This window comes from Peptoniphilus indolicus ATCC 29427 (assembly GCF_000227315.1).
Lineage (GTDB): Bacteria > Bacillota > Clostridia > Tissierellales > Peptoniphilaceae > Peptoniphilus > Peptoniphilus indolicus.
Genome location: NZ_JH165061.1, coordinates 242,953 through 293,381, shown reverse-complemented (window position 1 = coordinate 293,381; position 50,429 = coordinate 242,953). Strand labels below are relative to the sequence as shown.

Annotated in this window: 50 protein-coding genes and 4 pseudogenes; 34 read left to right on the top strand and 20 right to left on the bottom strand. The window is 33.1% G+C overall.

The features are described 5' to 3' along the window. Positions 1-588: 588 nt before the first annotated feature. The 5 genes from HMPREF9129_RS01315 to HMPREF9129_RS01295 all read right to left on the bottom strand — a co-directional run bounded on the left by HMPREF9129_RS01315 (position 589) and on the right by HMPREF9129_RS01295 (position 5,817). Positions 589-816 (bottom strand): hypothetical protein, encoded by a 228-nt coding sequence (locus HMPREF9129_RS01315; protein ID WP_004819532.1) that lies wholly within the window; start codon positions 814-816, stop codon positions 589-591. Between the two features lie 16 nt (positions 817-832). Beyond that, positions 833-1,483 (bottom strand): DUF1361 domain-containing protein, encoded by a 651-nt coding sequence (locus tag HMPREF9129_RS01310; RefSeq protein WP_004819531.1) that lies wholly within the window; start codon positions 1,481-1,483, stop codon positions 833-835. An 8-nt stretch (positions 1,484-1,491) separates the two neighbouring features. Then, positions 1,492-1,944 carry a signal peptidase I gene (gene lepB / locus HMPREF9129_RS01305; protein WP_245946105.1) on the bottom strand — a complete coding sequence of 151 codons (453 nt, stop codon included), beginning with the start codon at positions 1,942-1,944 and terminating at the stop codon, positions 1,492-1,494. 257 nt (positions 1,945-2,201) lie between these two features. Continuing rightward, positions 2,202-4,094 carry an ABC transporter ATP-binding protein gene (locus HMPREF9129_RS01300; RefSeq protein WP_004819528.1) on the bottom strand — a complete coding sequence of 631 codons (1,893 nt, stop codon included), beginning with the start codon at positions 4,092-4,094 and terminating at the stop codon, positions 2,202-2,204. Further along, on the bottom strand, positions 4,087-5,817 hold the full coding sequence (locus tag HMPREF9129_RS01295) for an ABC transporter ATP-binding protein (RefSeq protein ID WP_004819526.1): 1,731 nt from the start codon (positions 5,815-5,817) through the stop codon (positions 4,087-4,089). The genes HMPREF9129_RS01300 and HMPREF9129_RS01295 overlap by 8 nt, the downstream gene beginning before the upstream one ends. 105 nt (positions 5,818-5,922) lie before the next feature. On the opposite strand from HMPREF9129_RS01295, the gene HMPREF9129_RS01290 reads away from it, so the two are divergent. Further along, complete coding sequence (locus HMPREF9129_RS01290; protein ID WP_004819524.1) at positions 5,923-6,147, top strand: CDIF630_02480 family spore surface protein; 225 nt, start codon at positions 5,923-5,925, stop codon at positions 6,145-6,147. After that, complete coding sequence (locus tag HMPREF9129_RS01285) at positions 6,148-6,666, top strand: phosphatase PAP2 family protein (RefSeq protein ID WP_004819522.1); 519 nt, start codon at positions 6,148-6,150, stop codon at positions 6,664-6,666. Positions 6,667-6,794: 128 nt separating this feature from the next. On the opposite strand, the pseudogene HMPREF9129_RS10875 reads toward HMPREF9129_RS01285, so the two are convergent. The 6 genes and pseudogenes from HMPREF9129_RS10875 to sdaAB form a co-directional block, all read right to left on the bottom strand. After that, a pseudogene (locus HMPREF9129_RS10875) lies at positions 6,795-7,177 on the bottom strand (nucleoside deaminase). A 549-nt stretch (positions 7,178-7,726) separates the two neighbouring features. After that, on the bottom strand, positions 7,727-8,638 hold the full coding sequence (locus HMPREF9129_RS01275; protein ID WP_004819516.1) for a HEPN family nuclease: 912 nt from the start codon (positions 8,636-8,638) through the stop codon (positions 7,727-7,729). An 83-nt stretch (positions 8,639-8,721) separates the two neighbouring features. Further along, positions 8,722-9,954, bottom strand: coding sequence for a sodium/glutamate symporter (gene gltS / locus HMPREF9129_RS01270; protein ID WP_004819514.1), 1,233 nt, complete (start codon positions 9,952-9,954; stop codon positions 8,722-8,724). A 51-nt stretch (positions 9,955-10,005) separates the two neighbouring features. Beyond that, positions 10,006-11,226, bottom strand: coding sequence for a dicarboxylate/amino acid:cation symporter (locus HMPREF9129_RS01265; RefSeq protein ID WP_004819511.1), 1,221 nt, complete (start codon positions 11,224-11,226; stop codon positions 10,006-10,008). Position 11,227: 1 nt separating this feature from the next. Continuing rightward, entirely contained in the window at positions 11,228-12,106 is an 879-nt protein-coding gene (gene sdaAA / locus HMPREF9129_RS01260) for an L-serine ammonia-lyase, iron-sulfur-dependent, subunit alpha (RefSeq protein ID WP_004819509.1), read from the bottom strand. Beyond that, positions 12,107-12,775 (bottom strand): L-serine ammonia-lyase, iron-sulfur-dependent subunit beta, encoded by a 669-nt coding sequence (sdaAB, locus tag HMPREF9129_RS01255; RefSeq protein ID WP_004819507.1) that lies wholly within the window; start codon positions 12,773-12,775, stop codon positions 12,107-12,109. Positions 12,776-13,006: 231 nt separating this feature from the next. Here sdaAB and HMPREF9129_RS01250 point away from each other — a divergent pair, with 231 nt between their 5' ends. Further along, positions 13,007-14,551, top strand: coding sequence for an AbgT family transporter (locus tag HMPREF9129_RS01250; protein ID WP_004819506.1), 1,545 nt, complete (start codon positions 13,007-13,009; stop codon positions 14,549-14,551). A 143-nt stretch (positions 14,552-14,694) separates the two neighbouring features. Here the strand turns inward: HMPREF9129_RS01250 and HMPREF9129_RS01245 are convergent, their stop codons facing one another. Further along, a complete protein-coding gene (locus HMPREF9129_RS01245; protein ID WP_004819503.1) occupies positions 14,695-15,852 on the bottom strand; it encodes an MFS transporter in 1,158 nt (385 codons plus the stop codon). Between the two features lie 106 nt (positions 15,853-15,958). On the opposite strand from HMPREF9129_RS01245, the gene HMPREF9129_RS01240 reads away from it, so the two are divergent. Continuing rightward, positions 15,959-16,807 carry a MerR family transcriptional regulator gene (locus tag HMPREF9129_RS01240; protein ID WP_004819501.1) on the top strand — a complete coding sequence of 283 codons (849 nt, stop codon included), beginning with the start codon at positions 15,959-15,961 and terminating at the stop codon, positions 16,805-16,807. A 49-nt stretch (positions 16,808-16,856) separates the two neighbouring features. Next, a complete protein-coding gene (locus HMPREF9129_RS01235) occupies positions 16,857-17,834 on the top strand; it encodes an aromatic acid exporter family protein (RefSeq protein ID WP_004819498.1) in 978 nt (325 codons plus the stop codon). A 26-nt stretch (positions 17,835-17,860) separates the two neighbouring features. On the opposite strand, the gene HMPREF9129_RS01230 is transcribed toward HMPREF9129_RS01235, so the two are convergent. After that, positions 17,861-18,754 (bottom strand): fructose bisphosphate aldolase, encoded by an 894-nt coding sequence (locus tag HMPREF9129_RS01230; protein ID WP_004819497.1) that lies wholly within the window; start codon positions 18,752-18,754, stop codon positions 17,861-17,863. 100 nt (positions 18,755-18,854) lie between these two features. On the opposite strand from HMPREF9129_RS01230, the gene HMPREF9129_RS01225 reads away from it, so the two are divergent. The 11 genes and pseudogenes from HMPREF9129_RS01225 to HMPREF9129_RS01175 all read left to right on the top strand — a co-directional run bounded on the left by HMPREF9129_RS01225 (position 18,855) and on the right by HMPREF9129_RS01175 (position 28,785). After that, positions 18,855-19,469 carry a ribonuclease H1 domain-containing protein gene (locus tag HMPREF9129_RS01225; RefSeq protein ID WP_004819494.1) on the top strand — a complete coding sequence of 205 codons (615 nt, stop codon included), beginning with the start codon at positions 18,855-18,857 and terminating at the stop codon, positions 19,467-19,469. Beyond that, positions 19,466-19,900 (top strand): deoxycytidylate deaminase, encoded by a 435-nt coding sequence (locus HMPREF9129_RS01220; protein ID WP_004819492.1) that lies wholly within the window; start codon positions 19,466-19,468, stop codon positions 19,898-19,900. Before HMPREF9129_RS01225 ends, HMPREF9129_RS01220 begins: the two co-directional genes overlap by 4 nt. Beyond that, positions 19,897-20,345, top strand: a pseudogene (mscL, locus tag HMPREF9129_RS01215) (large conductance mechanosensitive channel protein MscL). Before HMPREF9129_RS01220 ends, mscL begins: the two are co-directional and overlap by 4 nt. Before the next feature lie 19 nt (positions 20,346-20,364). Then, complete coding sequence (locus HMPREF9129_RS01210; RefSeq protein WP_004819485.1) at positions 20,365-21,486, top strand: patatin-like phospholipase family protein; 1,122 nt, start codon at positions 20,365-20,367, stop codon at positions 21,484-21,486. Beyond that, positions 21,483-22,103 (top strand): NUDIX hydrolase, encoded by a 621-nt coding sequence (locus HMPREF9129_RS01205; protein WP_004819483.1) that lies wholly within the window; start codon positions 21,483-21,485, stop codon positions 22,101-22,103. The genes HMPREF9129_RS01210 and HMPREF9129_RS01205 overlap by 4 nt, the downstream gene beginning before the upstream one ends. Positions 22,104-22,342: 239 nt before the next feature. Next, on the top strand, positions 22,343-23,353 hold the full coding sequence (locus HMPREF9129_RS01200; RefSeq protein WP_004819482.1) for a resuscitation-promoting factor: 1,011 nt from the start codon (positions 22,343-22,345) through the stop codon (positions 23,351-23,353). 51 nt (positions 23,354-23,404) lie between these two features. Then, positions 23,405-24,268 carry a hypothetical protein gene (locus HMPREF9129_RS01195; RefSeq protein WP_004819480.1) on the top strand — a complete coding sequence of 288 codons (864 nt, stop codon included), beginning with the start codon at positions 23,405-23,407 and terminating at the stop codon, positions 24,266-24,268. 94 nt (positions 24,269-24,362) lie between these two features. Beyond that, positions 24,363-24,806, top strand: coding sequence for an Hsp20/alpha crystallin family protein (locus HMPREF9129_RS01190; RefSeq protein WP_004819477.1), 444 nt, complete (start codon positions 24,363-24,365; stop codon positions 24,804-24,806). A gap of 168 nt (positions 24,807-24,974) precedes the next feature. Next, entirely contained in the window at positions 24,975-25,943 is a 969-nt protein-coding gene (gene folP / locus HMPREF9129_RS01185) for a dihydropteroate synthase (RefSeq protein ID WP_004819474.1), read from the top strand. Positions 25,944-26,208: 265 nt separating this feature from the next. Next, complete coding sequence (locus HMPREF9129_RS01180) at positions 26,209-27,606, top strand: YfcC family protein (protein ID WP_004819471.1); 1,398 nt, start codon at positions 26,209-26,211, stop codon at positions 27,604-27,606. An 18-nt stretch (positions 27,607-27,624) separates the two neighbouring features. Further along, on the top strand, positions 27,625-28,785 hold the full coding sequence (locus HMPREF9129_RS01175) for a M20 metallopeptidase family protein (RefSeq protein WP_004819469.1): 1,161 nt from the start codon (positions 27,625-27,627) through the stop codon (positions 28,783-28,785). A gap of 367 nt (positions 28,786-29,152) precedes the next feature. On the opposite strand, the gene HMPREF9129_RS10870 is transcribed toward HMPREF9129_RS01175, so the two are convergent. The 3 genes and pseudogenes from HMPREF9129_RS10870 to HMPREF9129_RS10865 all read right to left on the bottom strand — a co-directional run bounded on the left by HMPREF9129_RS10870 (position 29,153) and on the right by HMPREF9129_RS10865 (position 30,054). Next, entirely contained in the window at positions 29,153-29,629 is a 477-nt protein-coding gene (locus HMPREF9129_RS10870) for an EamA family transporter (protein ID WP_004819465.1), read from the bottom strand. 39 nt (positions 29,630-29,668) lie between these two features. After that, positions 29,669-29,767, bottom strand: a pseudogene (locus HMPREF9129_RS12750) (hypothetical protein); the annotation flags it as partial. A gap of 44 nt (positions 29,768-29,811) precedes the next feature. After that, on the bottom strand, positions 29,812-30,054 hold the full coding sequence (locus HMPREF9129_RS10865) for an EamA family transporter (protein ID WP_004819463.1): 243 nt from the start codon (positions 30,052-30,054) through the stop codon (positions 29,812-29,814). Between the two features lie 52 nt (positions 30,055-30,106). Between HMPREF9129_RS10865 and HMPREF9129_RS01165 the strand changes: the two genes are divergently transcribed. The 6 genes and pseudogenes from HMPREF9129_RS01165 to HMPREF9129_RS01135 all read left to right on the top strand — a co-directional run bounded on the left by HMPREF9129_RS01165 (position 30,107) and on the right by HMPREF9129_RS01135 (position 36,106). Then, positions 30,107-30,643, top strand: coding sequence for a DUF3783 domain-containing protein (locus HMPREF9129_RS01165; protein ID WP_004819461.1), 537 nt, complete (start codon positions 30,107-30,109; stop codon positions 30,641-30,643). A gap of 37 nt (positions 30,644-30,680) precedes the next feature. Further along, positions 30,681-31,903, top strand: a pseudogene (locus tag HMPREF9129_RS01155) (M18 family aminopeptidase). Positions 31,904-32,443: 540 nt separating this feature from the next. Beyond that, on the top strand, positions 32,444-33,217 hold the full coding sequence (locus HMPREF9129_RS01150; RefSeq protein ID WP_004819454.1) for a LamB/YcsF family protein: 774 nt from the start codon (positions 32,444-32,446) through the stop codon (positions 33,215-33,217). A gap of 8 nt (positions 33,218-33,225) precedes the next feature. Further along, complete coding sequence (locus tag HMPREF9129_RS01145) at positions 33,226-34,422, top strand: NRAMP family divalent metal transporter (RefSeq protein ID WP_004819453.1); 1,197 nt, start codon at positions 33,226-33,228, stop codon at positions 34,420-34,422. Positions 34,423-34,431: 9 nt separating this feature from the next. Then, on the top strand, positions 34,432-35,175 hold the full coding sequence (gene pxpB, locus HMPREF9129_RS01140) for a 5-oxoprolinase subunit PxpB (RefSeq protein WP_004819451.1): 744 nt from the start codon (positions 34,432-34,434) through the stop codon (positions 35,173-35,175). Continuing rightward, on the top strand, positions 35,168-36,106 hold the full coding sequence (locus HMPREF9129_RS01135) for a 5-oxoprolinase subunit C family protein (RefSeq protein WP_004819449.1): 939 nt from the start codon (positions 35,168-35,170) through the stop codon (positions 36,104-36,106). Before pxpB ends, HMPREF9129_RS01135 begins: the two co-directional genes overlap by 8 nt. 84 nt (positions 36,107-36,190) lie before the next feature. Here HMPREF9129_RS01135 and msrC read toward each other — a convergent pair whose 3' ends face one another. Together msrC and HMPREF9129_RS01125 are read right to left on the bottom strand one after the other, a co-directional pair. Continuing rightward, positions 36,191-36,634: a free L-methionine (R)-S-oxide reductase MsrC gene (gene msrC, locus HMPREF9129_RS01130; protein ID WP_004819447.1), complete on the bottom strand. Its 444-nt coding sequence runs from the start codon at positions 36,632-36,634 to the stop codon at positions 36,191-36,193. Continuing rightward, positions 36,627-37,379: an IclR family transcriptional regulator gene (locus tag HMPREF9129_RS01125; protein WP_004819446.1), complete on the bottom strand. Its 753-nt coding sequence runs from the start codon at positions 37,377-37,379 to the stop codon at positions 36,627-36,629. Before HMPREF9129_RS01125 ends, msrC begins: the two co-directional genes overlap by 8 nt. 116 nt (positions 37,380-37,495) lie before the next feature. Here HMPREF9129_RS01125 and HMPREF9129_RS01120 point away from each other — a divergent pair, with 116 nt between their 5' ends. The 10 genes from HMPREF9129_RS01120 (at position 37,496) to HMPREF9129_RS01075 (ending at position 48,098) form a co-directional block, all read left to right on the top strand. Next, the gene (locus tag HMPREF9129_RS01120) at positions 37,496-38,389 is read left to right on the top strand and encodes a DUF2232 domain-containing protein (RefSeq protein WP_040552120.1); all 894 of its coding nucleotides are present in this window, start codon (positions 37,496-37,498) and stop codon (positions 38,387-38,389) included. An 8-nt stretch (positions 38,390-38,397) separates the two neighbouring features. After that, entirely contained in the window at positions 38,398-40,401 is a 2,004-nt protein-coding gene (locus HMPREF9129_RS01115; protein ID WP_004819442.1) for a DHH family phosphoesterase, read from the top strand. Then, positions 40,398-40,844 carry a 50S ribosomal protein L9 gene (rplI, locus tag HMPREF9129_RS01110; protein WP_004819440.1) on the top strand — a complete coding sequence of 149 codons (447 nt, stop codon included), beginning with the start codon at positions 40,398-40,400 and terminating at the stop codon, positions 40,842-40,844. The genes HMPREF9129_RS01115 and rplI overlap by 4 nt, the downstream gene beginning before the upstream one ends. After that, the gene (gene dnaB / locus HMPREF9129_RS01105) at positions 40,844-42,178 is read left to right on the top strand and encodes a replicative DNA helicase (protein WP_004819438.1); all 1,335 of its coding nucleotides are present in this window, start codon (positions 40,844-40,846) and stop codon (positions 42,176-42,178) included. Before rplI ends, dnaB begins: the two co-directional genes overlap by 1 nt. Before the next feature lie 8 nt (positions 42,179-42,186). Next, positions 42,187-43,044 (top strand): undecaprenyl-diphosphate phosphatase, encoded by an 858-nt coding sequence (locus HMPREF9129_RS01100; RefSeq protein WP_004819435.1) that lies wholly within the window; start codon positions 42,187-42,189, stop codon positions 43,042-43,044. A 96-nt stretch (positions 43,045-43,140) separates the two neighbouring features. Next, positions 43,141-43,365: a preprotein translocase subunit SecG gene (gene secG, locus HMPREF9129_RS01095; RefSeq protein WP_040552117.1), complete on the top strand. Its 225-nt coding sequence runs from the start codon at positions 43,141-43,143 to the stop codon at positions 43,363-43,365. Between the two features lie 15 nt (positions 43,366-43,380). Further along, the gene (locus HMPREF9129_RS01090; RefSeq protein ID WP_004819432.1) at positions 43,381-45,381 is read left to right on the top strand and encodes a sodium-translocating pyrophosphatase; all 2,001 of its coding nucleotides are present in this window, start codon (positions 43,381-43,383) and stop codon (positions 45,379-45,381) included. A 168-nt stretch (positions 45,382-45,549) separates the two neighbouring features. After that, positions 45,550-46,446, top strand: a complete 897-nt coding sequence (locus HMPREF9129_RS01085; RefSeq protein ID WP_004819430.1) for a DMT family transporter — start codon at positions 45,550-45,552, stop codon at positions 46,444-46,446. Then, positions 46,436-47,365, top strand: a complete 930-nt coding sequence (locus HMPREF9129_RS01080) for a magnesium transporter CorA family protein (RefSeq protein ID WP_004819429.1) — start codon at positions 46,436-46,438, stop codon at positions 47,363-47,365. Before HMPREF9129_RS01085 ends, HMPREF9129_RS01080 begins: the two co-directional genes overlap by 11 nt. A gap of 112 nt (positions 47,366-47,477) precedes the next feature. Then, on the top strand, positions 47,478-48,098 hold the full coding sequence (locus HMPREF9129_RS01075) for a cytidylate kinase-like family protein (protein ID WP_004819427.1): 621 nt from the start codon (positions 47,478-47,480) through the stop codon (positions 48,096-48,098). Positions 48,099-48,112: 14 nt separating this feature from the next. Here HMPREF9129_RS01075 and HMPREF9129_RS01070 read toward each other — a convergent pair whose 3' ends face one another. Beyond that, positions 48,113-48,406, bottom strand: a complete 294-nt coding sequence (locus tag HMPREF9129_RS01070) for a glutaredoxin domain-containing protein (RefSeq protein ID WP_004819424.1) — start codon at positions 48,404-48,406, stop codon at positions 48,113-48,115. Next, positions 48,403-48,858: a DUF188 domain-containing protein gene (locus HMPREF9129_RS01065; RefSeq protein ID WP_004819423.1), complete on the bottom strand. Its 456-nt coding sequence runs from the start codon at positions 48,856-48,858 to the stop codon at positions 48,403-48,405. The genes HMPREF9129_RS01070 and HMPREF9129_RS01065 overlap by 4 nt, the downstream gene beginning before the upstream one ends. Positions 48,859-48,922: 64 nt before the next feature. On the opposite strand from HMPREF9129_RS01065, the gene HMPREF9129_RS01060 reads away from it, so the two are divergent. Next, a complete protein-coding gene (locus HMPREF9129_RS01060) occupies positions 48,923-49,168 on the top strand; it encodes a pro-sigmaK processing inhibitor BofA family protein (protein ID WP_004819420.1) in 246 nt (81 codons plus the stop codon). Positions 49,169-49,176: 8 nt separating this feature from the next. Next, positions 49,177-50,277, top strand: coding sequence for an LCP family protein (locus HMPREF9129_RS01055; protein ID WP_115312010.1), 1,101 nt, complete (start codon positions 49,177-49,179; stop codon positions 50,275-50,277). Positions 50,278-50,429: the final 152 nt, after the last annotated feature.

Below are 50,429 nucleotides of genomic sequence, written 5' to 3'. Positions count from 1 at the left end.
AACCCAAATTTTATAAAAAAATTAAGGTTAATAGTGTTAATGTAGCAATGTTAAATGAAGAGAATAATTTTTGGATGTTTTTTTACAATCTAATGAGCAACTAAATAATATATATACCTATGATCTAAAAAGTAATTTATTCAGTACTGTTGAATTCTAAAAAACAATTTATATAACACGGTTCTTGCGAAGCAAGAGTATACCGTGTTATACTCTTAATAGGATTATTTATTAGTTCGTGCATTCTTAAAGTGTTTGCGCGAACTTTTTTATACAATTTTTTAAGAGGTGTTTATGGGAGTTTTTTCAGTGCATATGCAGAAATTTTCTACTTGAGATATTAAAGGTCTTGAGGTGGAAGTTGATCGCAAAAGTCAAAATTTAAAGAATCAGAATATTAATTATTCTCTTTCAGAAAAAAATATTGATTTGGTCAAACCTAAAATTAATTTATATTCTGACACTTTAAATAGAGCAAATACATAGCTTAAAAATGACATAGATATATTAAAAGCTGATATTAATGGCTTTATTGCTAAAGAAAAAGTAGAATTTAAAAATATTAAAACTTAATAATAAGTGTGTGTTTTAATATTTTTTATTCAACTGGGTATTGGAATTTGCGTTTATTTTATATTCTACTATTTTAGAAATATCATTTATTAAACTTGATATCCCAAAAAACACTAAAAATAATATAATATAATCTATTTTATATTGTACATACATATGAAGTCCCAAAGAATTATCTGAAATAGCTAAAATAGCTACAGAAATGCCGGAAAATATTATTTTATGAATAAATTTAATACACATCACATTACCACCTATTTTAGTTTTGTTTCATATTGAAAAGAGTAAGCATTATTATAAAATGAATTACTGCAAAAGCGCCTAAGAGATAATAATCATTTGTGGAAATATTGTTTAAAATATCAGATACAATTGTGTGAATTTTAAATATATCCCAAGAGTTAAATCTCAAAAATCTGCCAATGTAGACAGCTAAAGAAGTGCCGGCTGATGCAACAATTAAAAGTATTAGTTCGGCAATCTTATGACCACGGCATCTCATTATCTTTAGAATGTTTATAAAACTTTCAAAGCTTAGCACCATAGAAAGAGTTATTATACAAACTTCAGCGCCTAACTTTATCCAATTTATAGCTTCCATTACATAGACTACTTCGCCGCCGATAATTTTATAATAATCCGAAGTTTTTATATGTATGAAGTCGGTAAACATATATATTGCATTTGGATAGAAGATAACCGACACAAAAAGCCCTAAAAGGACAAATAACGCACTGTCCTTTTTGGAAAGAGTAAAGCCGCTTACAATATAAGGTATAAATGAAAGGCCGGCGTTAAAGATTAAATATCTTTTATTTATATTAAAGTAAATTATGACTGATGAAAGAGCTATATAGATAAGAATATATATCATCAGTTTTTTTAGTGTTGAAGTTGTCTCTCTGTTCATTGGTTCTCCTAAAATATTTTGAATCTGACTTTTGCGACAATTGAATCGGGAGTGATAGCTCCAAAATGGCGTGAGTCGGAACTATTGTCACGATTGTCGCCAAGTACAAAATATTTATTTTCTAATTTTATTGAATTTTTATAGTATCTAGTTTTTTCTTTTATATAAGGTTCTTCAAGAATTTTTCCATTTAAAATTATATGCTCGTAGTCGATTTCGATTTCATCTTTTGGTAGTCCGATAACTCTCTTTACATACAATTTATCTTCCACTGGCGATTTGAAAACTATTATATCTCCGTGTTTTAAATCTGTCCTGTCAAAAATAGTACAGAACAGTATATTTCTGTTGTGAAAAGTATTTTCCATGCTCTGTCCACTGACAACAGATATACGAAAAACAAATACACGCAACAAAATTGCAATTGCTATAACAATTAAGTAAGCTCTATATTCTTGCATTGTTTTCAAAAAATCACCTCCAAATTTCTTTTATTTAATATATGTAATTATATCTAATTATGTAATTACGGACAACTTTTACAAAGAACTTAGACAAGTAATTGATATTTAAAATTTTATGACGGTAAGATTGTAAGGAACAGAAGTATAGAAAAGAAAAAGTCTTGGATTCCGTATGGGAAAAGTCCAAGACTAATTTGTAGGTTACTAGATAAATTTACCACACAAAACTGTATTAATGAAGTGTGAGTTTATTTTTAATCTTCTTTTTCTTCAAAACCACCAGTGTATAGGCGATAGTAAACTCCTTTTTGAGCCATCAATTCTTCGTGATTTCCACGTTCTATTATTTTACCTTTTGAAAGAACAATTATTGCATCTGCATTTTTTACAGTGGATAATCTATGTGCAATTACAAAAGTAGTTCTTCCTTTCATAATTTCATCCATTGATTCTTGAACAAGTCTTTCAGTACGAGTGTCGATTGAGGATGTCGCCTCATCTAATATCAACACAGGTGGATTGTAGACTTCAGCACGTCCAATTGATAGGAGCTGAGCTTGTCCTTGTGATAAATCTGAATTTGTACCTGAGATTACGGTATCGTATCTATTTTCAAGTTTTTCTATAAAGTCATCTGATTGAGTTTTCTTTGCTGCTTCTACAATTCTCTCGGCAGATGTGTCAGGTCTACCATATTTCAAGTTATAGTTGATACTTCCAGTGAATAGATGGGTATCTTGCAACACCATTCCGAGTGCACTACGAAGGTGTGATTTTTTAATATCTTTTATATTGATTCCATCAAAAGTTATCTTGCCTGAGTCTATTTCATAGAATCTATTTATCAAGTTGGTTATTGTTGTTTTACCGGCACCGGTTTCGCCGACAAAGGCGATTTTTTGACCGGGTTTAGCATATAGAGAGATGTTGTCTAAAATTTTATGCTCTCCATCATAAGAGAAGTCTATATTGTAAAATCTTATATCACCTTTGACTTCAATAAAATCTTCATCACTTGCAGAGTTTTTCCAAGCCCAACGTCCTGTACGTTCGGAGCATATTTCAAGACCATTTTCTTTTTCGCAAACTCTGACAATTTCATAAGTTCCGTCGTCAATTTCAACTTCTTGGTCAAGCAAATCGAAGATTCTCTTAGCTCCTGCAAGCGCAAGTATAACTTGGTTCATCTGTTGAGAGATATTGTTAATTGGTCCTGAAAAAGATCTTGATAGTTGCAAAAATCCTACAAGTCCACCAACGGTAAGACCATAGTTTCCGCTAAGAGTCATAAGTCCGCCAACTGTTGCTATAAATGCGAATTGTAAGTTACCTATATTAAAAATTATAGGGAGCAAGTATAGAGAGTATCTATTGGCGAGCATTGTGTTTTCAGTTAATTCTTCATTTAAAATTTTAAAATCTTCTATAACTTTATCTTCTCGAGAAAATACTTTAACAACTTTTTGACCTTCAATCAATTCTTCTATATATCCATTTGTCTTTCCGATTGAGTTTTGTTGTCTTGTAAAGAACACAGAACTCTTTCCTCCGACGAAATTCATAGATAGGAATAATAGGATTATACATACCACTACCACTAAGAACAGCATTGCTGAGGAGAGTATCATAGCTGTTATGATAACTATAAGCGTGAGCAGTGATGAAAAGAAGTTTGGAAGTGCGTTGGTAAGCATCTGTTCCAAAACTTGAGTATCACTTGTGTATCTACTCATTAGGTCGCCGTGTGAGTTTTGGTCGAAGAATGAAATAGGCAATTTTTCCATGTGCTCAAACATACTGTTTCTAAGATCTCTTATAATCTTCTCGGCTATATTTATCATAAGTCGAGAAGCTAACAGAGTTGAGAAAGTTCCCATGAGGAATATAAATGCATATAGAAGTATCAGTCTAATAAGCGGTGAGTAGTCAGGTGCTTTAGTATTTAACATAGGAGTTATATAATCATCAACTAAAGTCTTGATGAATATAGATTGTGCAACAGAAACTACAGAGCCGATGGACACAAGCAATATGATAGTTATAAATTTAATTTTAGATTCATTAAATAGTATCTTCATAAGCCTTAAGAAAGCCGCTTTGTTTTCAGGGGTGTTAATCTTTCCACGAGCTTGTCTATTCCTATGCATCAAAGTCACCTCCTATTTGAGTTTTGGCTATATCTTGGTATATCTCATTTGTATCTAAAAGTTCTTGATGAGTTCCAATTTTATTTATTCGCCCTTTGTCAACTACTAAGATATAGTCTGTATTTTTTAAAGAATTAATTCTTTGGCTTATTATTATCTTGGTAAGGTCAGGTCTGAATTTGTTCAATCCATCTATTATTTTCTTTTCAGTTTCATTATCAAGAGCGGAAGTCGAATCGTCTAAAATTAATATCTTAGGATTTTTTAGAAGTGATCTTGCAATGCTAAGACGTTGTCTTTGACCACCAGAGAAATTTGCACCGCCACGGTCAACTTTTGTGTCATAACCATTTTCTGTATCCATAATAAAATTATGAGCTTGAGCGAGCTTTGCAGCTTCTTGAACTTGATCTAAGGTAGCATTTACATCTCCCCACTTCAAATTGTCCAAGATAGAACCTGAAAACAGAGTGTTCTTTTGCAACACGACTGACACAGCATCTCGCAAATTTTTCAAATTATAATCTTTTACATTTATCCCTCCGACGGACACGACACCGCAATCAGCATCATAAAGTCTAGGAATTAAACTTATTAAAGTCGATTTTGAAGAGCCTGTTGGGCCTATTATCCCCACGCTATCTCCAGAAGAGATTGAAAAATTAATATCTTTTAAAACATATTTTGAGTTGTCGTGTAGGTATGAAAAACAAACAGCATTAAATTCTATACTGCCGTCTTTTACTTCGGTTAACCCATCAATATTTTTATCAAGGCCGGTCTTGGTGTTTAGAACTTCAACCACTCTTTCTGCAGAATTTCTCGAAATGATGAATTGAACTACTACAAAAGATAACATCATAAGAGAAATTTGAATTTGAACTGCATAATTAATAAGACTTACAAGCTGTCCTGTGGTAAGAGTGCCCTCCAAGATATGACCAGTTCCAAAATATGCAATTAAAAGAGAGGCAACATAAGTTGAAAGCATCATTATAGGCATGGCATAAGCCATCAATTTAGAAACTTTTGTATACAGTCTGAATAATTTTTTTGAAAGGCTATGGAATTTTTCAATTTCATGGTCTTCTTTAACAAAACTCTTAACCACTCTAATCCCCAAAAGATTTTCTGAAACCATTGTGTTTAAATCGTCATAGGTTTTGAAAATTTTCACAAAAAGAGGATGGGCATGGCTGATGATATATGCCAATCCAAGAATTAAAACGGGAAAGGTGAACATAAATGTAAGAGATAGAGAAAAATGTATATTAAAACTCATAATCATGGCAAAGATAAGTAGAAGTGGTGCTCTTAGAGCGAGTCTGTTTGCCATTTGATAAGAAGCTTGAATATTTTGTACATCGGTTGTCATTCTTGTTATAAGAGAACCGGTAGAAAATGACTCTATATCTTCAAATGCAAAGTCTTGTATGTTTTTAAATATTGCAAATCTTAAGTTCTTAGCGAGACCGGCAGATGCCTTAGTGGCCAAGTAGCCTGAAATCATTCCGCTTAGAAATGCTATTACAACGGTGATAATTAAATATATTCCATATTTCATAATGTCATCTCTTGAACCCAAACGGATGCCTTTGTCAATTATTAAACTCATTAAATAAGGTATTAGAACATCCATTGTAATTTCTATGACAACAAAAATAGGACAAAGTAGGGAATATATTTTATATTCTTTAACGTATGAGACAATTGTCTTTATCATAAAATTCCTCCTGTCTTGTCGATTAATATATTATACCCAATTATTTTTTGCACAAGTGGGTATACATGATAAAGTAAGAAAGTAAAAGTAAAGTAGGAGGATATTATGTCAGAAAATAAATTTGAAGAAATGAGCACATTGTCAGAACAAAGAAAAAAAGAAATCGTAGCAGATTTAGAACAAGCTAAAGAAATAAATCACGAAGAAAGACCTGCTACAGATGTATATGCAAAATCTGAAGAAAAAGATTCAGAAACAGGAGTAGAAACTCCAACAGAACAATCGGTAGAAGAAGCCAAACAATGGGTAGATGAGGAAAATCAAAGATAAGTGGAGCTAAGCATTTTAAACGCAATAGAGACTTTGCAAAATCCTGTCTTGGATAGAATTTCAATAATTATGGCTCAACTTGGAACGGGTGGAGCCATATTTATTTTAATTGGATTGTGTTTTTCAATCTTTAAAAAGACAAGAAGAATAGGATTTAATATATTACTTAGTTTAGTACTCTCAGCAATACTGGGGAACCTTATACTAAAACCTCTAATACACAGAGTGCGTCCTTATAATGCAATAGGCAGAAAAATATTGGTTAATCCATTAATAGATGGCTCTTTTCCATCAGGACATACCTATTCAGCATTTGCAACAGCATTCTCAGTGCTCTTTTATGATAAAAAGAATGGAATTATACTGCTTAGTTTTGCAATTTTGATGGGATTTACAAGATTGTATTTGTTTGTCCACTATCCAACAGATGTACTCGGTGGAGTAGCTTTGGGGTATATTTGTGCAATAGTTGCAAAGAAAATTTTGGAGAAAAAGGTTCCTCTAGAAAATCAGAGATAAATTAAATAGAACTTACTTAAGATTTTACTAAATAAGAGATAAGAAGGCGAATAACTGATAATGTGTTATTCGCTTTTTAAATGAGATATTTAATTTAAAAAAGATAATATTTTGTGTAGTTTATTTAACTATTTATCTTTTCTCAAACCTTTAAAAAATTCGGAGATGATTTTTGAGCATTTAGCATCATCTAAAAATTCCACTTCAGTTGTATGGTTCAAAACAGAATCAAGCAGATTCAAGTTGCTGCCACAACACCCAAATCTTGGATTTCGTGTACCTATATATACTTTTTTTATCCTAAAATTAACTATTGCACCTGCGCACATACAACATGGCTCAAGGGTTGAATAAATTTCACAATCTTCAAGATGATAAGTTCCAAGATTTTTAGCCGCATCTTGGAGAGCTAATAACTCAGCATGGGCAGATGCATCAGCCTTTTTTCTTTTTGATTGTATCCGCGACCAACTATTTTATTGTCTTTTACAACAATTGCACCAACGGGGATATCCCCATGTTCAATAGATTTAAGAGCAAGATTTATAGCCTCATCTAAAAAAATTCATATTAATCACCAAAAAATATTTTACACAATGAAAAAATATTTTTCAAAAAATTAATTTGAAAAAAATAAAAAAAGTTTGAAAAAAATGTTTAATAGTAAAAACGATGGGTATATTAATAATACATCGGAAGATAAAATAATACTTTATACCGAGCCGATGTTGAACCTTTACAATTCCATCCAACTTTTAAAAATCGCGAAGGCGTTTATATAGATTGAACGCAAGTAGTATGTTAAGTGGTAAGACTTAGTTCTCTACAAAAACTTAAGAGTAGGGTTTTTGGCAATGGAGTATTAAGAATTATTGGTTGACCTTAGATTAAAAATTAAAGTAGACTATAAAATATTTTAAACGAGATGAAAAAGTAAGGTTAAAGAGAGGAAGTTGATAGACAGTGATAGAACCAAAAATGTACAGTTGGATGGAATGTGAAGTATAAAAAAGATAGTTAAGTCATATAAATGAGTAACTATCTTTTTTTATGTCCAAAATTATTTAATTTTATTATCTCTTACAATTTCAGAGAGCATATCTCTGCCGGCTAGCATCTTTTTAATATTCTTAACGTCTAAGATTATTACGTCATGTTTTAATAATTCATCTTTTGACTCTTCAAGCAAAAATGAAGAGTTTATTACTAAAACAGTTTTTAAATCTCGAAACATTCCCTCGAAACTTGCAATCATATCCAAAACGTCTTGATGATGTATTTTTTCTTGAGCATTATAAGATTTGAGCTCGATAGCATATTTTTGGGAGCCTTTACGAGCATATAAATCAAATCTTTCGCTTGTTTCAAAATTTTCTTCATATTTACCAACGTGGTAACCATTGTTTTTAAGAGCCAAAGTAACCAGTTGTGTTGAAGTTAGCTCATTGTCCAAACTTTTAAGAGCCATCAGCAAGTTTGTAGGGTCTATTTTAAAAAAAGCAGTGCATTTTTCTTCATATTTATTTACAGGTTTATAGTCAAACCCAACAATTAAATTTTCTACGATATTAAAATAACCATGGGCAATTGCATTTCTTATATGTCTTAGAACGGCACTGGTTTTAGTTTCATTTTCACCCTTGGTCATTACAATTTTTTGAGAATTGGTACATACGCTGTGTCTATAAATTTCTTCAATTGCTTTTGGAATTTCATCTGCAAACCAGACATCTTCATCTCTTAGCTTCATATATTTCATAATTTCTAAAAAAGTAAAATCATCATATAAAACATTTGAAACCAATTCATTGTCACGAGATTGAATTGATGCAATATCAGGAACGTACCAAAGTAAGTACTTTATGGCATCGACTAAATCCGGAGACATTTTGATGGGAATATCGCCATGGATTATATTGTATGAAATTTTATTTTTACAATCATCTACTTCAAATTTTTCCGTTAGTTCCATATAATCACCTAATTATATTATAACTTAAAGCAATTAAAAACCCACCGAATTTTTCGGCGGGTTAAGTTTGTTGGTTTTAACTATTAATGTAGAGCTTGTACGAAAGTTTTAATGAACCAAATAGTTTGTGGTTGGTAGATTATATCTACAAGGAATGCTCCAACTATAGGAACAATCATCATAGCTTTTCTAGACATTCCATACCTTTCGTTTACTGCTGTCATATTTACTATAGCAGATGGTGTAGCACCTAAGCCGTGACCACAAAGTCCTGCACACATAACAGCTGAGTCGTAGTTTGAGCCCAATATTCTAAATATTACAAAGTAAGCTACAAGCATCATAAATAATACTTGAGCAACTACTACTAATAGAACGCCTCCTATTAGGTCTGAAAGTTGCCAAAGTTTTAAAGTCATCATAGCTAGCGCAAGATAAAGGTTTAACATTACATTTCCAATTTCATCAACTACTGGGTAGCTGAATTTGTATAAGTTAAGTTTTTCGTTTAAATTTCTGGCAATTACCGCTACAAACATAGCACCAACATATGTTGGGAATGACATATCGATAAGCTCTCCGATTTTACCGGATATTATACTACCTATTGCCATACATACGATTATCACAACTACATTTTTTATAACGTCAAGGCTGTTTAAAGAAACGTGAGTAGCATTTATAGAAGTAACTGACTCGTCGAAATTTTCATCAACTGGTTTAAGGTTATTTTTTTCTATAAGTCTTCTGCCAAGAGGTCCACCTATTAAAACGGCAGAGATAAGACCAAAAGTTGCTGCTGCGGCGCCAACAAGAGGAGCTATATCATAGCCCATTTCAGCAAAAGTTGAACCATAAGATAGAGCGGCACCGTGTCCACCAATCATTGATATTGAGCTGGCAAGAAGAGCATAAGGCGCTTCGAGGCCAACAATTTTAGAAATAGTCATACCTATGGTATTTTGGAATAAAGAAATTACACCACAGCACAACCAGTAGATAAGTAATAATTTTCCGCCTGATTTAAGTATTTTAAAACTTGCTCCAAGACCTACAGTAGTGAAGAAAGCTAACATAAATACGTCTTGGAATACGTTTTCGAAATTAAAAACAAAACTTCCAGAAGTGTGACCCAACCAAGTTATGAACATGAATAAAAATCCACCGATAACTGGAGCTGGAATACAATATTTTTCTAAGAAATGAATCCTGTTCTTTAGGCCATATCCGATTAATAAAAGGATTGATGCTAAGGCTAAAGTCAATATACTATCTAAATTGATGTTAAGAACACCCTCTAAATTTTCAAAAGTCATAGTATCCTCCTAAAATATAGAGAGGAGAATTTCTCCTCTCTTGAAATCTAATTAGTCTTCTTCTGTTGGAATAGGACGTTTAACTATATGCTTGTAATAGAATTTTTCTACCATCATTGATATAGCATTGTCGCCTGTAACATTGGCCGCTGTACCAAAAGAATCTTGAGTTAAGTAAAGTGAAATCAAGATTGAAGCAAGTGGTGATTCAGAAGCTATACCAACAACAGGTAGGAATGGAAGAGCACTCATAACAGCTCCGCCTGGAGCTCCTGGAGCAGCTACCATTGCAACGCCAAGGATGGCGATGAATTTTAATATAAGGGCATATGAATGAGGCATATCATACATGTGTAGTAATGTGAATACACATGCAGTAAGCGTGATCATAGAACCTGGGAGGTGAACAGTTGCAGATAGAGGAATTACAAATTCTCTAATTTGTCTAGTTACACCAATTTTTCTATTACATTCAACATTGACAGGAATTGTTGCAGCTGATGATTGAGTACCAATTGCCGTTAAATAAGCAGGAACTGCTTTTCTAAGAGAAGCAAAAGGGTTTTTCTTACTATAAGCTCCGGCAACTATGAACATAGCACAAATATATAAAATATGTAGCACTATTATGCAGCCGAAGATTTTTATAAATACAGAAAGTATAGCAAATACTGATCCGGAGTAAGCCATATTTGCAAAGTTACCAAATATAAAGAATGGTAGAAGAGGTATGATTGCCTTTTCAAGTACTAAGTTGATCATAGCATTGAATTCATTTATAAGTTTATAAAAGCCTTCACCATCTCCATGTTGACGAATAATTGATACACATAAACCTATCATAAAAGCAAGAACAAGAGCTCCTGTTACATCAATAGCAGGTTTAAGTGGAATTTCAAAGAAAGCTTCAAGAGTTTTTTCACTTGCTGATTGAATTTTATCAACCATTTCAGTTGAAATAAAACTTGGGAATATATTACTAGCCATAGTGTAAGAAAGTGTACCTGCTATAAGAGTTGAAGCATAAGCAAGTCCTACGGTGGCAAGAAGTAATTTTCCGGCGCCTTCAGATAAGTCTGCAATGCCCTTAGATACAAATGCAATAATCATTAATGGGATTATAAATCCTAGGAATTTACCGAAGTTTGATGAAAAAGTAACTGCTATTTGAGTTACAACTTCAGGTAAATTTAGGCCTACTAATGTACCCAAAACTATAGCGATGATTAGTTTTGGAATTAAGCCTAATTTAAAAGTCTTTTTTTCTGTCATATTAATCTCCTTCTTTCAAGAAATCTCTTCTAATTTTTTGACCGGTTTTACTTCCGGCAAGCCCGCCAAGTCCTGTCTCTCTTAAGGCTTCAATCATGGAATTTCCAACTTCACCCATTGCTATTACCACTTCATCAAATGGCACTAAACTTTCAATACCTGCAAGAGCTAAGTCTGCAGAGATAAATGCATTGATTACTCCGGACGCATTTCTGAAAGTGCAAGGATATTGAACTAAACCGGCTATAGGATCGCATACAAGTCCAAGCACATTAATGATTGTGATACTTGCAGCGTGAAGAGCTTGTTCAACAGTTCCACCAAGCATTTCAACAATGGCAGAAGCTGCCATTGCAGAAGCGGAACCACATTCAGCTTGACAACCACCTTCGGCTCCGGCAAAAGTTGCATACTTTGCTATCAATTGACCTATACCTATTGAGGTAAGGAAGCCGTTTTGAATAGTGGTTCTATCAAAATTATATTTTTCAGAAGCGGCGACCAACATTGCCGGCATGATTCCGGAAGAGCCTGCAGTTGGAGCAGCTACGATTTTTCCCATTGAAGCATTTACTTCACTTGTGGAAAAAGCCATTGCCATAGCTTTTGCAAGGAAGTCGCCAACTATAGATTTTCCGGAAGTTGCATATTCATAAGTAGTCTTTGCAAATCCGTCAATCATTTTGTATTCAGTTACATCTGAATTAGTTAAATTTTTAGTTGCTGAGGAGTACATTACATCAATTACCTCGTCAAGTTTTTTTCTTATTTCTTCTTCAGTGGTATGAGAATTTTTAATCTCTTCCTCAAGAACTAAGTCGTAGATTTTAATGCCTCTCTCATTGCACACATCTATTATTTCACGAGCTGTGTTTAGCATCTATACCTCCACATATTTAGCTGTTATAAATCTTTCGACACCGAGTATTGCAGATTTTAAACTATCTGTAAGTGGCTTATCAATTTCTACAGTTAAAGTTACAACATTAGTCAATTTATTCTTCTTAGTATTTAAAGATTCAATATTGTAATCATTTCCTGTAAGCAGTGAAGAGACGTAAGATATTACACCACGTTGCTCAGGGTATTCAAGTAATATAGTTGAATAATCACCTTTAAACTCGATGGCAATTCCATTTATGTTTACAATTTTCATAGCTCCACCACCAATAGAAGAGCCTATTACATATTCTTCATCTCTATCAGGATATGAAAAAATTATTTTTACAGAATTTGGATGATAATTTTCACCAAGATTTATAGTAGTAAATATATAATTTAATCCGGATTCTTCAGCAATTTCAAAAGATGTTTTAATTCTGTCGTCATCCGGCTCAAAGCCAAGAATTCCACCAACTAAGGCGCGGTCAGTTCCATGTCCTTTATAAGTATGTGCAAAAGAACCGTGAAGTTGAAATTCAACTTTATTAAAACCTTCGCTCACAATATCGACGGCAACGTTTGCAATTTTACACGCTCCGGCAGTGTGTGAACTTGACGGACCGACCATAATGGGGCCCATGACTTCAAATGCACTATAATCTGTCATATAACACCTCCAAATTTATTATATCAGAAAATTTGATTATTGGAATAAGTGCAAGGAAATTTTGCTTTCAGAGAATAAAGTGGATATAAAAAATGTTCTTAAAAATTAAAGCTTACAATCAAAGCTTATTTAGGAAGATTTGAAATATTATAAATAAAATTTAACTTAAATGCTATGAAGAGTTAACAATATCCTGTATAATTTTATTATAAATAAAAGAGGAGGCAGAGTATGAAATCTACAAACAACAAAAAAGAAGTCAAAGGATTTCTAAAAGGTGTTGAAGTAATAGGTAATAGACTACCGCACCCTGCAATAATATTTTTTATTCTTTCGGTGGTTGTAGTAATTGCTTCGCATTTTGTTGCAAAGTATGGAGCACCGGTAACATATTACGATGCTAAGGCTGGGGAAGAGGTTACCAAGAGTGCCGTATCACTATTAAATGCAGAGGGTATAAGATATATCTTCAATTCAGCCACTAAAAACTTTACAGATTTTGCTCCACTTGGAACAGTACTTGTTGCAATGTTAGGGGTTGGAGTTTGTGAATGGACAGGTCTATTTAACACAGGTTTAAGAAAAGCACTTTTAAATGCAAATCCCAAAATACTTACTCCAATAGTAGTATTTGCAGGTATTATGTCAAATGTAGCTTCAGACGCAGGATATGTAGTAGTAGTTCCAATAGGTGCACTAATCTTTGGTCTTGCAGGGCGTCATCCATTAGCAGGACTTGCAGCGGCATTTGCAGGAGTAAGTGGTGGATTTTCAGCAAACTTAATTTTAGGTACGACTGACCCACTATTGACTAACATCACAAATGAAGCTTTAAAAGCTGCTCAAATTGACACAACAATACCGGTAACATCAAATATGTATTTCTTAGCAGTATCAGCAATATTCTTAACAGTAGTTGGAACAATAGTTACTGATAAAATTGTTGAGCCAAATTTAGGAAAATATGTTGGAGCAATAAATGAAGCTGAAGCAGCTGACAATGTTACAGATATTGAAGTGAAAGGTATAAGAAATGCAATGATTGCTCTTATTGGATATGTAATCATAATGGGAGTATTGATGTTCCCACAAGGAGCACTTTTCCAATCACTTAACGAAAAAACAGGACAAATGGATTTAAATGAATTCTTACATTATGGATTAATTCCAGCGATGATGCTTTTATTTTTAATCCCTGGTCTTGTATATGGAAAGACTATAGGAAAGATAAAATCTACTCATGATTTAGTAGCGGCTATGACATCAGCTATGAAATCAATGGGAGGATATCTTGTACTTTCTTTCTTCGCAGCACAATTTATAGCTTATTTTGGTAAGACAAATTTAGGACTTATCATATCATACAATGGCGCAGCATTCCTTAAGTCAGCAGGTCTATCTGGATTACCACTGATAATATTATTTATCTTATTATCAGCATTCATAAACTTGTTTATGGGTTCAGCATCAGCAAAATGGGCTATCATGGCACCAATCTTTGTACCAATGTTGCTTGAAATGGGATTCTCCCCTGCGCTTACACAAGTTGCTTACAGAATAGGTGATTCTTCAACAAACATTATTTCACCGCTTATGACTTATTTTGCAATGATAGTAGTATTTATGCAAAAGTATGACGAAGATTCAGGACTTGGAACTTTGATTTCAATGATGCTTCCATACTCATTAGCATTCTTAGTATTCTGGACAGCGTTGATGGCAGTATTCTATGCTTTCAACTTACCAATAGGTATTGGTGGGACTATATTTATGTAAAAATTTTATTTTAGGAGCTTTATTTTTATTACTCTTTTTTATTGAAAATTGCTTGAAATGAGTTTATAAGAGAGAAAAAAATATAATCAAATAAAGTAACCATCAAAATTAAAAAAGGTAGCGTGTAAAAATATTTTTACACGCTACCTTTTTTGATTTATATTTTTGATTGTAAAAATAGATACAGTGCCTACTAGGGCAAAGAGCATGGAAATTAAAATTGTATTTCCTATTCCTAAATTTTCAACTAATATTCCGCCGATTAACAATCCAAATACACCGCCGAGCGTGATGGAGCTTGTAAGATATCCTTGTGCTCTAATTCTCATAGATGGTGGGAATTTTCTACTGAATAGGTAAACTGAAACAGGAGTGAAAATTCCAAATCCTACAACTTGAGAAACTTGAACAGCAAGAAGTGTTCCAACGGTTGGGGCAAAATAAGTCAAGATACCTTTTGCGATGAACATAACTGCTGAAAATTTGAATAATTTTATTAGATTATATTTCCCCAATACTTTTGGTAGAGCAAACATTGCTATTGTTTCGGAAAATGCCGCTATTGAAAAGGCAAGACCCATGTGAGATGAATCTCCTCCCAAGTTTTCCATTATTTGAAGCATAAATGAATGGTTTATTTGATAGAATACAAATAATAGAATAACCCCAATGATAGCTGCTGTAGCCTCTCTTTTAGAGAAGGGAATATCTGATTCGACTGCTCCGCTTGAAGTATGTAATGAATTTACATTTTCTAAGTGTGGTTGGGATAGCATTATGAAGAACAACAATGCAAATAGTACGATTGAAAATATTATGGGCATATCAGAGTTCCCAACACTCATTTTACCAAGGATTAGAGAACATATTGCGTACGAAAAAGCTCCTATCCCCCTAGCTTTTGAAAAGTCTATATTTTTATCAAGTTGCATATAATTCATTCCAAGACTGTTTAGCAATGGTTGAAGAGATAGAACCAACACATTGGGAATTAAAATTAAAATAAGTACTGTGATAATTGGGCTGCGAAACAATAGTGAAAGTACTAGAGCTATAATTGAAATTAAAATTACAATCAGCATGTATTCACGTTCAGTTTTGCTCTTTGAATTTTCACATAGTTGAGATATAAATGGACCAAAGAAAGCAGCAATCACACTACCGAGTGCTGCTATTATTCCGATATTTGAAACACTTATTCCACGACCGGTCAAGATAACATTGATGTATGAAGTCAGACAAGCCATCAACATCCAAAAAATTGATTGAGTTAAAATATATTTTAATTTAAGATTTTTCATAAACACCTCAAGATTATTATAATTTAAAATATACAAGATAACAAAGAAAATATTTAGTTGACTGATACATTAGAGGTGAGATTATCATTTAGATAGAGGTGATAGTATGTTAATAAATGAAGTTGCAAAAATTACTGGACTTACTAAAAAGGCAATTGTGTATTATACTGAGAAAGAACTTGTGAGCCCCAAAGTATTAGAAAACGGATATAGAGATTATTCACAAGAAGATGTAAAAATTCTAAGAGATATCTATGTGTATAGAAAATTGAATTTACAAGTTGAAGAAATAAGAGAGATTTTAAAGCACGGAAAGAAAAAGTTAGATGAAATTTCAATAAAGAAGGATTTGGAATTAAAAAACCAATCTATTCGAGCTGAACTACTTCACAAACTATCAAATGGTTCTAGATTTGAGGAGATTGAAGAACTATTAAACATTTTAGAGAAAAATAGTTATATTTCAGAAATGTTGATCGAAAAATTTCCGGGGCACTACGGAAGATATTTATATTTACATTTTTCAAAGTTTCTTGAGATAAAAGTTGTAACGGAAGAACAGAAAAGAGCTTATGAAAAAGTCATGGAGTTTTTAGATAATATGCCAAACTTTACAGTTTCTGATAAATTAAATAAGTTTTTAGAAAATACGCCAAATATGGAAATTCTTCAGAGAGCGGAAAATGAGACTATTAAAAGTATTGAAGAGCCTGAGAATTTTTTGGATAATAGAGAACAGATAGAAGCTTATTTAGAATATAGAAAGTCTGATGAATATAAAAGTTCAATTGGCTATGAGTTAATGGAAAGTTTTAAATCTTTTAATCAGGAAAATGGATTTTATGATGTATTTATTCCAAATATGAGAGTTTTGAGTAAAAAATATGATGAATTTTATAAAAAACTTGAAATTGCAAATGAACTCTTTATAAAGGAGTATGGGATGTTGGATTAAAATTTGTGTAAACTCAATCTCAAAGGGTAAATAAAGTCTGGGTGAGTTTATGAATATAATAGGATTAAAAACTATAAAGATAGCTTTGGCGGCGGGAATATCTTTGTTTATAGCAGAATTATTGGGGCTTAAATCTTCTTCAGCTGCGGCAATAATAGCAATATTAAGTGTTATGGACACTAGAGAGGCAACTTATAAAGGCGTTATAAATAGAATGGCATCGGCAATACTCGCCTTGGGAATAGGAAGTATGTGTTTTATGTTCTTGGGTTATAATCTTTGGGCGTATGTATTGTATTTAATTTTATTTGTGCCAATTTCATTGTTGTTAAAAATTGATATAGGACTTGGACCATCAAGTGTTCTTGTAACTCACTTGTTGTTATCAAATGGTGTGGAATTGGGTTTGATATTAAATGAGATTGCACTCATGATCATTGGTTCAGGATTTGCAATTGTGGCCAATTTATATTTTCCATCTGTATCAAAAGAACTGCAAGAAGTTTTGGATAAGATAGATGGAAAAATAAGGTCTATTTTAGTTCACTATGCGAATTATATTACACAAGATATCCCTTTGATGAAAGGTGAAGTTGTGTTTAATATTTTAGACAATGACCTCAAGTTGGCAGAGACATTGCTGAGAAATGAGAGAGAAAATATGTTTTATGAAGAAAGTGCGGACTTAATGAGTTATTGGACTATGCGTGTTGAGCAAGTTAGAATTTTAAGACGTATGTTTGAAAACTTAAAGTATATGCCTCAAGAGTTTACACAGGGAACAGGCCTTGCAGAATTGATGATTTTACAAAATGAAAAGAATAGTGAGGCTGAACTAACAGACACTATAATTAATAGATTAGAAGAGCTCTACAACAGATATAGAAATTTACCATTACCTGAATCGAGAGATGAGTTTGAAAAAAGGTCCACATTATTTAGGACTTACTTAGAGTTTAAAGAGTTTGTAGATGTAAGAAATGCTTATGATGATGTTACAGAGGCTAAAAAATCCACAATAAATTAAAAGAGAGGGTAACCTCTCTTTTTTAGTTAGTTTTTATTTACAGATGCATCGAAGATTGAATCGATTGATGCTTGAAGCATAGTGTCGAATTCTTCATCTGTTTGGTCAGCTCTTAATCCTTCAGAAAGTGCTCTTGAGAAAGAAGCTATCAATCTATGATTAGCTTTTAATCTTGCATTAGATTCTTCTCTTGAATAACCGCCTGAAAGTACAACTATTCTAACAACTTGTTCGAAGTCGTATAGGTCTTCATAAAGGTCGTTCTTTTCTGGAAGAGTAAGTTTGAACATAAGTCTTGCATCAGAATCTAAAACTTCAAGTTGAGCTTTTAGTTCATCGTGAAGAGCTTGTTCTATTTCTGCTTTCTTTTCAGAGTGAATATCCACTTCCGGTTCAATGATAGGAACGAATCCAGCTGCCATGATTTTTTTAGCATATTCAAATTGTTGAGCAACTACAGCTTTTATTCCTTCAAGGTTAAGTTCTTTTATAACTGATCTCATCTTTGTACCGAAGATAGCACGTTCTTTTGCATTTTCAAGAAGTTCATCAAGACTCTTCATTTCTTTCATAAGTTGAACGCCGTCTTTTTCTTCAGCTAGACCTTCGTCAATTTTTAAAATAGGAACTATTCCAAGTTCGTTCCATAGATAGTCTGCAGTGTAAACTCCATCAATTTTAGAGTTCATTGTTCTCTTAAAAAGTATTGTAGCAAGGATTTTTTCGCCGTTAAAAGCAGGACTTTTTATAATCCTTGTTCTCATTTCATGAACAAGTTCAAACATTTCTTCTTCGCTATTGTAGCTACTTTCTTCAATTCCATATAGTCTAAGTGCCTTTGGAGTAGATCCACCACTTTGGTCAAGAGCGGCGATAAATCCGTCTTTAGATTTCATTTGTTCGAGTTGATTTTGATTCATTTTATCCCCCTTTTATTTGTTTTAAGTATATCATAAACCTTAAGTGTTGTATAATAAAGGTTAATATAATAAAATAAGACAAATAAAATTTAGGAGTATTATGAATTATTACGCAGTAAAAAAAGGAAGACAGACGGGAGTATTCACCACTTGGGATGAGTGCAAAAGACAAGTGATTGGGTTTGGCGGAGCAATATATAAAAAATTTCCAACACTTTCCGAAGCAGAGGCCTTTATAGGTGGAGAAACTAATGTAGAAAAAAAGATAGATAGTAAATCAGAAATAGTGAGTTCTATATCTGATGGAGAGATAATAGCTTATGTTGACGGTTCTTATGACAAGAATGAAAAAAGCTACTCTTATGGAATTGTACTGACTGACGGAGTGAATGTAATAGAAACTGACAGCAAGAGATTTTTCGGAGTAGAAGATGCTTCAATGAGAAATGTTGCCGGAGAGATAATGGGTTCTAAAGTTGCAATTGAAAGAGCTTTAGAGCTTGGATATAAAAAAATATATCTTCACTACGACTACATGGGCATAGAGTGTTGGGCTCTTGGAAGTTGGAAGGCAAACAAGAAATCAACTCAGGAGTACAGAGATTTTTATTCGAGTGTAAAGGACAAGATAACAGTAGAATTTATAAAGGTGCAAGCACATACTGGGGTGGAGTTTAACGAACTTGCAGATAAGCTTGCAAAGGGTGCGAAATGAGAAAAAGTTGGGATGAATATTTTTTAGAAATAACAGAAATGGTAGCTACTAGATCAACTTGTGACAGAGCATTTGTGGGTTGTGTAATAGTAAATAGTGAGCACAGAATTGTTTCTACAGGATACAATGGCTCGTTAGCCGGTAATCCACAATGTGATGAGATAGGACATACTATGAGAGATGGACATTGCATTGCAACAATACATGCTGAGATGAACGCTCTTTTATATTGTGCAAAAGAGGGTATAAGTGTAAAAGGTTGTACTGCATATGTCACTCACTTTCCGTGTTTAAATTGTACAAAAGCTCTAATCCAAGCCGGAATAACTGCCATATACTACAGAGATGCATATAGAGTGGATGACTATGCTCTAAAACTTATAAAGGATAACAATGTAGAGTTGAAAAAGTTAGAGAGGAGAGACAAATGAGTTTTGTAAAGGAATTTAAGGAATTTATTGCCAGAGGAAACGTAATGGATCTTGCTGTTGCGGTTATAATAGGTGGAGCATTTGGTAAAATTGTAACTTCATTAGTAGATGATGTAATCATGCCTGTAATCGCATATATAACAGGTGGTATTAATTTTGACGATATGTTCATAACTCTTGACGGTTCAAAGCATGCTACTCTTGCTGCAGCTAAAGAAGCAGGAGCTCCAGTTATGGGACTAGGGGCGTTTATTGGCAATGTTTTAAACTTTTAATAATTGCACTTGTAATTTTTATTATGATTAGACAGATTAATAGAGTTAAAAAGAGATTTGAAAAAGAAGAGGAAGAAGCTGCACCAACAACAAAAACTTGCCCTTATTGCAAGAGTGAAGTTGCTATTGATGCAACAAGATGTCCTCATTGTACAAGCGAACTTAACTAATTGAGGGGAACGAAGAATTATGCTTGGATTAGTTTTAGAAGGTGGAGGAGCAAAAGGAGCCTATCAAATAGGTTCCTATTTTGCGTTAAAGGAACTTGGATATAAGTTTGATGCAGTAGTTGGAACTTCAATCGGAGCGATAAATGGAGCTATGATAGCTATGGGAGAAGCTAACGTGGCTATGGAAGCTTGGAGAAATACGGGGCTTTCAGATTATTATGATAATAAAGAGATTGCTCAGATAGTTTCAGAAAAGCAAACAAACAATATGTTTCATAGTTTTAAAAAGTTAATTGATAATTTAAACAGCAAGAGAATTTCAATTGAGCCACTTAGAAATTTTGTTTACAAATACATAGATGAAGATAAAGTAAGAAATTCTGATTTAAAATTTGGTCTTGTGACTATAAATTTAACTGATAGAGTTGTTGAAGAGAAGTTTGTTGAAGATATTCCAAAGGGACAGCTCAGGGATTATATAATAGCATCTTGTTACTTACCGATTTTTAAGAGAGAGTTAATAAATGGCAAGGCATATCTAGACGGTGGTTTTGCAAATCAAATTCCATATAATATGGTTGAACGATTGGGAATGAGACCAGTTATTATAAGGGCAAATCCAAATGATTTTAGAAATATGATAATGCCAAGCGATGCAATAGTGATTGCTCCGAGTGAAAAATATGTTGAAACTATGGACTTCAATCCAAATAAATCAGATGAACTTATGAGAATAGGGTATTTTGATACGTATAAGAAATTCAAGGGACTTTTGGGCAAAAAATACTATGTGAAACCATTTGATGAAGTTGAAGCTGACAAGCTTTTAAGAGAACTATATTTTGAAAAGGTCAAGGAATATTCAAATCTTCAATTTGAGTCAGAGTATAGAAAATTCTATGAAGAATTCATACCATCTATAGCTGCCAATTTGAAACTTGAAAGCAACTATAAATATTCAGAAGTTTTGACGGGATTGTTTGAATACTTTGCCAATAAGCACAACATAGAGTACTTAAAGATATACGATATTGAACAGCTAAGCGCTATTTTAAAAGCGAGAGGCGATTTTGAAAAATTACCGGAAGAGTTATTGAGTGCATTCAACATCAAGATTTTAATGAATAAGGTGTTAAGATGAAATTAGAAGATATATCAGAAGTATTTAAAGGCTATGAACCAAAACCGATAGAAGTGAAAAATAGTTATAGTGTCTTAATTCCACTAATAGAAGTTGAAAATGAAATACATTTATTATATGAGGTTAGAAGTAAAGAACTGAGAAATCAGCCTGGGGAGATAAGCTTTCCGGGTGGTAAGATAGAAGACGGAGAAAATCCAGTTGAAGCGGCTATAAGAGAGACCTCTGAAGAATTATGCATCACAAAAGATAGGGTTGAAGTGATATCAGAGGGAGACTATTTAGTAAATCCATATAATGCCATAATTTATTCTACAATTGGGAAATTGAATTTAGATGCAACTAAAATAAGCCCAAGTGGTGATGAAGTGGATTCAATATTCTGTGTTCCACTTAGTTATTTTTTAGAGAATGAACCCGATATATACGAAGTTGATTTAAAAGTTAAGAGTTCAGAAGATTTTCCGTACGACTTAATTCCAAATGGAAAGAATTATAAATTTAAAAGAGGAACTGACAAAATTCATTTTTATAGATATAAAGACAAAATAATTTGGGGATTCACAGCTAAACTTACCTACACATTTATACAAATGTTAAAAAAGAGGTGTGAGTGAGATTTAATTAAAAATTAATTTGTAAGAATAATTATTGTGTTTTTTGGGAAATAGTTACAAATAATATCAGAAAATTTGAGAATTAAAATAAATTTTTGGGACAGATATTCAAAAAAATTTAAAAGGTTACAAATTATTGACAAATTTATAAAACTCCTATATACTAACAAAGTCAGAAAGTAGTTACAAAATGATTACAAAATTTACAAATCAGTAACCGTTTTAGAGTAGGAGGAGTTATGAGTTTAAATCATGGAGAGTGGAAGAAGAAAGCCCTAACTTTTGTAATGGGAGCAATAATTCTTTCTTCAACATTCACATTAGGTTTTAACACTATAATGAGCAAGGAAGTAAGTCTTATTATAGATGGAAAAGAAAGTAAAGTAGTGACATATACATCGACAGTAGGAAGCTTTTTAGAAAATGAAGGTATAGAATTAAAAGACAAAGAAGTTGTTGAACCAAGTTTAGATACAAAGCTTGTTGATAATATGGACATAATAATAAAAGCACCAAAGAACTATAAGCTTCAAGATGGTGCAGAATCAAAATCAGTAAAGGCCATAGGGGATAATGTCGGAGAAATACTTAAGAATTTAAAGATAAGCGTAGATGCAGATGACGTTGTTACACCAGCTATGAATACACCGGTTAAGCCTGAAACTCTAATAATTATAGAGAGAGTTAATAGAGAAACTTTTGATGTGCAAACAGATATACCTTTTGAAACAGAAGTAAGAGAAAATTCTGAAATGTTTAAAGGAGAAGAAAAAGTTATTCAACAAGGTGTAGTTGGTAAGAAAACTGACACAGTACAACATACTTTTGTAAATGGTCAAATGGTTTCAATAGATATAATAAATTCTGTTGTATCTCAAGAACCTGTTAATGCCATTGTTGAAAAAGGTACTAAAGATAAACCTAAAGAAGATCAATCTGCTTCCTTACAAGGAAGAAATGTAAAGAAAGTTATAGTTATGCAAGCTACAGCATATGATCCAACAGCCGGTTCAAAGACAGCTATGGGAACAAGAGCAAGAGTTGGTGCGGTAGCTGTAGACCCAAGAGTTATACCACTTGGCTCAAAATTATATATAGAGTCAATGGATGGATTCCCAACTTATGGATATGCTGTAGCAGAAGATACAGGTGGGGCAATTAAAGGAAATAGAATAGATTTATTTTACAGTACAAATGCTCAAGCAAATAAGTTTGGCAGAAGAAATGTAAAAGTTTATGTATTAGATTAGATAGGAGCCGAAAGGCTCCTTTTTATGTTATAATCCGATTTAGGAGGAAGTATGAGAGAAAAATCGGAGTTATTGGATAGATATATAAATCAAATGGTAAAGTACTTGAGCTATGAAAACTCTATAACGGCGACCAATGATTTAAACGAAATAATAGAGAGTAAATTGGGAGAGGATTATACATACGAAGAATTAGAAGATTTTCTATTGACGCTTGGAAGTCCTTATAATTTTTCAACTAAGTATGAAGTCAAACAAAATATGCTAATTTCAGGGAAAAACTATGAGATATTTTTCAAATATTTGAAGATAATGTCTTTAGAAATCATATTAGCTACAATAATTTATAAATTTATTGGCGGATTTCAAAATAAGGCTGAAATTATAAACTCAGCTAAGAATTTATTGCTGACAGTTTTTATAACGGGAGTGCTTAGCAGTTTCATATCTGAAAGAGTGAAGAACATTAGAATGATGAGCTCTCTTGTAAAAGATTTCTCCATAGATGAACTATATTATTCAAAAGAAAGATACACTCAAAATAATGGTGAATATCTATTTATGTTTGTATTTAGTTTATTTATATTCTTGAGTATAATCTATGCTAGTTTGAGTTCAGAAGAAGCACTTACAAAAGCACTACAAATAATATTTTTCATGTTGGTTTTAAGAGATATAAGTAGAATATCAGAAGTATATTATGGTAAATTTATCACTACACTAAGCGTGATAACTGATGCAGGAGCTTTGATTCTACTAAGTACAATATTAAAAATGTATTTTTATGAAACACAACTCAGCGTAGTGTACTATCTATTAATTCTAACCATTGCATTTGATTTAGTAAGCACACTAATTAAATTGAAAAAAAGTATGAAAAAATCAAAAAATAAAAATAAAGGTCGAAGAAGGTAAAAAATATATTTGACTTTCTTTGACTTTTATTTTATAATTAATTTAGCACTTGAGATAAGAGAGTGCTAAATATTAAATCGATGGAGATGTTAAAATGACAAACTTAGTTAGAAGAAATGGATTTGGATTACAAAATAGGGGTTTTGAAGATTTTTACAACATGATGGATTCATTCTTTAATGAAGAGTTTCCATCAAAGAGAAGTAATGTGGAATCTTTTAAGGTAGACATAAGTGAAAATGACAATGAGTACACTGTAGAAGCTGAGCTTCCGGGATTTGAAAAGGAAGATATAAGCATTGAATTTGATGAAGGAAAATTGACTTTAAAAGCTGAAAAATCAGAGTCGGTTGATGAAAGTAATGAATCTAAAAATTATATTCATCGTGAAAGAAAGATGTCAAAAGTTTCAAGAAGAATGTATTTTAAAGATGTAGATGAAGAAAATATTAAGGCAAGCTTAGATAAGGGAGTGTTAAATATACAAATTCCTAAAAAAGCTGAACTACAAAAAGTAAAAAATATACAAATTGATTAAAATTATGACTCCAAGTCTTTATAGATTTGGAGTTTTTATTTTAAATTTGTGGATATTCTATAGACTTAATAGGTATAAAATAAAATTGTTGACAAAATTTTTTATGAATTATATTATTCACAATAATTATAACTTTAAGTTTTAGAACGAAAGGAAGTTTAAAGTACAATGGATTTTAAGTATAGAGACAAGAAAATTGTAAGTGGGGAAAAGACAATTTTATGTGGAATAATAAATACCACACCGGACTCATTCTCAGATGGTGGCAAGTATTACGATATAGAAAATGCTGTGAGGAGAGCCAAGGAATTAGTTGCTGAAGGAGCAACTATGCTAGATGTTGGGGGAGAATCTACAAGACCGGGAAGCACTTATGTGGAAATTGAAGAGGAAATAAAGAGAGTTGTGCCAGCTATCAAGGCGATTAAAGATTCAGTTGATGTACCGATTTCAGTAGATACATGGAAGAGCGAAGTGGCTAAGGCAGCAATTGAAGCAGGAGCAGACATAATAAACGATATAACCGGATTTTTGGGAGATTTAAATATGGGCAAAGTAATTGGCGAGTCAAATGTTGGAGCAATAGTCATGTTTAATCCTGTTATAGCAAGGCCGAGTCATCCAAGCTCAAAGGTATTTCCTAAATTTGGAGGAGACGGAGTATTTTCAGAAGCAGAGTTAAAATCATATGAAGATATGAACATTGTGGAAGTTATGGAAAAATATTTTAAAAAGAGTTTGGAACTGGCTGAAAAATATGGAATATCTAAAGAGAGAATTATGCTTGACCCGGGTATAGGATTTGGACTTACAAAAAAAGAAAATTTAGAGTTGATAAACAAAGTAGATATTATAAGAGAAATGGGATATTTTACATTCCTTGGAGTATCGAGAAAAAGATTCATAATGAATATCTTAGATGAAAATGGATTTGAAACTAATTTTGAAACTGAAGAAGGAAGCATAAACAGAGATCAAAGTTCTGCTATTTTAACATCTATAGCTGCATTTAAGGGTGTTGAAGTTGTAAGAGTTCACACTATAAAACCTCACTTGATGGCAGCTTGCATTTCAGATAGCGTTAGAATGGCAGATGAAATGGAAGATATAAATTTTGGTGCATATAAAAATAAATAAAATTTTAAAGCTTGTGAGCTGACTTTTATGAGATCAGCTCTATTTTAATATTAAATTAGGATTAATGAGCGAAATTAAAGTTCTATAGAAATATAATTTCTTTAGAGTTATAATGAAATAAAGGATGAAATCGAGATTGAAATTTTAATTTAATATTTTGATTTCAAACCACTTTTAAAGACAAAAAATTTATAGGGGAGGTGAAGCGAAAATATTTTTATGAGTAGGTAGATTAAAAAACAATTAATAAGATAAGGAGGATAAAATGAATAAAGATAGGAAAAAAATAAAATTTGATGCATTTGTAATTATATTTTTAGTAATTGTTTTTTGTTATTTTTTAACATTGGTAGTTCCGTCTGGAGAATTCCAAAGAGAAGAAGTCAATGGAGTTACAACTGTAATAGCAAATAGTTTCCATGCTACAGAAAAAACTTATTTAGGACCTCAAGCTATTTTTCAAGCTGTGCCGGAAGGTTTGACATCGTCAGCATCTATGATGTTTGTGGTTATGATGGTGGCTGGATGTATAGAGATATACAAGCGTTCAGATGCAATAAATAAATTGGTATCTGCACTTCTATCCAAGGCAGATAGATTTGGCAGCGAAAAAATATTGTCTTTAATAATGGTTATGTTCGGGTGTTTGGGAGGATTTTTAGGTTGGAATGAACAGATAGTTCCGTTCATACCTATAATTATCTCGCTCTGTTTGGCAATGGGATATGATGTAATGACTGGGATAGCTTGTTCAGCCATGGTGGATATGATAAGTTTCTCCGTATCTCCATCAAGTGTGTACACTGTAGGAATTTCACACGAAGTAGCTCAGTTGCCAATGTTTTCAGGATTTGCATTTAGATTTATACTGTTGGTTATATTTAACATAATTATGCAAATTTATGTACTTAGATATGCAAGAAGCGTGAAGAGAGACCCTAACAATTCATATATGAAGGGAATAGACGATTCAAGTTTTAGAATTAACTTTTCAGATGAATTGAGTGCCAAGATGAATGGAAGACAAAAGTTATCTCTTTTAGTATTCTTGGGAACTTTTATAGCATCTATAGTTGGTGTTTCATCAAAAGGATGGAGCATGAACGATTTAGGCGCAGCATTCTTCTTTGCGGGAGTAATGGGTGGAATAATAAACGGAATGAATATAAACGAAGTCATCTCCGGATTTATTGCGGGAGCTAAGGACGGTCTTGGACCGGCGCTTGTAATAGGACTTGCAAGAGGTATTCAATGGATGTTGAACTCCGGTGGAGTAATCGACCCTATAATAAATGCACTTTCTAAACCGTTGAGTAAGATGGGTGCAGTTAGCACACCAATAGCCGTTATGTTTATAATCTCACTATTCAACGGTCTTATCACATCAGGTTCTGCAAAGGCCACAGCGCTTATGCCTATACTAATTCCTTTGGCAGACTTGATAGGAATGACAAGACAAACTATGATTTTAGCATTTCAATTTGGTGATGGTTTGACAAACAGTTTGTGGTTTACAAGTGGTACATTGCTAATGTTCTTAACAATTGCAAAAATTCCACTTAACAGATGGTATAAATTCGTTTGGAAATTACTCGCAATCTTATTTGTAGTTGCGATTATATCTTTAATTATAGCTGTAAAAATCAACTACGGACCATTCTAATTTACGAGGGAGAAAACTATGGATATAAAAGATAAAATACTAAGTGTCGAAGATTATACAATACAACTCAGAAGATATTTCCATGAAAATCCCGAACTGTCTTGGAATGAATTCAACACAGCTAAGAAGATTCAAAATGAACTTCAAAGCATGGGTATAGAGTACAGAGTTGTAAAAGACACGGGAGTTATAGCCAAGATTTGCGGGAAAAGTACCGGAAAAAGACTTGGTATAAGAGCGGACATAGATGCTCTTCCGATAAAAGAAGAGACTAATTTGCCATTTGCATCTAAAAACAGCGGAGTGATGCATGCTTGCGGACATGATGTACACGCAGCTGTATTGCTTGGAACGGCAAAAGTATTAAATGAAATGAGAGATAAGTTTAATGGAGAAATAGTTTTTGTTTTTCAACCGGCTGAAGAATTTATACAAGACTCCGGAGCGAAATATCTTTCTAAAGAAAAAGAAATTGAGACACTCGATAACATAATAGGACTTCATATATGGGCCGGTATCAAGTCTGGACAGGCATCGCTAAACGTTGGGCCGATTATGGCGTCGGCAGACACTTTTGACATCTACATAAAAGGTATAAGCGGACATGGAGCAACACCTAATTTGGCAGTAGATCCAATAGTGGCGGGTTCTATGGTAGTAAATGCACTTCAAACTATAGTCAGCAGAGAAAACGACCCATTGGAGCCACAAGTTATAAGTGTGACGGCATTTAACTCTGGAAATTCTAAGAATGTAATCCCTGAAATGGCACATTTGGAAGGGACTACAAGGTCATTTAACAACGAGTTAAGAGCAAAATATAAAGAACAGATAGAGAGAATATTAGCCGGAGTTGCTCTTACTACAAGAGCAGAAATCACTTTGGACTATCACGATGGAACACCCGCTACAGTCAACGAAGAAAAAGCTACTGAATTTGGAATTGAAATAGCAAGGGAAGTGTTTGGAGAAAATTATATCGAAAACTATCCTAAACTGATGGGCGGAGAAGATTTTGCAAAATATCTTTTGAATATACCGGGTTGCTTTTTATTGTTAGGCGGAGCAGGAGATAAGGGATATTTCCCTCAACACAATGAGTATTTTGAAATAGACGAGGGAGCAATGAAACTTGGAATAGAATATTTTGTAAGATATGCTTTAAAATATTTACAATAACTAAAAAAAGCTAATGGATTTAGTAAATGAATCCGTTAGCTTTTAATTTATATTTGTTCAAAGAAACTATTTATATAAGATTTAATTGTGTCTAAATCTGAGAAGTAGTCTAATTTGTAAGTTCTATTTTCATATTTGAAAAATGCTGAATAATAAGGGTTATTAGAAATGGTTTTTTACGATATGTCATAGAAAGAATCTAATGATATTTGATTATCTTCTTCTGGGTAAGTATTCTTATAAGCACTTAAATTAAGTAAAATTAATAATAAAAAAATATAAAAAATTGATTTTTTCATACTTACACCTCCATGAGAATATAATACATTGAACTCACAAGTTTGTAAATTCAATGTGTTAGCAAGGTTTAATCTTTTTTAAAACTTAAAATTACTATGGAAGACATTACAAGAGCAATGCTCACTAAATCTTGAATTGTGAATGTCTGTCCTAATAGGATTATTGAAAAAATAAGTGAGGCAACAGCTTCAAGACCGGCTATAAGACCTCCGATAACCGGCCCTACAATACTAACTCCAATTAAAAACGAAGAGAAAGAAAAGACGGTTCCGATAAATACCATTCCAAAGAGAGCCCATAGAGATACAGAGTCAGTTGGTACTACAAATTTCCAAGGTTGTAGGTAAATGGTAAATACAATTCCACCGACGAGCATTCCAAAGCCTATGACTGAAAGTTTCGGATATTTGAGCATTAAGCTAATTGGTATGAGTGTATAAACAACTACGCTGATTGCTGCCATTGTTCCCCAAAACAGGCCTAAAGGACTTATTACTAATTCACTTAAACTGAAGTGAGTTGCAAGTCCAAAAACTCCAAGCAAGGATAGGAATATTGCTAAAATTTCTATGATTTTAGGAAATCTCTTTTCAACTAAGCAAACATAGACAACGATTATTCCGCTGCTTAAAAATTGAAGTACAGTTCCAGTTGGAGCATTGGTATATTTTATAGCGGACAGGTAGGAATATTGACAAAAGAGTATTCCAAAAACACCAAATATTATTAAATTAAGTAAGTCTTTTTATTTTTAAAAATTAATAGGGATTCTTTTTTATACTTTACTATAGATAGTATAGTTAGTAAAAGTCCTGCAATTATAAGTCGTATGTTTACTATGAGTCCGGTGTTCATATGGCTGCTTTGCATTAAGTATTCGCCACATATTCCTGAAAAACCCCAAGCTACAGCTCCAAGTATTGTCAAAAGGTATCCCAATTTTAAATTATTCTTTTCATGTATTTCCATTTTAAATCACCTTAGTGTATTATACTATACATAGACTAAGGAAGGGGAAAATATGAAAAAACAACTTCTATATTATGGATTTGACGCAGAGCGTCTTGAAAAAGTAATAACTGTGGCTGAAAAATTTGGAATTGAGACAAATGAAGTTAGACAAGAAGATTTGGAGCAAAAGGTAGCTGTATTATTTAATCTTGAAGGTTATGAGAGAGAAGATGTAGATTATATTGATATTCCGAAAGTAGAGATGTTATTATTCGGAGATTTAGATAGGAATATTCTACAATCTTATCTAATGGCACTTAAAGAAAAGGAAGTGGTTGTTCCGTATAAAGCAGTGATAACTGAAACTTCAAAAGATTGGAAATTTTCTTATTTATTAGAGCATATAAAAGATGAACACGAAGTTGTTCAATTGTTTAATCAATTGGGCAAACTAACTAAGAAAGCGCAAAAGAAATTAGATACAGTAGGTAATTCTGAACTTAGAGAGGCAATAGATTATGCCCTTTCTATTAGAGAGATAAATGGTGTGGAGAAAGAGGATATACTGCCAAGATATAATAGATTAAAGGAGGCACTAGGTGAATAGTAGAGTAGAAGGCCTTGTGAATTTTATAGACAAGTCCATGACTGCACATTTCGCAGTTAAAAATATGGAGAACTTGTTAGTTGAAAATGATTATACGGAATTGAAGTTGGAGGAAGAGTTTAAATTAAATGGTAAAAAATTCTATGTGAAAATAGATGATACAGCTCTTCTTGCAATTAACATAGGCGATAAAAAATTAGAAGATGGTTTTAAAATTATAGGTTCTCACACCGATTCTCCGACCTTTAGAATAAAGAGAAATCCTGTGATGAAAAGTGCCGGAAATATCATATTGAATACAGAAGTTTATGGAGGACCAATTTTATATACTTGGATGGATAGACTTTTATCAGCAGCCGGAAGAATTAGTTTTTTAAAGAAGGAAAAATTGTAACTGAACTAATAGATTTTAAAAAGCCGATTTTTACAATTCCATCTTTGGCAATTCATATGAACAGAGAAGTTAACAAAGGGTTTGAATTTAATGCTCAAAAACACACATTACCTCTAATGGCATTGGATAGTGAAGAGATGAAAGAAGACTTGCTATTAAATGAGATGGCAAAGATAAAGGGAATAGATTCTAAAGATATTTTAGATTACGATTTATACATCTATGATACAGCTAAGGGAGAATTAGTAGGTCTTAAAGAAGAATTTATTTCTCAAGGAAGACAGGATAACTTATTTATGGCTTATACAAGCTTAATAGCTCTTTTAGAGTCGAATGCATCAGGGATCAATGTGTTCTTGGCAACGGACAATGAAGAAGTTGGTTCAACATCTTATGCTGGAGCTGATTCGCCAGTGCTCGGCAGGATTCTTGAGAGAGTTGCAATAGCACTTGGAGCAAATAGAGAAGAATATCTAAGAGCTTTAGAAAATTCTTTCTTGATATCAGCAGATGCAGCTCATGCAGTACATCCTAATTTTACTGAAAAAGCAGACCCTACTAATCAACCGATACTAGGGGGAGGTCCGGTTATCAAATATGCAGCTAGTAGATCATATACTTCAGATGCATACAGCGCTGGAAAATTTATAGATATGTGTACTAAAGCCAAGGTTCCATTCCAAACTTATCACAACAGAAGTGATGTAAAGGGAGGTTCTACAATAGGGCCTATTTCACAATCACAAATAGCTATTAAATCTGTAGACATAGGCATGAGCACGCTAGGTATGCACTCAGCAAGAGAGCTTACAGGAGCTTCAGATGTTGCTCACTTTATAAATGTGTTTAAAGAATTTTATAAATAACAAAAACGGACTGTTTAAAAACAGTCCATTTTTGTTATGTAAATAAAATTAAATTTGATATTAATGATATGAGTGAGGCTTTAATATATACTTAGTCATGCTTTTTAAAAAATTTTTGTATTATTAAACAAAGTATCACTACAAGAATTGAAAAAACTAAAACTCTATTATTAAGCAAGGATAATTTTTCGGAATGGGATAGGTGTGAGTAAATAATACCACGTTTATTAAAAATAAGCTGAAACTAAAGTGAATACAAAGATATTGCGTAGCACGTATTTTATATTTTTAATAAAAATAGCTCCTTAAATAATTTTTTGTTATTAAAATCATTATAGCATGATAGCAAATTAAAACATATTCAAAAAAATAAAGTGATTCAAAATGGTTTAACAAGTAAAGACTAAAAATATTTTTTACACATAGTATTGCAATAAAGATATAAAGGTAATAAAATTAGTTTAAGAGCGAGTGAAATAAACGTGAAAACGTATTCTAAAGTGATTCGTTCTTAATTTTACAGTAGAGGAGAATCAAATTATGGAATTTTATGTTGACTTGAACAGTGACATAGGAGAAGGTTATGGCAGTTATAAGTTGGGGATGGATGATGAAATCATAAAGTATGTTAGTAGCATAAACTTGGCTTGTGGCTGGCATGCAGGAGACCCTATGATTATGGACAAAACTGTAAAGCTTGCAATTGAAAATGGAGTAAAAGTTGGAGCACACCCTGGCTATCCGGACCTTTTGGGATTTGGAAGAAGAGCTATGACTATAACTAGAGAAGAGGCTAAAAATTATATGTTGTATCAAACAGGGGCTTTAATGGCATTTGCCAAAGCTAATGGAACAAAGTTACAACATATGAAATTGCACGGCGGATTCTATAACAAAGCTTGTGTTGATCCTGAATTGGCGGCTGGAATAATAGACGGTATAGAAGTTTTAGATAAAGACATAATTTTAATGGTTTTAAGTGGAAGTTACATAGCAAAAGAGGCAAAGAAGAGAGGACTTAGAGTAAGCGAAGAAGTATTTGCTGATAGAGGATACAATCCAGACGGAACATTAGTCAATCGTTCTCAACAGGGGGCATTTGTAAAAGATATAAAGGATGCATTGCCAAGAGTAATAAGAATGATTAAAGAAGGTAAAGTTACAGCCGTTGACGGAACGGATATAGACATAAAAGCTGACTCTATATGCGTTCATGGAGACAATCCACAAGCAATGGAATTTGTTCAACAGATAAGAGTGGGTTTAATTGAAGCGGGAATTGAAATAAAGCCCGTAGATGAATTTATAAAGTGAGGTAATTTATGGAAAAGAAAAAGACAAATTGGTCGGTTCTTTTAGGGGCAGCTTTCCTAATGGCTACTTCTGCAATAGGACCTGGATTTATGACACAGACAGCAAAATTCACAAATGATTTACATGCTGATTTTGCTTTTGTAATATTTGCTTCAATAATAATGAGTTATGTTGCTCAACTTAATGTTTGGAGAGTTATAGCAGTTTCAAAACTAAGAGGACAAGATATAGCAAACAAAGTATTGCCTGGGTTAGGATACTTTATAGCATTTTTAGTAGCTCTTGGTGGATTTGCATTTAACATAGGAAATGTTGGTGGAGCTGGACTAGGGCTAAACGTAATATTTGGTATAGACACAAAACTTGGAGCAATAATTGCCGCCCTATTAGGAATAGTAATTTTTACTTCAAAGTCAGCCGGTAATGCAATGGATAAACTAACTCAAGTGTTAGGAGCCGGCATGATACTTTTGATAGGTTACGTATGTATTACTACTGCGCCTCCGGTTGGAGAAGCTGCTGTTAGAGCAGTTGCACCTACAGAATTAAACAATACTATTCCTGCAGTACTAACTCTTCTTGGAGGAACTGTTGGTGGATACATAGTATTCTCAGGCGGACACAGATTAATTGATGCAGGAATAACTGGTGAAGAAAATTTACCACAAGTTACTAAGTCTGCAACAATGGGAATAGGAGTTGCTCTTATAGTTAGAATTTTATTATTCTTAGCTATTCTTGGAGTAATATCATCAGGAGGACAACTTGACCCTGAAAATATAGCGGCGTCAGCTTTTAAAATAGCAAGTGGAGAAGTTGGTTATAAGATATTTGGTTTGGTATTTACTGCGGCGGCGATTACTTCAATCGTAGGTTGTGCTTTCACGTCAGTATCTTTCTTAAAAACTCTTTTCAAAGTAGTTGAAGAAAAAGCTAATTTATTTACAATTGGTTTTATAGTAATCTCAACTCTTGCATATGTTTTAATAGGCCAACCACAAACACTACTTGTATTGGTAGGAGCTTTAAACGGATTGATTTTACCAATAACTTTAGCAGTTATGCTTATTGCAAGTAAGAAGAAATCAATAGTAGGGAATTATGAACATCCGATGGTTCTTTTCTACTTAGGATGGGTTGTAACAGCACTTTCATTCTATTTGGGAGTGACAACAATGGTTACTAAATTATCTACTTTCTTCTAAGGAGGAACTATGTATAATGAAGTTAAATATCTCATAGCTGGAGACAGAGCCATAGTTATGGAGTTTGGAAATGAGATAAACAAAGATATAAATGCCAAAATCAGAAGTACTATGGCGGCGATAGATGGCAATATAGAAGGAATAGTTGAAATGACTCCAACATATAGATCTATAACAATAGTATATGAACCTGAGAAGTTGAGTTATAGTGATTTGGTTGAGCAGTTAAAGAAATATGAGAGTGTTTCTTCAAGTGATGGAGAAGAAAAAGTAAATCTTATAGAAATTCCAACTCTATACGGTGGAGAGTATGGTCCTGATATGGATTTTGTAAAATCGAATGCGGGTCTATCAGAAGAAGAGGTTGTAAAAATTCATACAGGGACTGATTACTTAGTTTATATGCTTGGGTTTGCACCGGGGTTCACTTATTTGGGTGGAATGGACGAGCGAATTGCAACACCAAGATTGAAATCTCCAAGATTAAAAATTGAAGCTGGTTCTGTTGGTATAGCAGGAAGTCAAACTGGGATGTATCCATCTGAATCACCGGGTGGTTGGCAGTTGATAGGAAGAACACCACTTAAATTATACAATCCGGAAGCGGAACCGCCAGTGTTTATACAAGCTGGAGATTATATAAGATATGTGAGTATAGATGAAGAAGAGTACAATAAAATAAAAGCTGAAGTAGAATCTGGAAACTATAAAGTCAATGTTAGACGTGTAGAGGTAGGTGAGTTGAATGGCTAAAGTAGAATTTATCATGGGAGGTGTACTCACTACCGTTCAAGATTTTGGGCGAATAGGATATCAAAAGTTTGGCATAGGACAAGCAGGAGTAATGGATGAATATAGCTATGAGTTGTCAAATATTTTAGTTGGCAATAAAAGCGGTGAAGCTGTATTTGAAATAACTTATTTGGGACCAACTTTAAAAGTTGATGAAGACGTAACTTTTGCTGTTACAGGTGCTGATGTTACACCTAAAGTAGACGGTGTAGAGGTTGCAATGTATGAAACTCACTTATTAAAAGCGGGAAGCACGCTAAGTTTTGGAAAATTAAAATCCGGGATGAGAGCTTACTTGGCTTTTAGTGGAGAGATAGGCGTTGAAGAATTAAATGGAAGTAAATCAACTTTGATAAAAAGCAAGATAGGTGGCTACAAAGGAAGAGCTTTAAAACCGAAAGATGAACTTGAAATTTTAAATGCAAGAGATTTTGTGAAGAGAGTTATTCCTAAAAAGTACAGACCTGTTATGAGTCAATTTGCAGTTTTAAGAACTGTTTTAGGGCCACAAGATGATTATTTTACAGAAGAAGGTATCAAAAAATTCTTTATGTCAGGCGGATATACGATAACTAAAAATGCCGACAGAATGGGGATTAGATTGGATGGAAACCCATTGGAATTTAAGAAGGGAGCAGATATAATATCTGATGGAACAGTTAAAGGTTCTGTTCAAGTCCCTGCAGATGGCAGACCTATTGTGTTGATGGCAGACCGTCAGACAACAGGTGGATATACTAAGATAGCAACTGTAATAACACCGGATATTTGTAAGTTGTCACAAATGGCTCCAGATGGAAAAGTTTTATTCCAGCAAGTTTCTATAGAAGAAGCACAAAAAATATATAAAGATTATCGCAAAAAAATAGAAGAAATTAGAAATTTAGTATAAAAGTTAGGTGTCGGTTATAAAGCCGGTACCTTTTAAAATTTAAAAAGGATATGCATATTATTTATAATACACATATCCCAACGATTACATCTTTTTTGAAACTATATATGAAACTTTTTCTAAAAAGTCTTTTTCAATCTTTGAAAATCTATCGAATGAAGTTGAATCTATATCAATCACTCCAATCGGTAGGTCATTTTTTGTAATTGGAACAACTATTTCAGAATTACTTCGAGAATCACAAGCTATATGGCCATCAAATTTATGAACATCAGCGACGATTAGTGTTTCACGTTTTTCAAATGATGTACCGCAAACGCCTTTTCCAATTTCAATTTCAGTGCAAGCTACTCTACCTTGAAATGGTCCAAGCAATAGTTTTTCATTTTCTAACATATAAAACCCCGCCCAAGAAACATCTCCCATTTCAAATAATACGGCTGAAACATTTGCCAAAATTGAAACTTTATTTTCTGTTTGAGAACAGAGAGATTTTATTTTAAATAAAAGTTCTTCGTAGTTATTCATTCTTTCCTCTATAGCCTAGACGTTTTGAAAGTTCCAAGGCTGCTCCTTTTACATATTTAATCATCTCGTCAACTTTATCTTTTGACCTGTATTCTGGCGTCACTATACCTATGGAAGCTATGAAGTCACCTGTATGGTTAAATACTGGGGCTCCAAGGCCGATGGTATCTTTTATGTACTCTCCTTCTGAAATTGCAAGAGATTTTTCTCTAATTTTTTGAAGTTCAGATTTTAATTGTTCTATATCCACAGGACCGGTTGAGTATGGATCCAATTCAAGTTTTAAGTAAGAATTTATAAAATCTTCTGGCTGGTATGCAAGAACCACTTTCCTTATAGCGCCTTTATGCAGAGGGATTTGTCTTCCAAAATTTTCAACGATTTTCAATGTTTCAGAGCCTTCGGCTTTTCCTATGACAACTCCGGTATTTTCAGAGCGTACTACCATAAATGAGTCCTCATTAGTTTCGTCTGAAAGTTTTCTTAAAATAATATCAGCCTCGCTTTGTAGACTTATATTTCCTGAAGCTGCCATGCCTATTGAAATAAGTCCGGGACCAAGTTTATATAAGTGGGTATTGTTGTCTTTAGTTACAAACTCACAAGCTATTAGTGTAGATAAAATTCTGTGAGTTGTACTTGGTGGAATTGATATGGCTTCTGAAATTTCTGCGATAGTGAATTCGCGGCTATCTTGTTTCATATATTCGAGTATATTTGCTGCTTTAATTAAACTTTGAATCATATTAACTCCTTTCCTACACGTTAGTGAAATTATACCATAATATGCATATAAATAGCATATTAACAAATATCTATTTTATATTTAGTCGGTATGGTAAAATAAAAAATAATAAGGAGATGATTGAAATTACAAATTCAACATTAAATAAGTTTATATTGGTGACAAGAGCAGTGCTTATTGCTGCGATTGGAATGGTTTTTCCACCGGCATTTTTATTTTTACCGGCTATTTTCGTTGGGGAAGCTATATCAGGAGGCGTTATGAACGCTTTTTCGCTGTTTTTTGTTGCCAATGCACTACTTACTATGATTTCTTTAAATTATGCCATAATAGTTTTTACATTATTTGGACCAATGATTTTAGTGTTTCACTGGATGATGCATAAAAATTATGATCAAAATTCAACTGTAGTTTTGGCAGCGGTAATGTTTTTTATTTCTATATTTGTAACTTCATATTCTTATGGAGTTAGCCCTGAAATGTTAAAATCAAAAGAAGTTTTAGAAAGTTTTATACAAATACAAAATAATATGAGTATCGAAAAGCTGTCAACTGCAGAATGGACTATGCTATATAATAGGTCGTTGCAATTGATGCCAGCTATGTTAGTTATAATTTCTCTTTTGTTAAGTTATGTAACATATCACTTATCAATAAGAAAGCTTATCTTAAAACAAGGATTAAAATTAAACTATCAACCATTTATTTATTTTAATCTACCGAAAGGAATATTATTTGTAGGAGCTTTTTCAATAGCTGTATTATATAGTTTTGGGGATATATTATTTGAGTCACCTAATTTAGTTATAGAAAACTTAATTTTAGTATTTTCAAGCATACTATTTTTATTGGGAATGAGTGTTATAATGTTTATACTAAACAAGATTAAAGCTGGAAGGTTTATAAAAATTTTAGTGACTCTTTTTGGATTTTTAGTTCCGGGAGCACAGTTTATTTTTATAGCTATGGGTATTTTGGACAATATATTCAACTTTAGAAGGCTTGCGTGAGGTGAAAGATGGATTATAAATTTGATTTAAAAGACTTTAAAGGATTTATAGTAGTTGTTGCTATATTGAGCATAGGACTTTTATATTTCAAGCCTTGGTTAGGTATTTTGGGACTTCTAATTTTGGTTTATTTGATATACTCAGGTAGTAAGACTATAGAAGAGTACAACCAAAAGTCAATTGCGATGGTTGAAACAATAAGCAGAGACTTTGACTCGATAACAAAACATGCTATTTTTTCAATGCCTTTTCCAATGGTAATAACAGATGAAAATGCGAATGTAATTTGGTACAACACAACTTTCTTAAACATATTTGAAGATGTTGAAATTATGGAGATGAATGTTTCTGAGTTGATTCCTGAAATAAACTTTGAAAGTGTAATTGAAGAGCCCAATGATGAAGATTTAACTGCAAAATTAGGTTCTAAATCTTATAAAGTTTATGCGAATGTAGTTGACGTCAAAAAATCTGACTCAGATAGAAATAAATTAATTCTATTATACTTCGTAGATAAGACTGATTATGATGTTTTGAGAGATAAATATGTCTCAGAATATCCAATAGTTGCAAAAATAGAAGTAGACAACTATGATGAGGCAATGGATTCTGCACCGACTGCCAACAGACCACAGTTAATAGCTGAGATAGATTACTTGGTAAGAGGATATTTTCAAAGTTATGATGCTCTAGTTAGAAAGTATGATGACGATATGTACCTAGTTGTCATGACTTTTGGAGCATTAAAGAGCATAAAGGAAAAGAGATTTGATTTACTTGACGATTTAAGAGAGTTAGATATGGGAAATTCCATACCTATGACACTTTCAATAGGGGTATCATCTTTTGGACTTAACTTTAAGGAGTCGGTGGACGAAGCTGACACTTGCTTAGACCTTGCACTTGGACGTGGAGGAGACCAAGCAGTAATAAAAGTTGAGGACAACTATGAATTCTTTGGTGGTAAGTCAAAAGCTGTTGAAAAGAGAAACAAAGTAAAGGCAAGAGTTTTAGGGGTTGCCCTAAAACAACTTATCGATGGAGCAGAAGATGTCTATATAATGGGACATAAAAATGCCGATATGGATGCTATAGGTTCAGCGATAGGTATTTTAAGAGCTGTATTGAATAGAAATGTTGAAGGGTATATTGTTTTAAATAAGAGTAATCCTTCAATATCAAATCTTCTTGATAGAATGAAAGAAGAAGAGCCTGAAATTTTTGAGAAGATAATTTCATCAGAGCAGGCAAAGAGTAATATAACACCTAAGTCTTTAGTGATATTGGTTGATAATCATAAACCAAACTTTACTGAAAGTCCTGAACTTTTAGATTTGACAACACAAATAGTTGTAATAGACCACCATAGAAGAGGTAAGGAATTTGTAAAGAATCCTGTACTGACTTATGTTGAACCTTATGCATCATCTACAAGTGAACTTGTAACTGAGATGTTAACTTATATGAATGATGAATTAAATTTAACTCACTTTGAGGCTGATGCATTGATGAGTGGTATAGTAGTTGATACTAAGAATTTTAGTTTCCAAACAGGGGTTAGAACTTTTGAAGCAGCATCAATATTAAAACGTGCTGGTGCAGATATGATAAAGGTAAAAAACTTGTTTCAAGATGATTTAGATACACTTCAAAATAGAGCTCAAGTAGTGCACGCTACAAAGGTAGTTTGTGATGAGGTGGCAATTTCAAGGCTAGATAAAAAGGCTGCGAATTCTATATTGATAGCGGCACAAGCTGCTGATGAATTACTTGATATAAATGGAATAAGGGCAAGTTTTGTAATGACTCCGGTAGATGATGAAATTCACATTTCAGGGAGGTCATCAGGGGATTTTTCAGTGCAGTTGATACTTGAAAAATTAGGAGGCGGAGGACATCTTAACATGGCTGGAGCCAGACTAAAAGTAGAATCTCTAGATGAAGCTGAAAATATTTTAGTACAAGCAGTGGAAGAGTATATTGACGAACAGAAAAAGGGAGAAAATATATGAAGGTAATTTTATTAAAAGACGATAAAAATTTAGGAAAAGCAGGGTCTCTTGTTGAGGCAAAAGACGGATATGCAAGAAATTTCTTGATACCAAGAAAGGTTGCCATAGAAGCTAATGAAGAGAACCTTAAAAAATGGGAAGAAGATAACGAAAAGAGAGCAGAAGAAGAAAAGAAAAACAGAGCTGAATTCACTGAAGTAAAAAAGAAGATTGAAGCAGGTAAAGTTGTAATAAAAGCTAAATCTGGTGAGGGGGGAAGACTTTTTGGAGCAATAACTTCTCAAAATATAAAAGAAGCTCTTGAAGAGCAACTTAAAATAACGTTAGACAAGAAAAAAATTGAATTAAGCGAAAACATCAAGATGGAGGCCACAAAAACTGTACCTGTAAAATTGTATCCTGGAATAACTGCAAATTTAAAGGTAACAGTTGAGGCAGAATAATGGAAGATTTAAATCTCAAAGTACCTCCTCACGTCACTGAAACGGAACAGTCAGTGCTTGGTGCTATGATGTTATCTAAAGATGCCATCACATCGGCTGTAGAAATTTTAAGAGCTGAAGATTTCTATTCAGAGATTCATGGTGAAATATATGGAGCCATAACTTCTATATACAATAGAAATGTTCCGGTTGATGTGATGACTACAGTAGATGAACTGAAAAAGAGAAATAGTCTTGAAGATGTTGGGGGGATTAGCTATATAGCAAGTTTGAGTTCTTCTGCAGGTTTAGTCTCAAATACAAAATATCATTGTGAGATAATCAAAGAAAAGTCTACACTGAGAAAGTTGATAGCTGCCTCAGATGAAACTATGTCGAGCGCGTATGCACAAGATGCAGATTTGGATATGATTATAGAAAAAGCTGAGTCGAATATATTTAATATAACTCAAGCCTCTCATAGAATTGGACTTTCGCCAATAAAAGAAACTCTGCTTGAATCATTTGCTGCAATGGAAAAACGTGCACAAAATCCAAACTCGCTAACAGGAGTTACTACAGGTTTTGAAGATTTGGATAGACAGTTGAGTGGTCTACAAAAGTCGGACTTAGTGCTTTTGGCGGCAAGACCATCGATGGGAAAGACTGCTCTAATGGTAAATATAGCAACAAATGCAGCGCTAAGAGCAAAGGCAAAAGTTGCAATGTTTTCTCTGGAAATGAGTAAGACTCAGTTGGTTGACAGAATCATAGCTTCAATAGCACATGTGGATTTACAAAAGATAATATCTGGTAATTTGACAGCAGATGACTGGGAAAGAGTCATAAATGCAATGCCAATAATATCTGAACTTGAAATTGAAATAGATGATACAGCAGGTATTTCTCCGTTGGAATTAAAAGCCAAGTGCAGAAGACAAAAGATGGAAAAAGGCTTGGACTTGGTGGTTATAGATTATCTTCAACTTATGCAAATGAGTGAAAAAGTTGAATCGAGAACTCAAGAAATTTCAGCAATTTCAAGGAGCTTAAAAGCTATAGCAAAAGAGCTTGAAGTGCCGGTGCTTGCACTGTCTCAACTTTCACGTTCGCCAGAAGCAAGAGCTGACCACAGGCCTATTCTTTCAGACCTTAGAGAATCAGGAGCTATAGAACAAGATGCCGACGTCGTAATGTTTCTATTTAGAGATGAGTACTATACAAAAGAAGAGTCAGAAAAACCAAATATTGGCGAAGTTATAATTGCAAAACATAGAAATGGACCAACAGGTACAGTGGAACTGATATTTAGAAAAGAATTTACTAAATTCTTAAATAAAGAATATGGTTCATAGGAGGGAAGATGGAGTTAATTAAGATAATAATTTTGGGAATTGTAGAGGGTATTACGGAATTTTTGCCGATATCATCTACAGGACATTTAATCTTAGTTAGTGAGATTTTAAAATTACACTCACAAAGCTTTGAAAATGCGTTCTCAGTAATAATTCAATTGGGGGCAATTTTAGCAGTAGTGCTATTGTATTGGGATAAATTAAACCCAATATCAAAGAAAAAATTATCCTCAAGTATTGTAGAAAATGAATCGCATTTATCTATTTCAGATAGATGGCACTTACGAGATAAGAAAACTATGAGATTGATAGCAAAGGTTATAATAGGATTTTTACCTGCTGCAGTTTTAGGTTTTCTATTTGATGATATAATAGACAAGTACTTATTTAATCCAACTGTAGTTGCGATAACATTGATAATCTATGGTGTGATAATTATATTTATGGAAGACAAGAAAAAATCTGAATTTAAATATGAAGACATTGATGAGCTAAGTGTAGTGGATGCTTTTAAAATAGGCGTGTTCCAATGCTTAGCGATGATACCGGGAACTTCAAGAAGTGCAGCTACAATAATTGGTGGAATGACTCTTGGCTGTAACAGGACAACAGCAGCGGAATTTTCATTTTTCTTGGCAATTCCAACAATGTTAGGTGCAACAGCTTTGAAGGTATTGAAGATGGGAACATCGTTTACAGTAAGTGAGTGGTTCTATATTTTAGTGGGTTTTGTAATCTCATTTGTAGTAGCATATGCTGTAATAACTAAGTTTATGAGTTACATTCAAAAACACGATTTCAAAGTGTTTGGAATGTATAGAATAGGGCTTGGCGTACTAGTAATTTTATTTTTGAAGATATTTTAGTATAAAAAGGCTTGAAATTAACGGTTTCAATTGATTTTGAAAATTTATTGTGGTAGAATTAATGCATTGTGGATAAATAAAATAGGAGGTTTTACAGTGGAATTATTTTTAACAGTAATTATTGCCATTTCATCGCTCGTTTTAATTGGCACTGTGGTAGTTACTGAGAGTGCTCAAGCAGGACTTGGCACATTACAGGGAGAACAATCAAATCTATGGGGAGAACATAGAGGAACAAGCAAGAAGGAAATTGAAAATCGCATTATAACAGTATCATCTATAATATTTTTAGTTTCCGTAATAGCACTTTCAGCAATATAGGGGGTATACGGAAGAATGAACGTTTATATTTTAGCTATAATAGCCGGAGTTTTAGCATTAGCTTTTGCTTTCTTTAAAGCGTCTTTTGTGTCTAAACAAGATCCGGGAAATGAAAGAATGAGGGAAATTTCTTCATATATACAAGACGGTGCAATGGCATTTTTAACAAGAGAATACAAAGCACTTGTAGTATTTGTAATAGTTCTTGCAGCAATTTTAGCTGTTGGACTTCACAGTGTGGCAACGGCTCTATGTTTCATTGCAGGAGCTATTTGTTCAGTAATCGCAGGTTATGTGGGTATGAGAGTGGCAACACGTGCAAATGTTAGAACTGCAAACGCAGCTAATGTTTCAGGTCTTGCAAAAGCACTTGATATCGCATTTTCAGGTGGTGCTGTAATGGGTATGTGTGTTGTAGGTTTGGGGATCATAGGCATCACAGCAGCTTATATGTTAACTCAAGATACAACTATAGTTACAGGATTTTCACTAGGGGCTTCTTCAATCGCTCTTTTTGCAAGAGTTGGTGGTGGTATATACACTAAAGCGGCAGATGTTGGAGCTGACCTTGTAGGTAAAGTTGAAGCGGGAATTCCTGAAGATGATCCAAGGAACCCAGCTGTTATCGCTGATAATGTAGGTGATAACGTAGGGGACGTTGCAGGTATGGGTGCGGACTTATTTGAATCATATGTTGGAGCTCTTTTATCAGCTATCACTTTAGGAGTTGTTGCATATCAAGAAAATGGTATAGCGTATGCTCTATCAATAGCAGCAGTAGGTATAATCGCTTCAATTATAGCAGTGTTTTTTGTAAAGGGAGATAAAGACCCTCAAAAAGCTCTAAATGTTGGAGAATACATCGCAGCTGGAGCTAGTATAATTGCAGCAGCTGTATTATCAAATATGATATTTGGTAACTTTAAACCATTTGTTCCCGTAATCGCAGGTATATGTGTTGGACTTATAATATCTAAAATAACTGAGTACTATACAGCGGACGAATACGCTCCAGTACGAAGAATAGCATCAGAATCTGAAACAGGTTCTTCTACAAACATAATTTCAGGACTTTCTGTAGGAATGATGTCTACAGTTGGACCAATCATAGTAATCGCTATTGGTATAATGGTTGCCTTTATAGGTGCTGGTGGAAATGAATCATCAGTTCACGGATTATTTGGTATAGCTCTTGCAGCAGTAGGTATGCTTTCAACTACAGGTATGACAATTGCAGTTGACGCTTATGGGCCTATAGCTGACAATGCTGGAGGTATTGCAGAGATGTGTGAACTTCCAGAAGAAGTAAGACAAATAACTGATTCACTTGATGCAGTAGGTAACACAACAGCGGCTATTGGTAAGGGATTTGCAATTGGTTCAGCAGCTCTTACAGCCTTAGCACTATTCGTTTCATATATCAACGCAACAGGATTAGAAGGAATTGACGTATCTAAACCAGAAGTTATTGCCGGAACGTTTATCGGTGGTATGCTTCCATTTGCCTTCTCTGCTTTGACAATGTCAGCAGTAGGAAATGCAGCTTCTTCAATGATTGATGAAGTAAGACGTCAATTTAGAGAAATCCCAGGAATCATGGAAGGTAAAGCAACTCCTGAATATGCAAAATGTGTAGACATTTCTACAGGAGCAGCTCTTAAAGAAATGATTGTTCCAGGAGTAATAGCAGTAGTAGTTCCAATAGTAGTAGGTCTATTACTTGGAGCAGAAGCTCTAGGTGGATTACAAGCCGGAGCTCTTATCACTGGTGTATTAATGGCAATCTTTATGTCAAACTCTGGTGGAGCTTGGGATAATGCTAAGAAATTTATCGAAGGTGGAGCACACGGTGGAAAAGGTTCAGAAGCTCACAAAGCAGCTGTAACTGGAGATACTGTAGGGGACCCATTCAAGGATACTTCAGGACCTTCATTAAATATTCTTGTAAAACTTATAACAGTAGTATCATTAGTATTTGCACCACTATTCGTAGCATTTGGTGGAAAATTATTCTAAGATATTTAAAGCACAGGTTAAATTGCCTGTGCTTTTTTGCGCAAAATTTTAAGGAAAATTAAAATAAATATTTAAATTGCTAAAAGATAATAATTTTTAAAGTGTCTTTAAAGTTTAATTTAGGTCTGTTACACTGTGTATATAAGTTATTTATTGGGAGAAATATTTATGGATAAAAATAAATTAAAGGCATCTATCTATTTACTAGTTGCAGCGGCAATATGGGGTTTGACATTTGTAGCACAGAGTAAAGGTATGGAATACATAGGCACAATGACGTTTTCTGCATTAAGATGTTTGATTGGCGGATTTGTGATACTTATTATGAGGATGAATCCGTTTTTAAGAAAAGCTATACTTGATGAAGAAAGTGTTGTCGTAGATCAAGCAGCTACAAGAAGAGGGGGAATCCTAACAGGAATAGTGTTGTTCTGTGCAATGAATATACAGCAAATAGGAATAGTAGATACAACTGTGGGTAAGGCGGGTTTTATAAGTGCACTCTATATAATAATAGTACCGATACTCATGATGTTTAGAGGGCATAGACTGTCTAAAAAACTAATAGTTTGTATTGTACTATCTGTAATAGGAGTTTATTTATTGTCAGTTAAAGAAAATTTATCAATAAATAAAGGGGATTTAATAGTTTTTATTTCCACTGTATTTTTCTCTGTTCATATGCTTATAATAGCGTACTATTCTCCGAGAACAGACGGATTGAAATTTAATGCTTATCAATTTATAATATGTGGACTTTTAAGTACAGTAGGAGCGGTTTTATTTGAAACCATTTCATTAGAGGCTATAAAGTTGGCGATGTGGTCAATACTTTATGCTTCAATAATGTCAAGTTCTGTGGCATTCACATTACAGATAATGGCTTTAAGACACATAGATGCGGCTTTGGCATCTTTGATAAGTTCAATAGAATCAGTTTTTGCAGCGGTAGGTGGTTATTTAATACTTGGAGAAATTTTAACTAAAAGAGAATTAATAGGATGCCTGTTGATGTTTATTGCAATTATGGCTGCACAGTTGGGAAATAAAGAAAATGGAAAATAAATATTATATTGAGAACAATAAATTGACAATGTCAGAAAATGGTGAAAAGTTTTTTTGGATAGAACTTATAAATCCTAATCAACAAGAAATAGATGAAATACTTACAAAATATAAAATTCCAAAGGACTATATATACTCTGTGCTAGATGATGAAGAAGTTCCAAGAGTTGAAGTTTGGGAAAGTGGGGCAGCTAATTTATTTTTACTAAGTCATCCAATAAAAATAAATAATTGTAGTTATATAACAAGACCGATATCAATGATAATGGTTGATGGAATTTTGATTACAGTTTCTACTGAAAATTTGAAGTTGATAAACAAAGTTAAAAATTCTTATGAAGAGAAAGGTTTGGGAGAAGATAGCGAGAGTTTATCTACAGAAATTGCATGGGCAATTTGTTCTGAATTTGTAAAAAGTGTTAGAGAATTAAATGAAAGTATAGAAAAGATTGAAAAGACAGTTCTGAAAAATAGTGATGAAAAAGCTTTTTCAGATATGATAGTGATACAAAAGTCGCTTATAAAATTTAGTATGGCAACCAGAGAAAATGGACCGGTAATAGAAAAGATGTTCGAGTCATATTCTAAATTAAAAAGTGATAAGGCATCTGAATTGTTACATGATTTGCTTGTTGAAAACAAACAAGCTCGAGTGATGATTGAAGAGTCTACAACTATAATGGAGAATTTATCTGATTTGTATTCAAATTTGATTTCACATAAATTGAATGTTGTAATGCAAGTTTTGACTTCTATAACAATAGTGATGACTGTACCAACTATAGTTGGTGGATTGTGGGGAATGAATGTAAAACTTCCGATTGAAAATCATCCGGCGGCATTTTGGATTTTGGTACTGCTTAGCATGGTAATATCTTGGTATATAGTGAGGATATTAAAGAGAAAAGGCTATCTATAGAAATTATTTAGTGCAATCTTAGAAATCATCATCTAATTTTTAATAAATTATTTATTCTAATGTGAGATAATATATTTAATAAGGAAGTGGTGAAGATGAATTTTTTAATAAATTGTTAGGTAATGCAAATGTATCTAATGATGTAATATATACAATTGACAGAGAACATGGTACTGGAGCTTTTGAGATAGCTTCGATACTTGGCAAAAAATTAAATATTGAAGTTTATGATGAAGACATAATAGAGTTAAAAACCTTGGAGAGCCAAGTAGACCCTTCAAATGTAAAAAAAGATGATACATTTTTACAGGGAACCGTGTATGATTTATACAGAGAAAATTATTCTTATTCACAAGAAGATATCACGAGTAATGACGCACAATTTTTAGCTAATTCAAAAACAATAAGAGATTTAGCTAAAAAAGGTTCTTGTATAATGATGGGGAAGTGTACAAATTATGTTTTGAGTACGGGAAAAATATTCAATGTTTTTTTGACCGCACCGGAAGAATATAGATTAGAAAAGATAAAAAATAGATATAAATATGACAATGCAAAAGCTAAAAATGAAGTTCAAAAGATAGATGCAAGGAGAAGAAACCATTATCAAAAGTATACAACAGGACAGTGGGGCTACTCCTCAGATTATGATATAACAATTGATGTATCAAAATTTTCTGTACAAGATGTAGCAAATATAATATTAAGAGCATCTGAATTAAAAAAATATTAAAAATTAGGAGATATTTACAAAGTCGTAGTTATCTCCTTTTCATTAAAATTATAAATTTTTAAGTCGAGCTCAGATGAGAAAGAATAAAATTTTTCTCCATCTCCAACCATTATAGATGGTACACCAACTTGACAATTAGCTTTTATAGAGTTGAAAAAAGAATCTTTGTCTCTATATTTTAAGAAAGCTTTTAAGTTAGCCATGGATTCGGTAATGTCGATTATTTTATAGTCGAGTGAAGAGTTTTCAAAAGCTTCTAAAGCTGGGGGACAATCTGGACATAAACTTGATATAAATAGTGTTATCATAAAACACCTCCTGTTTGATTTGCAAAGTTAGATAAAAAATTTCTAACAGAAGCTATAAAATTTTGAGTATCTATTTTTTTGCGTGCACTAACTTTTGAATATATACCCTTTTTTCTAAGATTTCTGTTAGCATGTCTAGTGTCTAAGTGGAACAAAATATTATCGTTAGTTATATGATTTCCATAAAAGTCTATAACGTATGAGCCCTTTGCCAAGATGAGAGCTGATAGAGCTCTGTCAGCAGTTATAGTTAAGTCTTCGTGTTCAACGTGGTTTGCAATATATAAATCTGCAGAGTCAGAAGATATGTCAACACTAACAACAGTTGCATATTCGCTTTTTATGTTGGTTAGATAATTTTTAACTATTATTAATTCTACATTGTATTCTCTTGCTAAATTTATTAGTTCAGAAGTAATGGGAGAACCATCAGCATCAAGATAAATCTTCATTAAATCACCTCTTATTTTAAATAGTGTGATTACATGATATAATAAAAAATTAGGAAGTGAAAGTATGGAACTTTATGTTGTAGGTGCAATAGTTGCGATACTATCTGCATTAATTATATTTAAGTCTATAAAAATAGTTGTTAAAGTTATATTAAACACAATCATAGGAGCTATAATTCTCTATGTTGCAAACATTTTATTGAGCTCTTTTGGTATTTACATAGTAATTAAACCAATAGTGGCATTTTTGACAGGCTTATTGGGAGTACCATTCGTTATAGCTTTAATCATACTGAAATTATTTATTTGAGGTGTAGAGTGAAATATGTATTCAGAATAGTCGCAGTTTTAATGCTGTGCTTGTTAGCAGGGGTAGTTTTGCTATTATACAGAATAAAACCTGATTATGAAAACAAGGGAAAAATTAGTTTAAAAGACAAAAAAGAAGAATCTATCCTAGACACTAAGGGGACGGAAGTTTTTAACAATGATGAAGTGTTGAGAGTGCTTGTTTTAGGAGTTGATAAAACAGCTACTAAACAACTTTCAGAAGAAAAAAATGGAATGAGAAGCGACACGATAATGTTATTCTCAATTGATCCGGTAAGTAAAAGGGTACAATTACTATCAGTTCCAAGAGATTCTTATGTGAGGATTCATGGATATGATAAAAATAAAATAAATGCTGCATTTAGCGATATAGTTTATCCTAAGGGAGGATTAAAACTTGTGGCTTCTACAGTTGAAGATTTATTGAATGTGAAGATAGACCACTATGCTTTAATAGATTATAAAGCAGTTACACAAATTGTTGATGCTGTTGGGGGAATGGATGTAGAGTGGGATAGACCTGACTATATTTACAAAGATGATTGGGTAGTGCCACCTTTAGAAATAAGCATGAAGAGGGGAATTAACCATTTAGATGGTAAAAAGGCAGTTGACTATCTCAGAATAAGAAAAGCTTATGAAGGTCAAGATATAGATAGGATAGGAGCGCAACAAGGATTTTTGATGATGCTTTTTGAAAAATTGAAGTCACCTGCAATGCTATTAAAAATTCCAGAATTACTTGATATTGTTGATGAGTTTGTGGAAACAGATTTGACTTATGGACAAATGGTTACTTTAGCAAGGTTTGGAATTGGAATAGATAGAGAAGACATTTCAACAGCTACCCTTGAAGGGGTACCTGTAAATGGTGTAAAGATTGGCAGAGATAAAGTTTCTGTTTACAAGATAGATGAAAAATTTGCAAAGGAAGTATCTCTTAGAAGTGAAGTTGTAGAATCTGAAGACAGTGTAGAAAATGGAAGCACAAATGTTTCAAATAAAGACAATGATGAGAAAAACGATAAGAGAAATTTAGATTCAAATAACGATAGAGAATCCAAGAAACAAGGTAAGAAGAAAAAATAGTTTTATAAAATTTAAACTTTATTTAAAATAAGCTCAGAAGTTTCTGGGCTTATTCTTTTAATGTAAGGAGACTATTTTATAAAGGACAATTAGAGAAAAAATTAAAGGATTTAATCTTAATTCTATTTGGAATTTAAAATTCATAGAAAATA

Bases quoted from the DNA above. Each gene is read 5' to 3' on its own strand.
- HMPREF9129_RS01315 (WP_004819532.1), bottom strand. From the start codon at position 816: ATGTGTATTAAATTTATTCATAAAATAATATTTTCCGGCATTTCTGTA.
- HMPREF9129_RS01310 (WP_004819531.1), bottom strand. From the start codon at position 1,483: ATGAACAGAGAGACAACTTCAACACTAAAAAAACTGATGATATATATT.
- lepB (WP_245946105.1), bottom strand. From the start codon at position 1,944: ATGCAAGAATATAGAGCTTACTTAATTGTTATAGCAATTGCAATTTTG.
- HMPREF9129_RS01300 (WP_004819528.1), bottom strand. From the start codon at position 4,094: ATGCATAGGAATAGACAAGCTCGTGGAAAGATTAACACCCCTGAAAAC.
- HMPREF9129_RS01295 (WP_004819526.1), bottom strand. From the start codon at position 5,817: ATGATAAAGACAATTGTCTCATACGTTAAAGAATATAAAATATATTCC.
- HMPREF9129_RS01290 (WP_004819524.1), top strand. From the start codon at position 5,923: ATGTCAGAAAATAAATTTGAAGAAATGAGCACATTGTCAGAACAAAGA.
- HMPREF9129_RS01275 (WP_004819516.1), bottom strand. From the start codon at position 8,638: ATGGAACTAACGGAAAAATTTGAAGTAGATGATTGTAAAAATAAAATT.
- gltS (WP_004819514.1), bottom strand. From the start codon at position 9,954: ATGACTTTTGAAAATTTAGAGGGTGTTCTTAACATCAATTTAGATAGT.
- HMPREF9129_RS01265 (WP_004819511.1), bottom strand. From the start codon at position 11,226: ATGACAGAAAAAAAGACTTTTAAATTAGGCTTAATTCCAAAACTAATC.
- sdaAA (WP_004819509.1), bottom strand. From the start codon at position 12,106: ATGCTAAACACAGCTCGTGAAATAATAGATGTGTGCAATGAGAGAGGC.
- sdaAB (WP_004819507.1), bottom strand. From the start codon at position 12,775: ATGACAGATTATAGTGCATTTGAAGTCATGGGCCCCATTATGGTCGGT.
- HMPREF9129_RS01250 (WP_004819506.1), top strand. From the start codon at position 13,007: ATGAAATCTACAAACAACAAAAAAGAAGTCAAAGGATTTCTAAAAGGT.
- HMPREF9129_RS01245 (WP_004819503.1), bottom strand. From the start codon at position 15,852: ATGAAAAATCTTAAATTAAAATATATTTTAACTCAATCAATTTTTTGG.
- HMPREF9129_RS01240 (WP_004819501.1), top strand. From the start codon at position 15,959: ATGTTAATAAATGAAGTTGCAAAAATTACTGGACTTACTAAAAAGGCA.
- HMPREF9129_RS01235 (WP_004819498.1), top strand. From the start codon at position 16,857: ATGAATATAATAGGATTAAAAACTATAAAGATAGCTTTGGCGGCGGGA.
- HMPREF9129_RS01230 (WP_004819497.1), bottom strand. From the start codon at position 18,754: ATGAATCAAAATCAACTCGAACAAATGAAATCTAAAGACGGATTTATC.
- HMPREF9129_RS01225 (WP_004819494.1), top strand. From the start codon at position 18,855: ATGAATTATTACGCAGTAAAAAAAGGAAGACAGACGGGAGTATTCACC.
- HMPREF9129_RS01220 (WP_004819492.1), top strand. From the start codon at position 19,466: ATGAGAAAAAGTTGGGATGAATATTTTTTAGAAATAACAGAAATGGTA.
- HMPREF9129_RS01210 (WP_004819485.1), top strand. From the start codon at position 20,365: ATGCTTGGATTAGTTTTAGAAGGTGGAGGAGCAAAAGGAGCCTATCAA.
- HMPREF9129_RS01205 (WP_004819483.1), top strand. From the start codon at position 21,483: ATGAAATTAGAAGATATATCAGAAGTATTTAAAGGCTATGAACCAAAA.
- HMPREF9129_RS01200 (WP_004819482.1), top strand. From the start codon at position 22,343: ATGAGTTTAAATCATGGAGAGTGGAAGAAGAAAGCCCTAACTTTTGTA.
- HMPREF9129_RS01195 (WP_004819480.1), top strand. From the start codon at position 23,405: ATGAGAGAAAAATCGGAGTTATTGGATAGATATATAAATCAAATGGTA.
- HMPREF9129_RS01190 (WP_004819477.1), top strand. From the start codon at position 24,363: ATGACAAACTTAGTTAGAAGAAATGGATTTGGATTACAAAATAGGGGT.
- folP (WP_004819474.1), top strand. From the start codon at position 24,975: ATGGATTTTAAGTATAGAGACAAGAAAATTGTAAGTGGGGAAAAGACA.
- HMPREF9129_RS01180 (WP_004819471.1), top strand. From the start codon at position 26,209: ATGAATAAAGATAGGAAAAAAATAAAATTTGATGCATTTGTAATTATA.
- HMPREF9129_RS01175 (WP_004819469.1), top strand. From the start codon at position 27,625: ATGGATATAAAAGATAAAATACTAAGTGTCGAAGATTATACAATACAA.
- HMPREF9129_RS10865 (WP_004819463.1), bottom strand. From the start codon at position 30,054: ATGGAAATACATGAAAAGAATAATTTAAAATTGGGATACCTTTTGACA.
- HMPREF9129_RS01165 (WP_004819461.1), top strand. From the start codon at position 30,107: ATGAAAAAACAACTTCTATATTATGGATTTGACGCAGAGCGTCTTGAA.
- HMPREF9129_RS01150 (WP_004819454.1), top strand. From the start codon at position 32,444: ATGGAATTTTATGTTGACTTGAACAGTGACATAGGAGAAGGTTATGGC.
- HMPREF9129_RS01145 (WP_004819453.1), top strand. From the start codon at position 33,226: ATGGAAAAGAAAAAGACAAATTGGTCGGTTCTTTTAGGGGCAGCTTTC.
- pxpB (WP_004819451.1), top strand. From the start codon at position 34,432: ATGTATAATGAAGTTAAATATCTCATAGCTGGAGACAGAGCCATAGTT.
- HMPREF9129_RS01135 (WP_004819449.1), top strand. From the start codon at position 35,168: ATGGCTAAAGTAGAATTTATCATGGGAGGTGTACTCACTACCGTTCAA.
- msrC (WP_004819447.1), bottom strand. From the start codon at position 36,634: ATGAATAACTACGAAGAACTTTTATTTAAAATAAAATCTCTCTGTTCT.
- HMPREF9129_RS01125 (WP_004819446.1), bottom strand. From the start codon at position 37,379: ATGATTCAAAGTTTAATTAAAGCAGCAAATATACTCGAATATATGAAA.
- HMPREF9129_RS01120 (WP_040552120.1), top strand. From the start codon at position 37,496: ATGATTGAAATTACAAATTCAACATTAAATAAGTTTATATTGGTGACA.
- HMPREF9129_RS01115 (WP_004819442.1), top strand. From the start codon at position 38,398: ATGGATTATAAATTTGATTTAAAAGACTTTAAAGGATTTATAGTAGTT.
- rplI (WP_004819440.1), top strand. From the start codon at position 40,398: ATGAAGGTAATTTTATTAAAAGACGATAAAAATTTAGGAAAAGCAGGG.
- dnaB (WP_004819438.1), top strand. From the start codon at position 40,844: ATGGAAGATTTAAATCTCAAAGTACCTCCTCACGTCACTGAAACGGAA.
- HMPREF9129_RS01100 (WP_004819435.1), top strand. From the start codon at position 42,187: ATGGAGTTAATTAAGATAATAATTTTGGGAATTGTAGAGGGTATTACG.
- HMPREF9129_RS01090 (WP_004819432.1), top strand. From the start codon at position 43,381: ATGAACGTTTATATTTTAGCTATAATAGCCGGAGTTTTAGCATTAGCT.
- HMPREF9129_RS01085 (WP_004819430.1), top strand. From the start codon at position 45,550: ATGGATAAAAATAAATTAAAGGCATCTATCTATTTACTAGTTGCAGCG.
- HMPREF9129_RS01080 (WP_004819429.1), top strand. From the start codon at position 46,436: ATGGAAAATAAATATTATATTGAGAACAATAAATTGACAATGTCAGAA.
- HMPREF9129_RS01070 (WP_004819424.1), bottom strand. From the start codon at position 48,406: ATGATAACACTATTTATATCAAGTTTATGTCCAGATTGTCCCCCAGCT.
- HMPREF9129_RS01065 (WP_004819423.1), bottom strand. From the start codon at position 48,858: ATGAAGATTTATCTTGATGCTGATGGTTCTCCCATTACTTCTGAACTA.
- HMPREF9129_RS01060 (WP_004819420.1), top strand. From the start codon at position 48,923: ATGGAACTTTATGTTGTAGGTGCAATAGTTGCGATACTATCTGCATTA.